Origin of the sequence: Microcoleus sp. T3_B1, assembly GCF_036700445.1 — a bacterium.
Taxonomy (GTDB): domain Bacteria; phylum Cyanobacteriota; class Cyanobacteriia; order Cyanobacteriales; family Microcoleaceae; genus Microcoleus.
On record NZ_JAUBOX010000063.1, the window covers coordinates 1 to 47,547 of the forward strand.

Consider the following 47,547-nt stretch of genomic DNA (forward strand, 5'->3'; position numbering starts at 1 on the left):
TTGTATTTATGGGTGGGTGGGGGCGGGTTTTCGAGATGGTCTGTTTCAGTCAGAAATTGTCTGTAAAACCCGCCCCTACAGAATTACGATCGATTCACAAAACACGATATAACTAATAACTAATGACTAACATAAAATTTCTGCAACCAGGAGATTTGCTCAAAGTAATTGCCCCTAGTGGCAGTTTGCGAGAATCAACCAACTTTGAACGGGGTGTAGAAATTTGGAAATCCCGTGGCTATCGACTTGAATTAACACCGGGTTTTGACGATCGCTGGGGCTATTTGGCCGGTTCCGATGAAAACCGCGTCCGACAGTTGGCAGATGCCCTCAATGACCCGGATTGTCGCGGTATTCTGTGTGTTCGAGGCGGTTTCGGCAGCACTCGACTTTTGGAAAAAGGAAATGTGGGAGATTGGGCAAATTCCCAATTTCCAACTCCCAATTCCCATTCCCCGAAATGGTTAATCGGCTTTTCCGACATTACTGCTTTGCTGTGGAATCACGACAAATTGGGCATTTGGGGCGTTCACGGGCCGATGCTGACAACTTTGGCGGATGAACCGGATTGGTCTGTCGATCGACTTTTTGACTGCATAGAAGGTCGTCCCTTACAATCTTTGCAAGGTAAAGGATGGGGCAGATCAAAAGCCACCGGGCGGCTGTTTCCTGCGAATCTGACTGTGGCTTCTCATTTGCTCGGAACCCCGTATCAACCGGATTTGACCGGGGTTATTCTCGCATTTGAGGATGTTTCCGAGGCTCCTTACAGGGTCGATCGAATGTTGACTTTGTGGCGGATGGCGGGGGCTTTCGCTGGGGTGCGGGGCATTGCTTTGGGGCGCTTCAGTCGCTGCGAGATTGAGCCGAGTATTCCCAGTTTTAGCATTGAAGAGGTTTTGCGCGATCGGCTGGGGGACTTGAATATTCCGATTGTCTCGGATTTGCCCTTCGGGCACGAGGGAGTTAACGCTGCTTTGCCAATGGGAATTATGGCGAGTCTCGACGCTGAATCGGGATTGCTGATTTGTGGCGATCGATCGCAACTTTAGATTAGGGCTCAACGTCTATAACTTTAACATGAGATTTTGCACCCGCTAAATAGCCGGGTTGGGTGAGGTTGACACGGTTGGCAGAAATTACATTTAAAATGGATTGTGTATGCAAATGTCGGCACAAAAAAAGCAAAAAGATTTTAAAATTTTCCAGAGGTTGATATGAAAGCACACAACTTGTTAAACAGTATTGCTGCCGCAGTCCTAGTTACGGGATTGGCACTTACCGGAATTTCCTCAAGTGCGGTTGGCGAACAGATAGGTAATAACGATCGCATTGACGGAGTAATTCGTCGCACTTCCCCGATTTACCGTTTCCGAAATATGTGGACACCCGGAACTCCGACGGAAGAATTGCGCGGTCAAGAATACACATTCAGCGCAAGGGAAGGCGACAACATTGAAGTTTTTTTAGATACAGATAGAAGTCGCGGTTTTACTCCCGTCATGGTGCTGTTTTACGGGAACAACAAACAAGTCGCTTTTACGCTAGACCGTTCTTTTAATTATCAAATTCCCCGTACTGGCGATTATAAGCTTTTAGTGTTAGCAAAAGATGCAGCCAGGGGCGGTAGCTACACGCTGGAAGTTTCGGGAATTGATGGGGGCAACAGACGATCTCGCAATTCGCGGGACGATTGGTACACGAGGCGAGATGACGGCCGAAATGACGGTCGATATGACAGAGCACAGCTTCTGGAAGATGATTTTGGCTTGCGGTCTGTTGATTGTCGCGAGAGACGTTCTATGGTGAGAGTCAGGTTTGACGATGGTAATCAAGACTCGACTTACTGCGCTGTCCCGACTAGAAACTTTCCGGCGGGAGATTATTACTACAATTCGCGGACTAGAGATTTAGATTCGGCGAGGCGGAATGATAGTAGATTTGATGCGGGCCCAGATCAATGTCGGGTAGTGGTGGGCGGAGTCTGCGTGACGAGATAGTAGGGTGCGTCCCTATTTACAATCTAGAAATAAACTCGAAAATGTCACAGCGACGCACCCTACAAAATACCGTGGGTACGTCGCTATTTACAATCTAGAAATAAACTCGAAAATCTCGCAGCGGCCCACCATACTTACGGCTGCGTCGCTCTGTATAATCTACAACTAACCTTCATAACCGGGTTTTTCACGCTCATCTTTAAGCTGCAACGCGTCTTTCGGAAAAAACCTGGTTTATGACTACCCGTGCGTTCAGGATTATTGGTATATTAATAATATGAATGATGTGGCAAAATGTATGAGCGTTAAAGAACTTGAAACAGCAATTATGAACTTGTCAGTTAAGGAACTATCCGAACTCACTACTTGGCTGATAGAGTATCGCCAACAGGTTTGGGATAGGCAAATTGAAAACGATTTGGAGGATGGGCGGTTAGATGCGCTACTTGATGAAGTCGATGCAGAGTATGAAGCGGGATTGGCTAAAGTGGGTCGATAATCACCATTTTACCAATATTGTTTTCTGACTCTACTTTTTCGCGGATGCTGCTCTCATAAATTTGCTTAGCAAGCTTTGCGACTTCTTCGTGACTTAGGAATGAAAAATCAATAATATCATGTCCGATCGATTGACCATAATATCCCGGTCGGGCGGGTTTTTGATATTGTCAATTATTGGCAGATATTGTTGGTGAGGGGAACCCCTACCTGATGTCGGGCGAAGCGAAGCGGAGGGAATCGACCGGACATAATATAAGTTGTACAATTAAACCCCAGAAGCCTTGCTCCAAGGTAAACTATTGCTCTATTAGTCACCTTATTTATTTTTCATTACTTAATAGGATTGTTTGCCTAAATAACTTCCTAGCGCTAATTTTCATTATAGAACTTTCTTCATTATATCTTAGGCCAATACTCCCGACAGTTTTTAAGCAGCCAGAGTAAGCTGTTACGCATTTAAACAACTAACGAACCAGGTAAGGTGCGTCAGCTACAACACTTACGCTTACAAGGGAAACGCTTATGTACGCTCCGCACCCTACAATTGTCCTTTAAATGTCGAACAGCTTACCATAAGACAAGACGGAAGAAAGATTAGGATGATTTAAAATCAAATCTGGGTCTAAATATAACTTGTCAATCAAGGTACAAAGTAGGTGTTTATTGAATTCCAGACGTTTATAAGAGGTTATTGAAAACACAAAAGACTTGGCAGATGAATGACAAGTAGAGAGTTTATGTTTAGCTAAATTGAAGGCAATAAGACTGGCATTAAAATGAAAATTAAGCCGCGGTAAATGACGAGCTTGGCAATCAGACAATCCCGTAAATTGCTTGACATCACGAAAAATAAATTCGATATGAAAACGAGCCTGATAATATTCAACAATTTGCTCAGGCAGCAGGTGAATATCAGTGCTAAACAATAACGCATTTTTGATATTTCCCTTGGCTTGAACATCAGAAATACAAGCCAAACTCATCTGGCAATTTAAACAACAACTCGCCTAGTACCAATGTATATAATGAAACTCCCGCTTTTATTTTTTTAATAAATTTAAGACGACTCAAATCACTAGAGTTAAATTTACCATCATATTTGTGAGGTGCTCCCAGTTTTTTTGTTCACCTTTATAGAGATAGCGTAAGTTAGCATCAACTCGCTCGCTTGCCAATAAAGTTTAAATTTAACTCCCGCACAGCATCCCAGAATTTAGAGCGATATTAATAGCCATCAGCGACCATTTGTACGTACATAACTGGGGAAGAAATAACGAGTATTATTCAAATGTTTTGCATAGTCATCAACTCTTGTGATGTCAGGCTTTAAACTTGAAAATTCCGGTTTTTTTCGACTTTTTTTAGACCAGCAATTCTTCGGATTTTGGGGCAGTTTTTCGCGGGCTTTATTTGAGGGCGTGATGGAGTTTGCTGTAGGCTTAAGCTATAAGATAAACGACTATCTATTTCGACAATAGAAATTACAGGAATTTCCAACCCCTGTTCCGATTTACCAGCTACACCCTTATAAAAATAAGCTTTACCGTCAGTCTTTTGGCCAGTTTTTATAAAAAAAAACACTCAATACCAGCAATGACTGTGTGTTCAGGATTTAAGGCAGATTCGAGCAAATATTGATTAAATGGTGGAAAGTTAAAGCTTTTGAGAAAGAGAGGACGGTAGGTTTTTTCGCTCAAACAACTATAACGACTGAGATTCGTGAAGTTGACAAAACAAAAGGATCAGCAAAATATTTTAGAATAAAGTGATTAAAAACTTCTTTTGGGGTTGACTAATCCTCGGCATTTGTTGTAAGATGGATTCCATAATTTTCCTAATGGAATCTGTTAAGATTGTGTGATTTTATAGCTTAACCTAAAAGAGCGCCTTTTTTTCTGTTCATTTTGGGTTCAGATTGCACTCACTTTTTTCGCTTCTGTGCTTTATTGCGTAAGCGTTGCTTGCCGAAGGCATCGCATCCCTATTTAAAAATAGTCCGGAGTATTGTTACAAACCACTCAATTTTGGATAATTGAGCAATTGCATAAATGTAGATAAACTTTGAAATCAGAGAAAATCCAAATGAAATCTTTCAGCAGAAAACTTGGTTTGGTAGAAATGTGGATGGCGCTCGGCCATGACGTGGGAGGTGGACTAATTGTAAATGTTGTCTATCTGGAAGGGATTTTAACACCGGATGTTATTCAACAAGCTCTTAAATTAGTCCAACAGCGTCATCCCATGCTCCAAGTTTACATTGTTGAGTCTGAGGATGGATTATATTTTCAATCGTCAGGAATAACGGAAATTCCAGTCCAAATTATATACAAAAAAGATGAAAATGAAGCAATTAAAGTTGCCGAGAAAGAAATACATACAAAATTTACACTAGGGAAAAATCCTCTGTGTCGCCTAACTCTTTTGTATTCTCCTCAGAATCAAAATACCTGTGAAATGATTATTACCTTTCATCATGGAATTGTAGATGGCATATCATGTATGCGCTTTATTGATGACCTGTTATTTTATTGTCAAAAAATCAAGGATGGAGAGAATATATCTCAAGTAGACTCCCTAGAATTTATTCAGCCCATAGAAAATTTAGTTACTTATAATATTACCAGTAAAGAACCAAGGGAAAATCATCCACTCGCAACTGAACAACCCTCTCTACCACCCCAATTAATTATTGAACATCCAGCATCCGCTAACGAACGTTTAACTCGGATGTTACCGCGAATGCTTAGTCAAGAAAAAACTAAGATACTAATTGATAAATGCAAACAAGAAAAAACCACTGTGCATGGTGCTATGTGTGCGGCAATGCTATTTGCTGCTGGTAAATTACTATCAATAGATACACAGGCAAATTTCTCCTATGGTTTACCTGTAAATTTGAGAAAATATTGTGAGCCTGAAATCACAGACCAAAATCTAGGTTGTTTTATATCTGTGCTGGGTTTTAATCAGTTAGTTGAGCCAAATACATCTTTTTGGGATTTAGCTAGAGAATGTAAATCCCAAATACATGATTCTTTAATTAGCGGTGTCCATATAACTAGACTACAAGAAGGTAAATTACGTAATCTTGACATGGATTCCATGAAGGAACTCGTGATTAAGTCTATCTTGAGTAAAGAAGATACTATGGGAAGAAATAATCTTTTTGCAATTTCTAATAGAGGCAAATTTCAATTCCGGCATCAAGCCGATAAGCTAAAGGTTAAGGAATTCTACTTTGCTTTTCCTCAACATATTAGTGGTGATTGTTTTTGGTTAGGTGTTCTCACGCTAAACGAGCAGTTATTTTGCAATTTTATTTATGTAGAACCTGTAATCAGCGATCGAACAGCACAGTTATTTGCTGATGATGTGATGACAGTCATAGAAAAAGTGTGTATCAATCCAAATTTGACGTTAACAATGTTGTGTGAGTCAGTCACACAAAATTAAACTCTTTTAATTTCTGGGATTTATTTGACAAAAATATAAGTTTATTCTACAATATTTACGTCAACAAATGGTAAAAATCAAATAATATGAACTGGGACAATAAGTCACTTGTAATTTATTCAAATTTTCCCTTTCATGTAGAAGATTGGTCTCCTTTATCTGTGAATAAAGGTATTGGCGGAAGCGAGGAAGCGATCGTTTACTTAAGTCAAGAATTCGTTAAGTTAGGCTACGCGGTTACTGTTTTTAATCGATGCGGTGATATGGAAGGGGAATATAATGGAGTAGTTTATCAGTCTGTTGATAAATTTAATCCCCAAGATAACTTTAATGTCTTAATCTTTCATCGGGCTTGGACACAACCTATGCTAATGAAAGTGAAAGCCAGAAAAACTGCGGTGTGGATGCACGATAACCCGCAATTATTTCCTCCTTTAGAAGAGTCTCAGCGTGTGGAATTTCTGGCAAGTTTTGACAAACTTTTTATGTTGTCAACTTTTCATAAATCTCTGCTGCCAGACTGGATTCCTGAAGACAAGATTTTTTTAACAACCAATGGGATTAATCTCGAAGATTTCAATTTAACAGGAATTGCTAGAAATCCCAAAAGGCTAATTTCGATTAGTGATTATACAAGAGGTATTGAACATTTACTTATACACTGGGATAAAGTTATCAAAGAAGTACCAGATGCCGAGTTTCATGTTTTTTACGGTTGGCAAGTGGTTGATGCTTTAATTAATTCACAATTAATTAATAAATTTCCACAATTACCAGTTCAAAAGCAAAAATTAGTGCGTCTTTTCAACCAGAAAAATGTTTATGAACATGGTAGAATTGGACAACAAGAATTAGTTGAAGAATTATTCAAATCGGGAGTATGGGTTTATCCTTGTCATACACCTGAAAGTTTCTGTATTAGTGCTTGGAAAGCGCAAGCTGCTGGTTGTGTTCCGGTGGTGACAACTTATGCAGGTTTAGATGAAACTGTGAAATCAGGTATCCGAATTAAAGGGCCTGCTGGGGATGAGGAAACTAATAATGCTTTTATTGCAGCAGTGATTGACTTGTTAAAAAATCCTGAGAAACAAGACTCTTTAAGACAGGAAGCATTAGAACTTAAAGATTCATTTGGCTGGGATAGAGTCGCTCAACAATGGCATCAGGAGTTTATATCGGCTGAAATTAAGTAGAAAATAATGAATCCACAACCCGCATTTTGAATGTGGTTCAGGGTTCAGGTGATTCAGCCGACCCACCATACAACCGCTATCTTTAGGCCGTCAAGATAGTAAAAAAGTCCTGCTTATTTACCATTTTTTTGACGTAGTGGCTCGAAACCCGCCACTTCTGCCAGCGTATAAAGTGGCCGATCCTTCACCTCCTCGTAAATCCGCCCCACATACTGACCCAAAATCCCAATACTCACCAACTGCACCGCACCCAAAAAGAAAACCGCCATAATCACAATTGTCAAACCAGTTAATGCCGAACCAGGAGAGAAAAGACGCCAATACAAAACCAAAAAAGCCATCAAAACAGACACGAAAGCCGAAAATAAACCCAAATAAATTGACAGTTGCAAAGGAACTTTTGAAAAAGACACTAAACCGTTCATCGCCAAAGCGAAAGATTTACTAAAGGTATACTTAACATCGCCAGCAAAACGCGGATCGCGTTCAAACTTAACTGCCGTTTGTTTAAAACCAATCCAAGCGCGCAATCCCCGAATGTAGCGGTTGCGTTCAGGCATGGCATTCAGTACGTCCACCACGCACCTATCCATCAAACAAAAATCTCCGGTATCTATCGGAATATCAACATCAGCAAGATGGCGCAAAATGCGATAATACATATAAGCCGGCAACCGCTTAAGCCAACCTTCTTGACGGCGTTGAGTGCGCTGAGCGTAAACCACTTGATAGCCCTGCCGCCACTGTTCTACCATATCCATAATTAGCTCTGGCGGGTCTTGCAAATCGCCGTCCATGATGACTACAACTTGACCTCTAGAAAAGTTTAAACCAGCAGTTACAGCTATTTGATGACCGAAATTGCGCGCAAAACTGAGGTAACAAATTCGCGAGTCTTTTTCGTGCAATTCTCGCAAAAGTTCGAGAGAGCGATCGCGACTGCCATCATTGATTAAAATTAATTCTACTGGGCCGTCCATTCGAGCCATCACGGCACTAATTCGCCGGTAAAGTTCAGCTAAATTTTCTTCCTCGTTATAGATGGGAATTATCAAGGAATACTTAGGTCTATCGTTCATCGCAGTTTATTTAGGGGAATCAGGTTTTCAACTGTTAAATCAAATAAATCCAAAGGTTATTTTTTCACAAATACACTTAGTGGCTCCATTGACCATTTTTGTAGGTAAATTTGATTTTTTACAACCATCTCTTTTCCTTGTCGGTCGTCATTTTTTGTAGCTGAGTAAATTATGGCACAAGGGGTAAAACTTTTGTAAGGTTCCGAGTTGAGCTTTTGCTGGACAACAGGATCGATAGTGGAAATGTGCTCGATGCGAGGTGCTGGTTTTCCCGACTCTGCAAACATTACCCACAAGGGATATTCCCAGACATTTTTAGCCCAAAATGACAGTCCTATATTCGTGCAGTTTTTAGATTTAACAAAATCTACTGCTGTATTGTAAGCAACCTCGATGTTCGGCCGACTTGCAAAGTAAAGCTCGTGTCTGCTGCTATTAAAAATGTTACTATCTCCCAGAAGAGGTCTAAAGTTGTTGTAAAAAATCCAAGGTAGCGACATGACAATCAGAATGGCGACCAGATAATTCGCTATTTTATGATTTGATAATTCCGATGCGGCTAATCCAAATAGTGGGGAAAATAATACAAATATTGACATGTGATGTCGGCTGTGCCAAGGCTGCAATTTCAGCAGAAGACACAGCAGTAAAAATGCCATTATTACAGCACTTAAATAGGTTAATACTATTTTTGTTTTTCTCCAACTTGGGGTGTTAAGTATAAGTGGGATCGTGGCAAGTGTCAGCCAGAAGTGAATGGGATTTGTAGCTGTGTTTTCATTAAATGACGGTGTAGCGATCGCAAATACTTGTCCGGGAGGCCAAGTGATGCGCGGGTCGTTTGTAGCTACGCCCAATATTCTGTGCAGGAGGTTGATACCTCCCACAATTATACCATTAATTCGGGAAATCCTCGTACCGGCTTGCATACCTAAATTTCTAATTACATTTGACAGAAAAGTTGGCAGGGTAAATACTTCTATTTTATATTCTTTAGTAAAACTTTGAGGTGCTCCGATCGCATAACCGAATAAATCGTAATTTCGCCAAAAGTGACCGATATTCAAAACTAAAGTCACCGTGGCTATTATCAAAATTGGTGGCAGCATCTTCCCCCGAAAAGATTTAATTCCTCCTACAATAAACCAAACAATAAAAGGCAAACAAAATATATAAGCTGTCGTTTTTGTCAAGAGAGCTAGACCCAAACTAGCACCAATTTTAAAAGTATTAAACCCGGTAATTCCTGCGGAGAGTCCTGCTAAACCGCAGCCAACAAAACAAACTACCCAGAAACATACAGCATAATCGTTTTGAGTGCTAGAACCCTGGAGGATACCCATTGGCAAAGTCGCAGCAAAAACAGCAGCAAAAACTTGACCGCGTAAATTAGCGCCCAGTTGCTTAGCAATTAAAGAAACTGCGATCGCGCTTCCCACCATACTCAACCACTGTACCAAATTAGCAAAGCGATCGCCCCCGCTTAAAATCTGAAAGTGCATAATCGCAAACTCAGCCCAAGGCGGGTGATACAACTGTGGCACATAAGAAGTAGGATAATGCTCGACACTACGGTTTTGCATCCAGTGCACAACCCGGCTCATGTGATAAGTCATAGAATCCCAATTGTTAGGCGGTGCAACTACAGCAATCAAACCCACCGCAGCAAAAATAAATAATACACCGCCTAGCAACCCCAGTAAGAAATTCGGAAATTTCTCATCTTGATTTTTCTCCACAATTGGCTGGACAATTTTAAATTTTAGATAAAAAATCAACAACAGAATATCTACTACCAACCACAGCCCGAACACCCACTCAAAAGTCAGCAACCTAAATAAACTAAAAATTTCAGTAGATAAAGCAACAATAACTCCCGCCACAATTGCTGCGGACAAAATAGCGCTGCGCCAACAATTATCTATTTTATGAAATATGAGAAACAAAATGCCCAGAGCCACCAATGGAATCAAGCCGAATATATCTGTTATCATAGATTGGGAGCCTGAATTTAAGACAGGACGCTCAGCGCGGGAAGGCTAAAACCCAGGTTTTATTGTTAATTCCTGGTTGTCTTTCCCCACTGTTTTATAGTATAAACCATGTGGTTTGCGTAAGTCCTCTAACAATTACCATCATAACGGAGAGATAAACAAATCATGGCTAATTCTAACTATCTTTGGCAAGCCAATCAAGACTTAAGCGAAGCTTGTCTGCAACATCCCTTTGTCAGAGGCATTGCTGACGGCAGCCTGCCCCAAAATAGTTTTGCCTATTACGTTGCACAAGACGCATTTTTTCTGGGAGCATTCGCTCGCGCTTACAGTATCGCTGCGGCAAAAGCACCCGACTGGGAGGGGTTTGAAATTCTCCACAATCTCGGTAGCGGCGTTTTAGAAGAACTTCGTTTGCATCAAAAATATGCAGCCAAATGGGGTGTAAACTTGCAAGAGGCAAAACCGGGAATTGCTACCCGCCGCTACACAGATTTTTTATTAGCGACAGCCTGGGGCAGTGGTGTAGGTTTGACAGTAGCCGCCATGACTCCTTGCTTGCGGTTGTATGCTTTTTTGGGACAGCAGCTAGCTAAACCTAATATACCGGAACACGCCTTTAGGGACTGGATTTCCACCTATAGCAGCCCGGATTTTGAGATTTTAGCAAAGCGGCTGGAAAGTTTGGTCGATCGCTACGCCGAAGCGACGCCGGAAGTAGAAGCAACCTATCACTACGCCATGCTGTGCGAAAGAGACTTTTTTCAGGCAGCTTGGGAAATAGAGTAAATTAAGTTTGGGCAAAAGATATTAAGAGCGATCGCCCCTAAGCTACCCACAGCCAACTAGCAAATCTCACGGAAAAGCGCAGCAGATATATACCAAACAATCCCATCAACCCGTAACCCCAACGAGGCCTATCCGCCAATAACAAGCCAACACCTATTGACAGTGGCACAATACCGTAAGCGTAGCGCTCTACCGAGTGTAAAGCTCCCGAAGTAACCAGCAGGGCCAAAGAGCAAAAACCGAAGCAAATGATTGTAATGCTCAACCTTTTTCGTAAATACCACAACAAAAAGCCACCGCCAAAAACCATCCCAACTTTAGTAGCACCGGACAAGCTGAAACTGAACAAGTCCTTAAATATCTCCCACCAAGTAGGCTGAGGCCAGTGTTTTTGGATGTGAATAAATGCTAAAGGATCTCCCAAATTAATAGCACAATATAAAATAAATGAAAAAAACCCGATCGCGCTACCAAAACCCGCAGCATAAGCCAGGGGAGGTCTTTTTTCCCTCCAAGCTGTCAGCAAAAAAGTAGGTATCAGGGCTACTCCTGGCCCTCTAGTAGCAGTCGTCAAAGCTCCCCAAAAAGCCGCCCAAATATACTCGCCCCTTTCAAAAGCTCGTAAAGCCGATGCTGTCAGGAACAAAAACAATCCTTCTGTGTATATGACAGTGCAAAATAGTGAGAACGGACACCAAGCTAGCACAGCAGTTGTCCACTTGGCTGCACCAGTATCGTATCGCTCTTCCACCCAAAAGTAGACCACGGCTAAGGCACCCAGAAAGGCCAAACTATTGATGAGTACCCCTGCTACTTCCACTTGCATTCCCAGAGTCGTCAACCCACGCATCAGCAAAGGAAACAGGGGATAAAAAGCCACAGAATAGTTCGGCCCGTCATCTGCATAGGTGTAGCCTAAATTAGCGATTTGGACGTACCATTTACCGTCCCAGTGCGAAAACAGTTCCCAGCCACTTTTGGGAAGGAAGCCACTGGCAAAACTTAGAGGGGCCCAATCCTCTGGCGGGAGGGAGGCTAAAGGAGCAATTATCTGCATCCCGATCGCAATTACCGATCGGCTCAGAAACCACATAGCAATTACAAAAATTAGCCCGTCCCTGCTTTTGGAGCGCGGACGGTGCCCAATTACTTCTAACCCTAAATCAGTATTTGTCATCCCTAAAACAGCGCAAGACTGTAGATTGAGAATTCAAGTATAGTCCGCTGCCAGCGAGATCGCCAAATATATACGCAAGTACAGCCGTACTGCTAATTTTAACGTCCCAGTTTATTGGGAATCCCTTCGCAGCCGCCGGGAATAGTCTCTCTCGACTTCGAGCCGCACCAAGCGCAGCAGTAATAGCGCTGCTCCTCCGACAGCCGCTTGACACCGGTGAAATCAACACGTTCAACCACAGCGCCAGTATGTTCCCCCGTTTGATAGTTGGGAAATTCGGTACGGCTGCGGGGAGATGCAGTTTGTGCCGAGCCGTAGAATAATGCGGCTGCTCTCATGTCGGCGCGAGCGAGATTGGCGTCGTACAAGACAGCGCGCGAGAGGTTGGCTTTCACTAAATCGCACTTGCTGAGATTGGCGCGGACGAGGTTGGCTTCGCTCAAATCCGTCCACCGCAAATCGGTGCCAGCCAGGTCAGCACCCGCTAACATGACATTGAGATCGATAACGCGGATACCGTGCTCTCTATCTTCAGCGTAGCCGCCGTCGCCGTCAAAGATGGGGCGGCCTAAAAGCCGATCGCGCTTCAGAGGAGTAACCAATCTAGACTGCGACAAAAACCGCAGAATTTTAGCTTTACCTTCAGCATCTACACTGCTCATAATCGCAGCCGTGCGGCCTTCTGCGATCGCCCTTTCCTGCGGCCAGTCTTCCAAAAACCCTTGTTCGTCAAGGGCTAAGTCCGAAACCCCTTGAAAATAAGCATCGATCGTTTGCTGCTGCGTAATTCGATTTTGCTGAATCGTCAAATCTTTCGAGATCACGTACTGCCGCCAAGCCACGTAAACGCCCAAAATTGCGATCAAAATTTGGCCCAAAGCGCCGATCAACTCGCCGAGAGCCCCGATGGCGTCCCAGTTGATTTGGATGTTGCGGCTTCCCGGTTCAGTATTACTACCGCTGAGCATCAGCAAGCCAACAATCCCAGCTAAAAGCCCGAAGCAGGCGACGATCAGAGTGCGCCAAGTCGGCGGAATTACCTGCGCCCAGATTTTGCCCCAACTCGGCCACATCAGTCGCAGCGATATGCCGATCGCACCGACAGCGCCAATTAAGCCCAGCCAAATGTTGTCATTGGCCAGCCCAAAAATCATCGCTGCGATCAACCCCAGCGTCAGCGCCGCCCCCGACTTCTCAGCAGTCGTTTGTTCCGGCTGCTGGGGCAGAAAAACCTTGCGAGTTGGAGGCGGCGGCACCGGTTTTTCCGGTTCAGCAGTAGCGACGATTGTCCCTGATTCTGGTGGCACAGTAGGGTTCGCACCGTTCTGACTTTCTACAGTCACGTTAGACTCAGGGCGATTGGGTTGAGAAGAGTTGTTTTCTGGTGTCATGCGTTGAGGCAAATTCTAATTTTAGCCGATCACTAAAACGATTTTAACTAACCTAGCAGTATTCTAGATAATATTACAATATAAATCTCCACTAATTACACTCAAAGAGGTAACATAATATGACACTGGTGCTGCCCAATATGCAAGGCAAACAAATGGGTCAAGTTCTTACAACAATCACCGTAACGAATCGCATCGATCAAGTCCTAGCTGAGCGGGGGTTCATTCCTGCGGCTGAAATTCGTTCATTAACTCTCGATAAAGTTTTAGTAGATAGCGGAGCCACTCTGCTTGCCTTACCAGCTTTCATTATCAGCCAGTTGGGTTTAAGCCAGCTTGGAGAAACCAATGTAGAAACTGCTGCGGGAATCAGAAAAGGGCGGATTTTTCAAGATATTATGCTGGAAGTTGAAGGGCGACAAGCAGTGTTTGACTGCCTGGAAATGCCCGAAGGAGTTGATGCGGTTTTGCTGGGCCTGATTCCGATGGAAAGGCTAGGCTTAGAACCAGATTTAAAAAATCCACGGCTGCGAGTATTGCCGATGAATGAAGAACAAACATATCTGATGGTTTAATATTGGAGCGGACGAAACAGCCCAAAGATGTACCATAAAATCCACTCAAAGAGGTAACATAATTATGACACTCGTACTCCCCAATCTGCAAGAAAAACAAAGGGGTCACGTTGTTACAACAATCGCCGTCACGAATTTCATCGATCTAGTTATGGCTGAACGGGGATTCATTTCTGCTGAGGAAGTTCGCTCTGTGACGATCGATAAGGTGATTGTCGATACCGGAGCGACACTGCTTTCCCTGCCAGCTCTCATTATTAGCCAAATCGGTTTAAAACAAGTAGGAGAAAGAGATGTAGAAACATCGGCTGGCATCACAACAGGTCGAATTTTTGCCGGCGCTCAAATTATTGTAGAAGGGAGAGAAGGGAGATTTGATTGTTTAGAATTGCCCGAAGGCGTTTCTGCTGTTTTGCTGGGCGTGATTCCAATGGAAGAACTAGGATTAGAACCCGATTTGAAAAATCAACGGCTGCGAGTATTGCCGATGAACAATCAGCAAACATATCTGATGGGTTAGTCGATCGGCGTTTACCGCACCACAAACCTCTGGGCTGTGATTCCTCTCATGTCCAGTCAATCGATTTTAGATTTTAGATTTTAGATTTTGGATTGACCCCACGGATAAATTCGGGGGCTTGAGGATTTTAGATTTTAGATTTTGGATTGATTCCACGGATACATCACGTGGCGGGTACCATCAAGAAATTCTTGGTCAATTACCCGCCCTCAAAAATGTTTGTAGTGAGGACTAAACTCCTCAGAAAAAAAATGAGTAATTTATTCCTCATTCTTAAAAAAATATTGATTTTGAGAGGTTATATATTATTAACTGCGGTTTAAAAAATGCTCAAAAAACTTAGTTTTTGGGTATATGTAATAAGTTTTTTGCCCTACATCTAGCGAGCCGAATAAGCCTTGAGTAAATACAGGTCAACCGTCCCTAAAATCAAAACAATTATCCCTAAAAGCAACTCCATACTAAACCTTTGAGCATTGCCCAAAGCGACAAGAATTTGCTGTCGCACCACAAACGCCAACAGCCAGCAAATCTCCGCCTTCAGCCAAACCAAAAGGCCTCGCCCCAACAGATATTGCCGGTGAGCGTTCTCAGAAGTAATCCGTACCGGATAATTAAAAGTATGCCGATAGCGCGATACCACAGTTAAAACCGCAAAAATAATCGCAGCCACAGCCGGCACGATCCAAATCGTCACCTTGTCGCCCCAAGCATCAGCCACCCCCCCCAAGCCGAAATGAATCGGAATTCGATCGGGCAAAACCGCCCAAAACTTGACGATGAGCAAAACAGCCAGCAAAATCGCGATCGCACCTAAAAGCTCTACCGCCACTAAAACAGGCGAAAGCCCCAGAGAAATAACCGGCCGTTGGTTTGGTGCGTTTCCAGTCATGGCTACTTAACTAACAAGCGGGAAGTCCCGCACTCTAATGGTAGTCCGTTGAGTGCCGGGATGAAAGCGTACAGAACAAGTGGGTTCGATGCCCACTTGTTCGCTTTGCGATCTTTGCAGATCGGCAAAACCTTTGATATAATATTTACTATTAATAGCAATTACCAGTAAGTAAATGCTACGCAAAGTTGTCAAAGTTCGTTTATACCCTACCGATCGGCAGTCCCAGCATCTGGCACAGAGTTTTGGTTGCGCTCGTTGGTGGTGGAATTACGCGCTTAATAAGTCCATTGAAGTCTATCAAGAGACTGGCAAAGGGCTGGGACAATCTGCATTAAATGCTTTACTGCCAGCACTAAAAAAGGAATATGAATGGTTAAGTAACTGCTACAGTCAAGTGCTACAGGCGGCTACGCTTAATCTCACGACTGCCTATAAAAACTTTTTTGACAAAAGAGCTCAGTTTCCTAAGTTCAAGTCAAAAAAGCATAAGCAGTCGATTCAATACCCCCAAAATGTTCAAGTCGTTTCTGACTCTGAACTCAAGTTCCCTAAACTTGGAGTAGTCAAAGCAAAATTACATAGACCGATTGACGGAAAAATCAAAACTGTCACAGTTAGCCAAAACCCTTCGGGTAAATACTTTGCTGCAATTTTATTTGAGATTGAAGGTGAAAATCCAGAAATTTCTACCTCTGGGAAAATCGTTGGGATTGACTTAGGATTAAAACACTTTGCGATCGTTGCCGACGGCACTAAGATTTCTAAGTTTGAGAATCCTCAACATTTTGTAAAATATCAACAAAATCTCAAGCGTAAGCAGCAAAAATTAGCGCGTAAAAAGGATGGTAGTAATTCTCGCAAAAAAGCTAAAAAATCAGTGGCTAAGGTACACGAACGGGTAGCCAATAGTCGGCATGATTTTCTGCATAAACTCAGCGCAAATCTGGTCAACAAAAACCAAGTTGTCATAGTAGAAAATCTTCATGTTAAAGGCATGGTTCGTAATCATTGCTTAGCTAAAGCTATATCTGATGCTGGCTGGGGAATGTTTGTCAATTTCCTGAGCTACAAATTAGACCGCACAGGCGGTAAGTTAGTAGAAATTGATCGATGGTTCCCTAGCTCCAAAACCTGTTCAGTTTGTTTGCATCAAGTCTCGGAAATGTCTCTAGATGTGCGCGAGTGGACTTGCTCTCACTGTGGCACTCATCACGACAGAGATGGCAATGCTGCAACAAATATCAGGAATGAAGGTATCAGAATGCTAAAGACGGATGGAACGGCCGTTTCTGCTGTTGGAGGGGAGGTAAGTCCAAAGGTGGGGCGTAAGTCCAATCTGAGGCACTCCCCTACGAAGACAGAAGCCCACGCTGTATGCGATAGCATCAGCGCTGGGTAGTTCACAATTAGATTAATATTGGAAATAATAGTATTGGTTCCAATTTCCTCCCCCAACAGCTTTCGTTGGGGGTTTCCAAACATCCCGCGAGGTTCTATGACGGCTCAGGTCTTGATTGAAAAGAAAAAGTTAGAAAAACCGCCCCTAACAATACACACATTAGGCGATCGCGTCCTGCGGCAGCCAGCTAAGCGCGTCAAAAGCGTCGATGCAGAAATTCGGCAGCTAGTCCGAGAAATGCTGCAAACCATGTACAGTGCGGATGGCATCGGTTTGGCAGCCCCCCAAGTCGGAGTCCACAAACAAGTAATCGTCCTCGACTGCGACCCGGAAAACCCCGCCACACCCCCAATGGTTTTGATCAATCCCACCATCAAAAGTAGCAGCAGCGATATCTGCATCTTGCAAGAAGGGTGTTTGAGCATTCCGGGAGTTTATTTAGAAGTCAAACGCCCAGAAGTCATTGAAGTCTCCTACCGCGACGAATACGGCCGCCCACAAACCCTGATAGCAACAGATTTACTGTCGAGGGCAATTCAGCACGAAATGGATCACCTCAACGGAGTGCTGTTTGTAGACAGAGTAGAAAACAAGCTGGCACTGAATGAAGCATTAGTCAAGCAGAAATTTTCGCCAAAGGCAGTAAAATCAGTATGATGGCAGGAACTCCGAAAAGTGGTTTACTATTAGCTCTTTCGTGCATCACTGCGATCGCGGCAGTCGGCTCCATCTTTGAGCTGTCATCGGGAGAAGCTCAACTTGGCAATTTAGTCACGGGCATCATCCTCGCCCTGAGCGTACCGCTAACTGGCATATTTTTCTATGCTGCCGTTCAGGATGCCAGGGCAAATCTATAAGCAGAGTTATTAGTCATTAGTCATTAGTCAGCAGTTATTAGTAATTAGTAATTAGTAATTAGTCAGCAGCTAACAACCAATAACTGTGGAATAAAGATTGCTCAAAAATAACATCAGCTAACAGCTCGTGAGCTCATGACCAATGACTAATGACTAATGACTAATGACTCATAACTCATGACTAATGAAATCGGATTTCTGCGACAAGTGCCAGCCAAAGATGCTCTGGAAACCCCAGTATCCAAGTACCAACTTTCTGAAGAAGGGGAATGGGTCATCGGACGCGATCGCAATTGTCAAATAGCTTTAGAGTCGATCGCCCACGGCATGGTTTCCCGTCGCCACGCCCTGATCCGTCCCCTAACTCAGGGTACTTTGACGAGATGGGAAATTTGCGACCTCAACAGCGCTAACGGAACTTATATCAACGGAAAAAAGCTCTCTGGCTGCCAAACTTTAGAAACAGGCGATCGCATCAGTCTCGGTATTGACGGCCCTGAATTTATATTTGAATCTCCCGTAATCCCTTACCAAAATCAACCCGGATTAAGAGCACCACAAACGGGCAATTTTGCTGGTAGCGAAAAAGACGCTCTCACTTTAACTCAATTATTCCCGATCGCCTCCACTGGCAAACAATTAAGCCAAAAAGCTTACTTATATCCAGGTATCGCCACAGTTATTGTTGTCGTGTCGATGTTTGTCGCCGTTGGAAATTCCGCAGCATTCAACTTGCTGCTGTCAGCTTACCTCGCCGGTGCGGCTTACTACTTTATCTATCAACTATGCGGCAAACACAAGCCTTGGTGGGTATTGCTTGGTTCGGCTTTAGCTACAGTCCTGATTCTGAGCAGCCCCTTATTAATTGGATTTATATTCGTATTTAGAGAAATTTTGCCCGGTCGCCTGCCAATCGAAGGCGAAACAATCAGTTTTTTGCCTTTTTTGACCAGAATGTTTTTCGGGGCGGGTCTGATGGAAGAATTGCTGAAAGCCCTGCCCGTTTTGGGAGCCATGTTGCTGGGAAATTGGCTGAAAAATCCCTGGCGCGATCGAGTCGGCGTTTGGGAACCTTTAGACGGAATTCTGTTAGGAAGTGCCTCGGCAGTCGGGTTTACACTGTTAGAAACTCTGGGACAGTACGTTCCCAATGTCATCCAAAATGTCACCCTGCAAGCAGGGCCGGACGCCGGACAATTAGTAGGATTGCAGTTGCTAATTCCCCGCATTTTGGGTTCCGCCGCCGGACACATGGCTTACAGCGGCTATTTGGGATATTTTATCGGTTTGAGCGCCCTCAAACCCAGGAAGCGCTGGCAAATTTTGGGCGTAGGTTATTTCAGCGCTTCGGCACTTCACGCTTTGTGGAATGCGTCGGGAGCCGCCAGCGTACTTTTGTTGGCGTTGGTGGGAGTTTTGTCCTATGCGTTTTTGGTAGCCGCGATTTTGAAAGCCAGAGCTCTGTCTCCGAATCGAGAGCAAAATTTTGCAACTCGAATATTTTCTGAAAAGTGACTTCTGACCATTGGTAACAATTTAAGCTAAGAAAGCATTTGTCAATCAGCAATTATGCTCAACATTTACTCGGATTTGGGCATAAAACTGAGATTTGGGCGGTTGAGGAATCATGCCTCCCATGATATTTATACGTACTTTCTCTCAAATCGTGAATTTTCCACTCTTAAAAAAGCAGTTTTTTGAGTAATATTACTGATTGACAAATGCAATTAAGTCTTAACTTGTTACCAATGCTTCTGACTGCTTAATTGTTAAGGTGCGATCGCACTTCAAGCTGCCATTTTTTTCTTGTGTTTTAACCAGCTTAAACCTGCCAATGCTAAAGCAGTCCCTGCAGCGGTGATTGGTTCGGGAACTGGTTCGGCTTCGGTCTTCATTAGGTCGTAGGAAACAGAGATATCTGAAGCTATCACTTTGTCAACTAGATTTACACTGCCTGGGTTTATGCCTATACTATATAGCTCCCTATACCCCGTGAAAACAGATATCCACCTATAAGAGAACTCCTCGACCGAAGCTATAGACCAAGATGCGTTACCCTGATACTTGACGTAAAAAGGTCCATATGGTTCGTCTGGAGGAATAATTATTTCTCTCGTCGCAGTGTCCTCACCGCGTGCTTGCAGTCCGCGAAAATCGCCTTGATAAAATAAAGCTGTAGCCCCTGCCAAATTGTAGTAGTTTTTGCCTTCTAGTCCCAGATAGTTAACAATGAGAGAAGGGTTGAATCTTCCCTCGGAAACTGCAACTTGTTCCAATCCTATCCCTGTAAGCGAGGAGTTATTCACCTTGAAAAAACCGTTACCTAGACTATGTGCCATATTGAAAGAGTAGGTGAGGACGGCTGCTTGTGCTTGGTCTACTCCTGCTAATGACAGCGCTGCACAACTTAAAATTGTGCTAGCGATCGCACTTCCTAATCTGAGCCTTTGTTTTTGACACATTGTTTTTTATTAAGCTTTACGTAAGTCTAGTTTATTTGAGTGAGCGATCGCCCGTAATTATCCGCATTCTTAAAGTAAATTTTTTTGAATTCCAAGATTGCGGAATGTAAATAACCGAAGTAATACGGATAAGTCATCTGTTGTATTTGTATAATTTATTACTTTCACTATTACTTTTGAACAGAAACCAGAAAAATGTTTGATCGTAATCGCCAAATATTTCGACGGGTTTGTGTTGTTGCGATGCTGCGGACGATCGTCCCAAGGCTGATACACATTTAATAGATTTTGTCAATACGCAATTTCCAGACCTTTTGTCCCAGTATTCGGCCCTTGTGTATGATTCGCTTCTGCTTAATGGCCTGATGCGATAATCGCAACTGAACTTAGAAATTCTTCACAAATAGTTTGACTGTGGTACTATCTGGATGGCTGTGAGTAGCTGAGGGAAGCCAAGGGGCTTGATTCCTGTGGTGGTGGAGGAGAATCCAGGAGTGCTAGATAGGATGTCATTGGGATACGCAAACGTTTTCGCCCAGCGAAGTCAACCCGAACCCCTCCGCATTGGGGTGATTGGGGTTGGCAATATGGGCCAGCATCACACGCGAGTTCTGAGCTTGCTAAAAGATATCGAACTCGTCGGTGTTGCAGACATAAATGTAGAGCGGGGAATAGATGTAGCAAGCAAATACCGGGTTCGCTTCTTTGAAGACTACCGAGATTTGCTCGCCCACGTAGATGCAGTTTGCGTCGCCGTTCCAACTCGCCTGCATCACCCTGTGGGGATGTCTTGTCTCCAAGCGGGTGTTCACGTTTTAATTGAAAAGCCGATCGCGGCTAGCATTGCCGAAGCCGAATCTTTGGTCAACGCGGCTGCTGAGGCCCACCGGATTTTACAAGTGGGTCACATCGAGCGCTTCAATCCAGCTTTTCAGGAACTTGGCAAAGTGCTGAAAACTGAAGAGTTACTGGCATTGGAAGCTCACCGGATGAGTCCCTATTCCCAGCGGGCTAACGACGTATCGGTAGTTTTGGATTTAATGATCCACGACATCGACTTGCTTTTGGAATTGGCAGATTCCCAAGTGGTGAAGCTGACCGCCAGCGGCAGCAGGGCCTCAGATTCAGGTTATTTAGACTACGTGACAGCGACGTTGAACTTTGCTAACGGCATTGTCGCCACCCTGACTGCCAGTAAGGTGACGCACCGCAAACTCCGTTCAATCGTGGCTCACTGCAAGAATTCTCTGACAGAGGCAGATTTTCTCAACAACGAAATCTTGATTCACCGGCAAACAACCGCCAATTACGTGACGGATTACGGTCAGGTGCTTTACCGTCAAGATGGGTTGATCGAGAAAGTTTACACCAGCAATATTGAACCGCTCCACGCAGAATTGGAGCATTTTATTAATTGCGTGCGGGGTGGAAATCAGCCTTCTGTGGGAGGAGAACAAGCTCTCAAAGCTCTGCGGCTTGCGAGTTCGATCGAGCAAATGGCTCTCGACGGTCAAGCTTGGTATCCGAAAGAGCTAGAGTCTACTTTGCAAGTTAGCTAAATCGAGACAAATCGTGTCGTTTCCGGGTGCTTTTACAGTTCGGGTTTGTTGTTCGTTGAAGACGGTAACTGTTCCCATGCAACCGGATTCGATGTCAGTCGATTTGAGATTGGACAATTCGGCGTCAGGAACCCCATAGCGAAAGCTAGGGGCTTATAGACTGTCCGGCTCTTCGAGCGGGATGGAACAAGCCAAACCTTCCCCTGGCTAAGTCCTTTGAGGACTCCGTTTTGTGAGTCATGACACCAACGAATGCGTAGCCAGTTCGTTGCCCTGTCGCTAAAAGTTAAACAGTTCTAACGGGTTAAGACAGTGCTTTTAGCCGAACAAGCTCATTAAACATTGCCGAGGCTAACATTACACGCAAGTAGAAGAGACGCAAAAATGTCTAATTTTATTTTTGTTAGAGACACTAAAGGGCGACCGCTATCACCCTGTCAACCAGGAGTAGGGCGCTCATTACTTAACGCAGGTAAAGCATCTGTTTTCAGGCGATTTCCCTTTACGATAATTTTGAACAAAGAGGTTGACGCAAGTCCTAAGCCGTTAGAACTCAAACTCGATCCAGGTTCTAAAACTACTGGTATTGCCCTCCAGCAGAGCGACAAGATAATCTTTGGAGCCGAACTACAACATCGAGGACAACAAATTAAAGAAGCATTGCTGTCTCGTCGCCAACTCAGGCGAGGAAGACGCAATCGCAAAACTCGGTATCGTCAGGCACGATTCCTCAATCGCACCCGTCCTGATGGTTGGCTAGCTCCATCCTTACAGCATCGGGTCGAAACAACACTCACATGGGTTCGCAAGTTGATTCGATTTGCACCCATTGCCAGCATTGTTCAAGAGCTAGTGCGATTCGATTTGCAACTAATGCAAAACCCTGAAATCTCAGGTGTTATGTATCAGCAAGGAGTGCGATTCGTTTCTCCGAAAATGGAAGGTTTAGCCGCCTGAAGTGTATGGAGAGCAAGGCTCTCAGTCTATTGTATTGACTGAAACTAAGAACCTTGACAACTTAATGACCATGTAGGTGAGTCCCTGCTGAGCCAAAAGCAAAGATAGCAGGTTGGAGATAAGCCATAACAAGTTGACCTCCATAATAACAAGTCCTACCGCTTAGGTGCTGAGTTGAAAGCGCTACCCAAGCCCATCAGACTAGCAATCCGACAGGTAATTCGTGCAAGGGGTAGTAAAAATGAGGGTAAGCCAGGAGTCTGCCTGATAATCCCCTCTAGCAAGAGATTATGAGCAGCGTACAGCGAAGGTGCTACTAACCATCGTTAGGTATAACCAGTGAAAACAGACTGAAGCCATGAGGCAACACTGGGAGTGACAAAAGTCCATAGGTTTAAGGGAGCTAAACGGGTACCTTGTCGTTTAGCAAGCACTTCCCACAACCTCGGTGGATAGCACCGCTCTAAAATCTCAAACAAATGGTCATTAGGAACGAAGTAACTTTTATATATCTCTCAGTGAGGTCGATACCTGAGCAGGTTGCTAACCGCATGATATGTAAAAGTGGGATTGTGAAAGAAGCTAAAGCCCTCGCGTAATAGGAGGGATACGCAGACGTTCACACATTGATTTGGAAGATAGAGTTGTGATTCAGAGTTCAAATGTCTAATACAGAGTCAATCAAGACAACTGTGGAATGGGAGATAACCGACTGGCGAAAGCTAGAGCGGACAGTCTTCAAGCTCCAAAAGCGAATCTATCAAGCCTCTCAACGTGGAGAGAATCGAACAGTCCGCAGGCTGCAAAAAACGTTGATGAAGTCGAAGTCGGCTAGAATGCTAGCCGTGCGAAGGGTGACTCAGGAAAATCAGGGCAAGAAAACGGCAGGCGTAGACGGGGTAAGTAGTCTAACCCCCAAGCAACGTATGGCACTTGCAAACCAACTGAGGCAATTAAATTACTCCTACAAAGCAAAACCAGTCCGAAGAGTTTGGATTGACAAACCTGGAAGGACAGAAAAACGCCCATTAGGAATCCCTACAATGCACGATAGGGCATCCCAAGCCTTAGTAAAAGCTGCTCTAGAGCCAGAATGGGAAGCTAAGTTTGAACCTAATAGCTACGGCTTCCGACCAGGGCGCTCATGTCATGATGCGATAGAAGCAATATATGCCAGCATCAACAAAAAACCAAAATGGGTACTTGATGCTGATATAGCTAAATGCTTCGACCGAATCAACCACGAGGCACTGCTGAAAAAACTGAATACATCCCCCACCATAAGACGCCTAATCAAGTGCGGGTTGAAAGCGGGGGTGATTGACTGGAGCGGATACGCTAACCGCAAGCAAAAGAAAGTAACCAGCCAAACACTTGAGGGAACACCACAAGGAGGCGTGATATCGCCACTACTGGCAAATATTGCCCTACACGGGTTAGAGAAGAGGCTACTCCAATACATAGAAACCATCACTCTCAGATATCCCAATGGTAAAACAATGGGTAAAAAGGATAAAAGGTCATCCCTTGGAGTAGTCAGATATGCCGATGATTTTGTGGTTTTACATGAAGATATAGCAATCGTCCAAAAGTGTCAGCAGATTACAGTAGACTGGCTAAAAGACATGAGTTTGGAATTAAAACCCGAAAAGACGCCAATCACACATACCCTGAACACAACAACAGGGTTTAATTTCCTTGGGTTTAATATCAGACAATTCGAGGTAGGAAGAAATGCGTCAAAGCGCGGTTATAAAACCATCATCACCCCATCCAAAGAGGCGCTAAAGTTGCAGACATCAAAAATAGGCATCATCATAGAAGGACATAAGAATGCTCCCAAAGCAGCCTTAATATCTAGACTAAACCCGGTCATAAGGGGGTGGTGTAACTATTACAGAGGACAGTCAAGCAAAGATACATTCCAAAAAGCTGACTTCATCACTTACAAGCAACTCAGAGGATGGGCTAGTTGCCGTCATAAACGTCATAGTGGTAAATCCTCAAAAGAATGGAAGTCAATAGATAACAGGAAGTGGGTATTTGCTACTCAAGAGGGTTTATTCCTCATAAATCACTCAGACACAAAGGTTGTCCGCCACACAAAAGTTGAGGGCGTTAAGAGTCCATACGACGGTGACTGGATATATTGGAGCGCCCGAAAGGGAGACTACCCTGGAGTGAAAAAGCAACTATCCGAGTTGCTAAAAATACAGGGCGGAAAATGCGAATATTGCCGATTATACTTCAGTCCTGACTCGCTTGCCGAAATTCATCACAAAGATAGCAATCACAAAAACAACAAGCGGGATAATCTGGGCTTAGTACATAAACACTGTCACGACCAACTCCACGCCAAATCTCGGCTAACCAAAGCCGATAGGGATATAAGTATTATCGAGGAATGGATTGATGACCACCCTTTTTAATCCCCTAACCCCCCAACAGAAGGGAACGAGGTTCACATGACAAGTGCCAAATCAGTGAGGAGCTGGATGAGGCGAAAGTCTCACGTCCAGTTTTGCAAGAGAGTTCGGGGAAGTGATTCCCCGTTCGACTCTAACGAATTGCAGGGTTACGAAGTCCGGCAGTATCTCTTGGCAAAATGGAATCGGCAGTGCGCTTATTGCTCGGTTGAAAATGTACCGTTTGAGATTGAACACATTCAAGCTAAGTCAAGAGGTGGTTCTGACAGAGTTTCCAATTTGACGCTTGCTTGTCACGATTGCAATCAAAAGAAAGGTAATCAGGATGTTCGGGCATTTCTAGCGACTAAACCCGACGTGCTAAACCGCATCCTCAAACAGGCAAAACTACCACTCAAAGATGCTGCAGCAGTCAACTCAACCCGATGGGGGTTGTTCAATGCACTTAAAGAGACGGGATTACCTGTCACTACTGGTACGGGCGGGCAAACTAAGTTCAATCGCAATCGATTAGGGTTGCCCAAATCGCACTGGCTTGATGCTGCGTGTGTAGCTAACTTTGACACACTCGAAGTCTTAACCTCAAAGCCGTTACTGATTACAGCAAAAGGGCATGGGACACGACAGATGTGCGGTACCAATAGGTATGGCTTTCCTACTCGGCACAAATCCAGAGTGCAAATCCACAAAGGGTTTCAGACTGGCGATATTGTCAGTGCAACCGTTACCGCAGGGAAGAAAATCGGCTGCTATGTAGGGCGGGTTCTCTGCGGTGCTTCAGGTAGTTTTGATATCGCAACCAAGTCTGAAAGAGTCGCAGGTATTGGTTATAAATATTGCAGTCCAATTCACAAAAAAGATGGCTATAGCTACGCATTTTGAAGAAAGTAACTTCAAGGCGACTGAAGTCGCTACCGCTTTCCTACCCAAGTCGGTCGCCAGGGGCTTCTCGCTCGTTTTTTGGTGAGAAGTTCGGCGAGCGCGTGCGTCGAGTTGCGCTCAGTCGAACGATTTTAGACTTTAGATCGACCAAAAGCATCCAGGATATAAGCCCCCGGATTCATTCCGAAAGCAGACTCAGGACCGGTGAAATAAACAACCTGTATCCGATGAAACTTGCCCCCGAATTTATCTCGCGCAAGTCAATGCTTCAATTCTAAAATCTAAAATCTAAAATCTAAAATCTAAAATCGATTGACTCTGCAGATGAGTCTGGGGGCTTGAACTAAGGTTTCAACTTTTTTGCTCTCGACAACAGGAGTCGTGGGCAAGTATCCGTCTTTAGGTGAAGTCACGATTTATGCCAAAAAAGAGCGGCTATTTGATGACTGATGATTTTGCTAACTAGCTGATTTCCTTGAGGACTCAGGTGAATGCTGTCTCGATACAAAGTTGGAAATTCGGCCGCACAATTGAAAATGGGAAGAAAATCTATGTAAGTAATTTTCTCTGTTTCTACGAGTTCGGCGAGACGCGCTCTAGCTTTGACTTCCCAGTCGCGAGGGCCTGGGCCGCCGAGTTCGCCCCGCTTGGGCGTGACGGCTAGCAAAAACTCGATGTTGGCGGATACAGCTATTTTATGGATTTGGCGAATAGCCTCTAAGTTGCAGCCTACTACATCGCCGCTTGTGGCTTCGGGTGCTGCCAATTGAGGAGTCGGCACAGCAGGTAGCAGGTAGCGGCTCAATAACTCTAGCGTAGCCGATCGGGGTTTGTGATCCGGGTAAGATCGATCGCGCCCCACAACCAGATCACAAGGAGCCGATGCAAACAAATCGTCCGTATTGAGCAGCAAAACCAAAGCCTTTGCCCCAAAAACACCGAACCGCTTGGCGTAAGCAAGTTGATTCCTCGGCCCCCAAGAATTGGCTGAGGCATTGAGAACTTCAAAATTTAAATAGTTGACTTTTGAACCTAATTGTGCATCGCTCGCCAGATGCTGTACTTGCAGTCTCAAATTCCGAGCCATAATTTCCGAGATCGTATCTGTCTGATGTGTCCACCAACCGCCGTTGGCGACAGAATCTCCCAACAGCAAGACGCGCAGAGTTTCAGGAGGGGCGATCGGGGCGATCGCTCCTGTACGCATCGAATACTCGTTAATCTCAATCCGGTTGCCCAAGCGGCGCACCTTTTGGTTGGGCGCCAACAAATAGCCGCACTCGGCATCGGCAATGTAAATCAAGGGATTGCCAAAACCCAGCAGCACCCGCAGCAGCACTTCGATTGCCGCCCCCAATCCTGCGGTGACAGCCAAAATTATGAGAACAACTTTCACCACTTAACCTCGATAGAGAAGGAAAAACCCCTGCCGACACCAAGGTATAAAAAAGAATGCAACTGCAGTCAAGCTTTCAACCCCGATTGTAGTCAGTCGATTTGAGATTAAAGATTAAAGATTAAAGCATTGACTCCACAGATGAATCTGGGACAGATCCGTGATGTCTAAAATTTTTTGCTGTCGGCGACTTTTGTCTTCTAGCTGTTTATCCGTCTTTGAGTCAGGTAAGTAGTAGGTGGCAATTGCAAAATCTAAAATCTAAAATCTAAAATCTAAAATGGCATGGCTTCGGGCTTTTACCGACCTGACCGCGCGATCGAGTCATCCGAATCGCCCCCGTGGATTTGACGTACTCCCCGGCAGACCAGCGCGGGGATTCTTAAAGGCTGCTTGAGGGTGGGCCGGGGCCACACCCTCAAGCTTTCTTCTTCTTGCTTCCGCGACTCTTAACTAGACCGTTGCCAGTCCCCGTCAGACCGTCTCCACAAGCATTTTCTTTAATAGACCTCTTGCAAAAGTCCTTTTCATAAATTTATTGGACGGGCTCTTCGGCCCATCCCACAAGAAAAAATAACTCTTGTGGGATGGACCGAAGAGCCCGTCCTAGTTATTTTTGCAAGAGGTCTAATGTCCAAGAAGCGTCCCTCCTCAGACAATCCTTGAAAAGCGGATAACTTGAGCTGCTGCTACGTCTCTATGCGTCGTGTAACCACACTCAGGGCATTGGTGGAGTCTTTCTTTAAGCTCCTTTTTACCGAAAAATTGGGTTTAAAGCCCCGTCCTTGGCTTGACGGCTTTCTCTTTAAATACTATAGCTTAAGAAGCGATGCAACGTTTTTTAAGCTATAGTAAATAGAGGAGGTGATGCAAGTGTTTAGTCTGACATACGAATACAAACTCAAACCCACATCAGCCCAAGTTGCCCGATTTGAAGACTGGCTCGAACAATGTCGGCGCGTCTACAACTATGCATTAGCCGAACGCAAAGATTGGTTTAAATCTCGTAGCTGTCAGATAAATGCTTGTTCTCTCCAGTCCGAATACATCATTCCAGCAGAAACCAAACGCCCTACTTATGCCAGTCAATGCAAGACATTAACAGCCTATAGGAAAACTTCTGGCAACCTACAGCGAGTGCAATCTCAAGTTCTACAACAGACGCTTCGTCGGTTAGAACAAGCATTCGTCAGTATGTGGGAGCAAGGACATGGTTTCCCTCGATTCAAGAAGAGTGGAACCATGCGCTCTTTCGTTTTTCCTCAAGTTGGGATAGATGCCGTAAGAGATGGCGCTATCAAGCTACCTGTAATTGGCTGGCTCAAGTTGCGCCAATCGCGTTCTATTCCTGATAGCGCCAAGCTAAAACAGGTTCGGATAGTCAGACGTGCTAGCGGATGGTTTGCCATGTTGACATTGCAGTGGGATGTATCCGTTCCAGATGTCATGCCACATGGCGAAGCGCTTGGAGTAGACGTTGGAATCAGTCACTTTGCTGCGGTTTCTAACGGTAAGTTGTTCCCCAATCCCAGACCTTTCAATTCGCTCGAACGCAAGCTTAGATTACTGCAACAGAGAGTACCCTTGAAAAGTTAAGGGGTCGAATAACCGCAAGAAAGCGCAAGTTAAAGTCAGCAAACTGCACGAACGAATTGCAAATACTCGGAAAAACTACTACTGGCTCGTAGCTCACAATCTCTGCGATTGGGCGGGGATGATATTTGTGGAAGATTTGAAACTTAAAGGTCTAGTGCGAGGCTTCTTAGGGAAGCACTGCTTAGACGCTGGATGGGGACAATTTTTTCAAGTATTAGAGCAGTGCTGTCGCAAACGCGGAGTGTTCTTTCTTAATGTTGACAGCAAGAAAACCAGTCAGATATGTCCTAACTGCTTAGTCGAGACGGGCAAGAAAGCGCTATCCGAGCGTATTCATTCGTGCCAACATTGTGGCTATAGGACGGATAGAGACGTTGCAGCCGCTCAAGTAGTTCTCATTCGAGGACTTGCAGCCGTGGGACACACGGTCAAGATGCTTTCTGAGGGTAAAGCGATTGCGCTCCCGGCGATGAAAGAATCCCCGTCCTTATAGGGCGGGGAGTGTCAAGAGAGTTGATCCAGTCCTTGCGTTCCCGCAAAGCGTAGTTCCAAACCTTGCGACAAACCATTAGAACCCGCTCAATTTCTTGAGCTTGCTCTGCAGTTGGCTTCAATTTGTACTCGTAATTAAGGTTTAACATTGCTCGTTTTCCCTGGATCTACAAAATAGAGTAGGCTTTTGTAGAGTCAACGACAAGCAAAGCAATGCAAGGTAACTTGCAGGCTAAAGCCTGCCTCTAGCTTTCATCCCCGGTCTAAAGACACGGGGTTCTCAGCATATTTGCTATAGAATTCTAGAATATACCGTCAAAATCCGCCGTCAGCCGTCAGTGAACTTGGTGGTTTCAGGAAAATCCGTGGACTTAAAACAAATATTCAAAACGCCGAATCCCATAATCGGTGTCGTACATTTACAGCCTTTGCCAACTTCTCCCCGCTGGGGCGGAAACCTCAAAGCTATTATCGGAAGAGCCGAGCAAGAGGCTACAGCGCTGGCTTCTGGTGGCGCAAACGGTATCATTGTCGAGAACTTTTTCGACGCTCCTTTTGCCAAAGACAGCGTAGATCCGGCTGTGGTAAGTGCCATGACTCTGGTAGTCGAGAGGCTAACAAATCTCGTGACGCTGCCGATCGGCGTTAACGTGCTGCGAAACGACGCCCACAGCGCGATCGCCATCGCCTCCTGCACAGGAGCTCAATTCATCCGCGTCAACGTCCTCAACGGCATCATGGCTACAGACCAAGGCTTAATTGAAGGCCAAGCTCACCAGCTACTGCGCTACCGCCGGGAATTGGGCAGCGATGTCAAAATATTAGCAGACGTGTTAGTCAAGCACGGGCGACCCCTAGGCAGCCCCAACTTGACCACAGCCGTCCAAGAGACGATCGGGCGAGCTTTAGCCGACGCCGTAATCCTTTCCGGCTGGACAACTGGTAGCCCTCCCAATCTCGAAGACTTAGAACTCGCGAGTGCTGCTGCTGCAGGAATTCCAGTTTTCATCGGCAGCGGCGCCTCGTGGGAAAACATTTCCACCCTCATGCAGGCCGCTGACGGCGTAATCGTATCGAGTTCCCTGAAGCGAAACGGCCGCATCGAGCAGCCTATAGATCCGATCCGCGTCAGTCAGTTTGTAGAAGCCGCCCGCCGCAGCTTGTCACAGAAAGATCCCGAACAGGAAAATAGAGATGCTAATGGCTCAAGAGGGCCAACACCGGAACCGGGCAAAGTCACAAGTAAAACGTAAAATAGGAATTGTTGACTGTTGACTCTTGGCAGTAGTCAGTTGGCAGTTGGCAGTAGTCAGTAGTCATCAGTTATCAGTCATCAGTCATTAGTTAACAATTAACAGTCATTAGTCAACAGTCAACAGTCAACAGTCAACAGTCAACAGTCAACAGTCATTAGTCAAGAGTCAACAGTCAACAATTCCCAATTCCCAAATTACCAAATCAAAAAATGATTCGCCGACGTTCAACCCCTTGGATTCATCGCTGGTCTAGGACTGTGATGGCAGCGATCGCAGCCATAGGCGTCGTAGAAACGGCCTATCTCACGATCGCTAAATTCACGAATGGCTCGGTCATTTGTCCCACCAGCGGCTGCGACAAAGTTCTCAACAGTCCCTACGCCACAGTCTTTGGCACAGTGCCTTTAAGTTTGTTAGGCTGTCTGGCTTACCTGAGCATAGCAATCCTGGCATTGGCTCCCAAAGCTGTAAATCCCGCCACCAATAAAGGACTGCACTCTCAACTCGAAAAAAACACTTGGCAAGCGCTATTTATCATCACCGCTGCGATGGTAATTTTCAGCAGCTATTTGATGTATTTGATGGCTTTTGAAATTCAGGATCTGTGCATTTACTGCGTCACTTCTGCCTTATTTGCGCTGTCGCTGTTTGTCCTGGTGCTAGTCGGGCGCGAGTGGGAAGATATCGGACAGTTGGTGTTTACAGGCATTTTGGTGGCAATGGTGAGTTCTATCGGCGCCTTGGGACTTTATAACAGCGTCAAGTCACCTCCTCCTATTGTCTCTACCCCCGGAATTGCACCCCCTGCCGTCACTACCACCTCCGGCCCGGCACAAATTGCTTTGGCCCGCCACCTCCGACAAATCGGCGCTAAAGAGTACGGCGCTTACTGGTGTCCCCACTGCCACGACCAAAAAATGCTGTTCGGCAAAGAAGCAGCCAAAATAATAGATTATTTTGAATGCGATCCCAGGGGACAAAATTCCCGCGCTGAAATTTGCCAAGCTGCTGCGGCGAATGTTAAAGGTTTCCCGACTTGGGAGATTAATGGTCAGTTTTACGCGGGGACACAATCTTTGGATAAACTCGCTGATTTATCGGGTTACACGGGTTCCCGCAACTTTCCAAACTAACAGGAAAGTTTGAGATTATAGATGACAGATTTTAGATTAATGGGCAGGAAATATCCTGGTTTTTAACCTAGTTTATAGGTGGCTCGTGCGGCGAAATTAATCTAAAATCTCGCATCTATAATCAATAAAAAAATAGTAAAAATTAGTGAGAACGAAAAAGTTTAAAACAATTTGTGGGTCTCTAGTATTTAGAGCAGCGAATAAATACTAGAACTTTTACATAAAAATGCAAGAAACCGGGTTTCTGCTTCCAGAGTGATTGTTGAAATGACATATTTTGGTTGCGAGACCCGGTTTCTGCTGTTGCATCCCGATCGCACCGAAAAACCAAAAAATTGGATATTCTAAAATCTAAAATCTAAAATCTAAAATCGACTCGCCCGCACCGAAAAACCAAAAAATTGGATATTCTAAAATCTAAAATCTAAAATCGACTGGCCCCGAAGATGTAAAACCTATAGGTAGTAGTAGTTTAGATGCTCAAAGGGCGAGGCCCAAATCCCCAAAATATGCTAAAAACTATCAAAAAATGGGTCGATCGAGAACGCCGAGTATTGATTACTGCGAGTGCCGTTGCTAGTACGGTGATTGTAATGCGCTGGTTCGGATTTTTGCAGGTGTGGGAATGGGCTGCTTTCGACCACTTTGTGCGCTGGCGGCCGGCCGAACCCATTGACTCGCGCATCGTCATTGTAGAAATTAAGGAAGCTGACTTGCAAAAATACGGCTACCCAATTTCGGATGCTGCCTTGGCCCAATTGCTGCAAAAATTGCACGCTGGCAAGCCGCGGGCGATCGGCCTCGACATTTACCGAGATTTGCCAACTCAACCGGGTAACGCCGAATTGCTCAAAACTTTTAAAACTATTCCCAACTTAATCGGCATTGAGTTGATGCCAGACGAAACTAGGTTAGGAGTTCGCCCGCCTCCGGTACTTGACAAGCTCGATCGAATCGGTTTCAACAACGTTGTTATCGATGCTGACTCAAAAGTGCGGCGAACTTTGCTCTACGCTTGGCCCGGAGACGGCAAAACTCATCAAAGTTTCGCACTCAGACTGGCTTTGCTTTACCTCAAAAGCGAAGGGATTTCCCCTCAACGAGCCAGAGTCAATCCTAAATACTTGCAGTTAGGCAAGGGGGTTTTTCGGCCTTTTCAACCGAATGACGGTGCTTACGTTCGATCGGACAGCCGTGGCTATCAAATTTTGACCAACCTGCGCGGCCCGCGAGGCAGTTTTCGCACTGCATCGATGGGCGATGTGCTTTCTGGCAAAGTACCTGCTGATTTTGTACGATCGCGCATTGTCTTGATCGGCTCCAATGCCCCCAGCCTCAAAGACTTTTACCAAAATTCTTACAGTTCCGGTTGGTTTGGTCCTCCCCAGCAAATACCGGGAGTTGAGCTTCAGGCTCATTTCTTGAGCCAAATTTTGAGTGCAGCCCTGGACGGGCGCGCGGGTATCAATGTCTGGCCAGAGGCTGCGGAGTTGCTGTGGATTTTACTGTGGTCTTGGGCGGGAGCAAATGTGAGTTGGAATTTGCGATCGCTTGGTCGATCGGCTTACTGTTTATTAAGTATCTGTCTAGGTCTGAGTGCCAGTTTATACTTAGCATTTTTAGCAGGTTGGTGGCTACCGTTAATTCCTCCAATCCTCAGTGTTGTGGGTTCTGGTGCTGCTGTTGTGGGTTATCTGGCTCACTTGCAAGAAGAATTAAAACGGTCTAAAGAATTTTTACAATCGCTAATCGATACAATTCCTGACCCCATTTTTGTCAAAGATCGAAATCACCGCTGCGTAGTTTTGAATCAGGCATATTGTCGGTTTATTGGCTATCCTTTAGAAATTTTAACTTGCCGAACCGATTACGATTTATTTCCCCAAGCCGAAGCCGAGATATTTTGGCAGCAAAACGAATTAGTATTTCAAACTCACCAGCCGCGAGAAAATGAAGAATATTTTACTGACGCTCACGGAATTACGCATCTAATTGCGACTAAAAGATCCCTGCATAAAGATGCTGCCGGCAACCTATTTTTAGTCGGAGCAATTAGAGATATTACCGAGCGCCAACTTCGGCAAAATGCCCTAGAACAAAAAAATGCTGAGCTCAGCCACCAAGCTTATCACGATGCTCTTACCGGTTTGCCCAACCGCCAAATGTTCTACGAATGCTTGCATTCCTCTCTAGAAATAGCCTCCAGCAATCAGGAATTGGTAGCTTTACTGTTTTTAGATTTAGATGGATTTAAATCAATCAACGACACTCTCGGACACAATGTGGGCGATTTACTCTTAAAAACAGTTGCCAGTCGGCTCAAAAAATGCTTGCGGGGCAGCGATACCATCTCGCGGTTGGGCGGCGACGAGTTCACAGTCATTTTGCCCGCAATTCCAGGTCGCGAGGAAGCTGCCAAAGTAGCGGAAAAAATTTGCGACGCCATCATGCAGCCTTTTATTTTAGAAGAACATACAGTTTCTGTAACTACAAGTATTGGCATTGGTTTATATCCCATTGACGGTCAAGAGCCAGATATTTTAGTTAAGAATGCCGATGTTGCGATGTATCGTGCTAAGGAACGCGGGAAAAATCAATATCACTTTTATTAATTAAGATTAGTTAAAAACATAATACAACTGTAGGTAAAGTCCCCACCCCGATATTGATAACTCATTTGTAATTATTCAATTTTTTTATTTAAAATCTCAATTATTTCAGACAAAATTTGAGCAATTTTTAGACATCAAACCCTAATTGGGCCGTGAGGGAGATATTATTTCAGGCGTCCCCTGTGCAGATCACTTCAAAAAATAGCTCGCTCCTTAGACTGTAAGCCCTCTAAGCTTTTTGAAACCGTTCCAAAAAATGTCCAAAGTAGTGAAATCTAAAATCACATAATTTAAAAGCCTCTCATCTGTCATCTGTCATTAGATAGATTTAGCAAAAGATAAAACTTATGAGAGCAACTTGCCGTCTCATCTAAATGTTACAAAATATTAAAATAAATCACAACCTGAAACCAAATTCAAGTCGCCAAAAAGCCTTAATATAAAAAAAATTATGTAAACTTACGAAAGTTAATTAAAGTAAATGTAAAGATATCAGTGGAAATACGGAAATTGACAGATATAATAGGTGGTACAGACGTGGATATATTGCGATGATTTGAATAAGGCTGTGAATACTATGCGTACTTTGATTCAGCTCACAAAAACGGCAACCCTGGCTGCCTGCCTGCAAGTGAATATAGTCGGCACCGCAAATGCGGCTCGACTTGCCAGCAACTCAACTAGCAATTTCACAAAAGCCCGTAGCACGGGCGAGATCCCCAGAGTTGGGACAGTTACACCAACCTCTAGGTTGGGAAATCCCCAACAATACGAACCAGACCCGAACGGGAGCCCCAAAAGTGACGGTACGGGAACGCGCTGACCCCAAATTTTCAATCAATTTTCAATCTTCTATTCGCGGAGATTTGTACCAATTGGATTGGTTAATTAAAGTATGGCGGCACCAATTCGGCTCGGTGAGAGGATAGTCCACCCGGTAGTGACCGCCGCGGCTTTCGGTGCGAAACGCAGCACTTTTGACAATTAAATAGCCGATATCCAATAAATTCCCAACTTCTCCCCAATTTCGCAAAATCGAGCTATTCTCCGTCTCAGCAGGGGAAAAATCAATAATTTGTCCGGGCTGTAAATTATCAAGCGTTTGACTCAAAGGCAAGGAAGCAAATTCTTGCCGCCAAATCTCAAGTTGGACGATCGCACTTTCCAAATCCCGCTGTCCTCGGCAAATTCCCGCACTCTGCCACACCAAATTCGGCAATTCGACCCGCAACCTTTCGATCGCCTCAATGTCCTTTTCAGAAATCGATTTTTCCCAAATTTCCCCTGCCTCGAACCGATCGGCGAATGCCTCGGGTCTTCCACCTTCTAGCTGCAAAAGTCCCATCTGCGCCCCAAAAACCAGACATTCCAGCAGCGAATTGCTCGCCAACCGATTAGCGCCGTGTACCCCCGTGCTCGCAGTTTCTCCCACCGCGTACAAACCCGGAATCGAAGTTTGGTTAAACTTGTCAGCGACAATCCCTCCCATCCAGTAATGGGCTGCGGGCGTCACCGGCACCGGTTCGGAAAAAATATCAATTCCCCAATCAGCGCACACTTGAATAATATTCGGAAACCTGTAGCGCAGTCGATCGACCGCAATCGGGCGCAAATCCAGCCAAACATGAGGTTCCCCCGTTTTTTGTAAGTGGCGGAAAATAGCGCGACTGACAACATCCCTAGGGGCGAGTTCCCCGCTGGGGTGAGAGTCAAAAGCAAAGCGATATCCCTTACTGTCAACCAAATGAGCTCCTTCTCCCCGCACCGCTTCGCTAATGAGAAACCGAGGCGCGCCCGCTGTGCTCAGCGCCGTCGGGTGAAACTGCACAAATTCTAAATCTCGCAGCAGCGCCCCGGCGCGCCACGCAATTGCCACCCCGTCCCCGGTACTTACCGACGGATTGGTCGTTTGAGCAAAAACCTGTCCGCCGCCGCCTGTCGCCAGCACCACCGCTTTGGCCTGCAGCCACTTGACTTGTGAACCGCAAATCGAGCTAATGCCCTGACAGCGCCCGGTTTCGTCTAGCCACAGACTCAAAGCAAAGGCAGGAGATACGAGTTGAATGTTTTTGCGGCTCAATACTTTTGCTGTCAGCGTACTGATAACGGCTTTGCCCGTAGTGTCGGCGGCGTGGAGAACTCGGCGGCGGGAGTGGGCGGCTTCTAGGGTGAGGGCTAAATCTGGGCCGGTGCGATCGAATGCAACGCCCATTTTCACCAGGGAGTCAATGCAAGCACCAGCTTCCTCGACTAAAAATTTCACCGCATCTAAATCGCAAAGACCGGCTCCCGCAGCCAGTGTATCCTGAACGTGCAGCGCTGCGGAATCTTCAGGGGCGATCACTGCGGCAATCCCTCCTTGAGCCCAATCGCTGGCAGAAACAGGCAGGGTATTTTTATTGATCAAGCCCACCTGCAAATGTTCTGGCAGGCAAAGTGCCGTGTACAAACCGGCCGCGCCAGCACCTATTACCAATACGTCAAATTTGTCAGTCATAAGTCTGCCGCCAGTCGATTTTAGATTTTAGATTTTAGATTTTAGATTTTAGAATTGAGTCTACAGATGAATCTGGGGACTTGAACTAATGTCAGTCAAGGGATTTTAGATTTTAGATTTTAGATTTTAGATTTTAGATGAATCAGGGGAACCCGCTGATTTCAATCTAGCGAATTTTGGTCGGCTTTTGCCGAATGGTGGTTGAAAGTAAGTCTTGATAAATTAAAGGCAGAAGTCATCAGCCTAAGAGAAAAAAAATCTTTTCTTTCGGCCGTTTGCCTTCTGCCCAATGACTTCTGCCTTCAAATGAGGCCCGCTGCTACCTAGTCGTAGAGACCGTTATTCAACCTGGTGTCTCCTTCAATAAAGACTGATTCGACATCAGTTACGGTGAATTTGTCCAAGTTAGCTTGCAGCACTTTTTTCTGAGCTTCCGTCAAACCTGAAATGTTGAGTACGTCCTCAACTTTTTCGTAAGGAGCGTTCTTAATAATTAGTCCAGCTAAAGTGGGATACAACCCTCGATATTGGCGAAAGTCCCGGACGGCGCTGTTGTTCAAATCAAGTTTTTTGCCGTATTCTGTGGCAAGCTTCTCATCGGCGCGATTGGTTCTAGCCGGAGCTTCAACAGCTAGGAGCGAGGATGATGGCAAGACGATACGGCTTAATGACGCCGCGATCGCGCTTTGGTCTCCAGCCCATGCAAAGCAGCCCAGCACTAAGCCCAATACTGCCAATAGACGACCCAATCGTTTCATGAAGTTTTGTCTCCCAATTTCATACACAGCATTTATGTAGAGACTACCATTTTGCTTATGCAGTTTTTCAGACAAATCCGCAGCAGGCAGATATCTGTTATAAAATTTACCTTTAGGTATTGACAAATCTGAGGATATATGATATAATTGGCTTTTTAAGCATCGCAGGCAAGTTTATCAAAGGCACTCCAAATTAAAAACTCGGACTGCCATTTTAAAGGGTTAATTTTTGCCCTGCACCCAATTTTCTAGCTATCGAGAACTCTTTCCTTTGCTTTTGAGAAAAGCGTTCAAGTCAGCATAAGTACCGCCGTAAGCCACGCTGGGATTCTCGTAACCCTTCAAAGAAACAGTGTGCTGCTCGAAAGCGCCCTGGGCCCCCAATTGCGTCAGGTATTTGTAGGTAGTTTGTCCCACAGCGATATCCTTGCCGAGTTGCTTGGTGCAAGATTCCAGGCGAAATGCTGCGTTTACAGTATCTCCCAAGGCGGTATAGTCCGAGCGGTCGCTGCTGCCAGAATTTCCCACCATTGCATAACCGGTATTGATGCCGGCGCCGACTCGCAAAGGAAAAGGCAGGGGGTAACGGCTGCTGAGTTCGTCTGTTGCCTTGTGCAGTTCGCTCAAAGCTTGGCAAATCCGCATCATTTCCTCGCTGCTGACATCGCTGGTTTTGTGGAACCAGACGGCCATGATGGCATCACCGATGTATTTGTCCACCCAACTGCCGTGTTCGCGAATGATCTGTCCTGCTTTGCGGAACCAATTGCCGATAACTTCCGAGAGGAGGGTTTCGTCTAGCTGCCTAGTCAAAACTGTAAAGTCTCGGATGTCCATTACCATGACGCTAATCAGGCTACGCACCGTCAAAGTCGCCGTAAAATCTTCAGAGTCTGTCTCGTGTATTGGCTCGTGTCGGTGGCCAGCGGTTGGGTTGTAGAAGTCCAATTCGGTTTGACCGAAAATAATCCGATCGCCATTTCTGAGAGTGACAGGAATACTGACCCGCCGCCCGTTGACAAAGGAACCATTGCGGCTGCCCAAGTCGATCAGGTAGAACTCTCCTGTCTCCATTTGCTGTAACATCGCGTGATTACGGGAAATCCAGCGATCTGTCAGTACAAAATTATTGTCATCGCTCCGCCCTACTGTCCAGCAATTGCTGCCGGAGAGCGGCAAGTAGCGATTGCCGCCTTCTGTGCGAAGTACCATATGTGGATTGGGTTGCACTCGTCACAACAGTCCTAGAAACGACACAAAATTAACCGATTTGAGATTTGAGACTTCAGATTTTAGATTTTTTAGTCCATCGTCGATGCACCTAGCCCCTCCAGGAGTGGTCAACCATAAATTCGATCGAGCGAGCGAAGGTATTTATGATTCCATCTACCAAAGCAGCCCGTAAAAACAGACTGTCTACCAAGATTGTACCTGATAATACTGCCTGCCCCGGAGCGAAGACAACTTTTATTTATTTTGATGGGCCAGAAAAAAGAGGGAAAATGGCTCTCTGGCTAGGCGGCTAGCCTGTACACACAAGTCCGAAATCTTTTAACACCATTCCTGAAACCCAAGTTTCGCATGAATCTCAGAAAGGAAGCTTATTTTCCTGAATTTTAAGTTATTGATTCGGCCAAACGAGAAATCAAGATTTTAGGAAACAGCGTTTCTCCAATATGGGTCAGCGAGCAACTTGTCTGTACAGGGTAGAGCTAGGCGGGGGGGTAGGGGGTGTAGCCTGGTATGCAGAGCCAGAGTTCTGTGCACTACTCCCTATGGTCTAGGCTTCCAATTTCAACCGGAACAGCCGATCGTACCGAAGACATCCTTAATAACTGATTCTCTCAGTATTTTTACTTAATAATCCGAGATTGAGCCACCGCCATCAACTCGAAATAACCCATGTGACTGTTGAGGCTGCGGAAGGGGAGTGATAAATTCACCTAAATTGACCTTTTGTTCCTGATGAACATAGTTAGGTCTAGTAAATTATGTAAGCCTATGCCACGACCAAAAGTTGGGTGTCATTGATTACCGCCTTTGCGACCAAAATAAAGACGGTAAAGCACCAGCAATGGCTACCTAATCAATGCTTAAAATCCTACAGAGCGTCGTGAGCTAGGTTCGTAATAACTTATTTATCAAGCTTTGTAATTAGAGCCATCGAAAAATTCTGCCTTCATAAGTTAGTAGAATCCCAAGTAAGGCAAACACCAAACGCTATTGCTGCTATTTTTAAAACCGAGCAAATAACTTATCAAGAATTAAATAATAAAGCCAATCAATTAGCACATTGTCTGAACAGCTTAGGGGTTAATTCAGAGACGCTTATTGGAGTATGCGTTTCAGTAATACGATTTGTTTGATAATCAAGGGCTTGATTCAATTAGGGTATGGCCCTGAATTAGATATCAAGATGAGTCTCGCTCCTGTGGATTATATAGTTCAGGCGATTCGGTATTTATCGCATCAACCCGAGTCTCTTAACAAGACATTTCATGTATTAAGCCCCCATGTATTATCGATGAACCAACTTATCTTGAATCTTAACACCCTTGGTTATGCCCTCCCTTCTATTCCTTACCCGCAGTGGCAGGCAAAACTACTCAATATGTCTCCCGATAATGCTTTAACTCCGATGGCTTCTCTCTTTGTCAAAAAAATATCTAATAGCCCAAAAACTTTTATCGAGACAACATCTTTTGTCTGTCAAAAGTTTGATGACCGCAACACTCAAGATGGACTTGTCGGTACTGATATTCTCTGTCCTCCCATTAATGATTCCGTATTAAAGGCTTATTTATCCTATTTCCATCGTCAAGGTTTTTTGTGATATAGTAAAACTAAATGATTTGTCCCACTCTTGTAGGGTAGTGATCCGTGCGTAGCCCATCGATCGGGTTAACTACAGGGGAATTACCCTACCAAAACTTACAGAATTAATTGAAAAATGCTATATAATAGTTATTTTACCTGGTTTAATTTTTGGTTATGTAGAGGATAATAATGAAGAGAAATTGGCTCGCGAACTTAAAATTGTCTGACTCTCTCCTCTCCCCAACTCGCCACAACAGAAATAGACCCCCAGAGTCGCTGACCAAACAAACACTCTTGAAGATAGCCTTGGGTATGGGGATGGTTGTTATCGCCTCCACAGCTATTAGCTATTTTCAAATAATCTCACGGATTACTGCTAATTCACTCACGCAGTTAGAGCAATACATGGAATTACGATCCAAACGCGAAAGAGCAATATTTACCTTAGCGGAAGACAACCATAAGTTGCTCAAACAAGCTTTATTAGAGCAACTAAAAGCAGAAGCAAATCGCGATCCTCAAGCTGAATTCGATGAAAACTTTGTCAGATATCCAGATGGCTCAATTCGGAATCGCCCTGAACTATTTCAAAAAGAAAAAACTGCGGGATTATTCTTAGGAAAAAATGTCATTTTTGATACTGAAATGCAGCGACGAATAGTTGCTTTCTATAAAACAATAAATGCTTATGGCCCAGCATGGCGCAATCGCTTAGCTAACACCTATACGCAAATTCCTGAGAATGGTATTATCATATATATGCACCAGTATCCCTGGGTCCTCAAAGCACCTTCTAATGAATCTTTCCGCGTCACAGATGATGAGTCATTCCAAATTACCCGCCCTATCTATAATCCAGAACGCAAAACAGTCTGGACAGGCATTTATTACGACCAAGTAGCTGTAGCTTGGATGGCATCCTGTGTGACACCATTAGATGTAGATGGCAAGCATATTGCTACAATCGGGCATGATATTTTAATAGATGATTTGCAGAAACGGACTATTAATGAAGGACTCAAAGGCACATACAACATGATTTTTCGAGCCGATGGGCGGCTAGTAGCTCACCCAGAACTTATGCAAAGTATTCAAAAAGGAAATGGACAATTCTCCATCGCCCAATCTGGAGATGCTCATCTGCGACGAATTTATGATTTAGTCACCAGTCATAAACAGGAAAATATGATTATTGACAATCCTGACTATGATGAATACTTGGGTATTACTAGAATTGATGAGCCAAATTGGTACTTAGTCACAGTTTTCCCCAAATCTCTGCTAACCCAAGAAGCCTTAGCTACTGCTCGCATGATTCTAGTGCTAGGGCTCAGTGCATTACTGATTGAAATTATTATTGTGTTCTTAATTTTACGTCGAGAAATTTCTACACCACTCAATAAATTAATGGCTGCAACGGAGAGTATTGCTGCGGGAAATCTTGATGTTCAAGTTAATGTAAACCGCCAAAATGAATTGGGTCGTTTGGGATATTTATTTAACAAAATGGCTCAGCAAGTCCGCGAATCTTTTGCCGCGCTTGCGAAAACTAATGAGGAATTGGAACTGCGAGTTGAAGATAGAACTGTAGAGCTTAAACAAGCGAAAGAAGTTGCCGATACAGCTAACCGTGCTAAGAGCGAGTTTCTGGCTAATATGAGCCACGAACTGCGGACACCTCTCAATGGTATCTTAGGATATGCCCAAATTCTCCAGCGCTCGAAACACATAGTTGAGTCAGATCAAAAAGGAATTAATATTATTAACCAATGTGGATCTCACCTACTGACTCTGATTAACGATATCCTTGATTTTTCTAAAATCGAGGCCCGAAAAATGGAAATATATCCTACAGATTTTCATTTTCCCGCTTTTCTGCAAGCAGTCGTTGAAATTTGTCGAATTAGGGCAGATCAAAAGGGAATTGATTTTATCTATACCATCGAAGGTCAACTCCCAGTTTGCATTTTTGCGGATGAAAAACGCTTGCGACAGGTATTGATTAACTTATTAGGCAATGCTATTAAGTTTACGGCTCAAGGTAGCGTGCAATTTATAATTAAATCAAAACTCTTGGAAGATGAGGTCAGGGAACGACCTTTATATCGAGTTATGTTTCAAGTGGAAGATACTGGAATTGGGATAGCGAGCGATCATGTTAAAAATATCTTTTTGCCCTTTGAGCAGTCTGGTAATATGAAGAAGCAATCAGAAGGGACTGGACTAGGATTAGCTATCAGCAAAAACATTGTTGATATGATGGGCAGTACCTTGGAAGTTGAAAGTGAATTAGGCAAAGGTAGTGTTTTCTGGTTTGAGATAGATTTACCCGAAGCTAAGGAATGGGCAAAAAATTCTAAAACTTCAGAGCAGGGCGTTATTATTGGTTTTAAGGGCGATAAGCCCAAAGTTATAGTAGTAGATGACCGTTGGGAAAACCGTTCTGTTATTGTCAATTTACTCAGCCCTATTGGATTTATACTTTATGAGGCTGAAAATGGCCAGGAAGGACTTGATAAAATTGCTGAGGTTCAACCAAATCTGGTGATTACTGATATTGTTATGCCGATTATGGATGGCTATGAAATGGTTAAAACTTTGCGAAAATTACCATCATTTGCTAATTTATCAGTGATCGTGTCTTCAGCCAGTGTATTCGAGTCCGATCTGCAAAAAAGTATAGAGATTGGAGCTAATGAATTTTTGCCCAAACCTATCGAAGCTCATAGCCTGTTAAATACGATCAAATCCCTCCTGAAATTAGAATGGATATATGAAGAGAAATTACAACCGCCAAGCACAAGAGAATTGACCAAAGAAGTGGTTGAGATTGTGCCACCTTCGCATGAGGACTTGCTAATATTGTATAATCTTAGTCGTAAGGGATTGATTAACGATTTACTACAAGAGTTGACGAGGATTGAACTGATAGACAAGCAGTTTATCCCTTTTATTCAACATCTGCGCGAATTTGCTAAAGCTTTCAAGCTAAAACAGGTGCGAACTTACATAGAGCAATACCTAAATACTCCCTAGCCCCAAAAAAGTTGTAAATTTATGTATCCCATCCCCAGTAAGTTATGTATGACTGAAAACTCAGAAAATCAATCTATTTTGATTGTAGATGATAATCCCAATAACCTAGAAGTTCTAGCCCACATATTGACCGACGTGGGTTATCAAGTTTCCGTTGCTCTTGATGGTGAAACTGCGATTGAACAAGTAGAATATCATCCGCCCGAACTAATTTTATTAGATATAATGATGCCGCCCGGTATTGATGGCTTTGAGACTTGCCGGCGATTGAAAGCCAATCCCTTAACCTGCGAAATTCCCATAATATTTTTAAGTGCTTTATCGGATTCACATAATAAAGTCAATGGATTATCTGTAGGAGCCGTAGATTATATTTCTAAGCCTTTCCAAAGTGAAGAAGTTTTAGCGAGGATTAGAATTCATTTAAAATTATATCATCTAACTAAAAAACTCGAACAACAGAAGCAACTGCTAGAAGAAAAAGTGGAATTACGCACTGTAGAATTATTAGCAGCTAAAGAAGCAGCCGAAGCAGCCAACATTGCCAAAAGCCAGTTTCTCGCTAACATGAGCCATGAGCTCCGCACCCCTCTCAATGCGATTATTGGCTATAGCGAAATGTTGCAAGAAGAAGCCGAAGATTTAGATCAAAAATTTTTTATCCCTGACCTGAAAAAAATCAACGGTGCAGGCACACATTTACTTGGACTAATTAACGACATTCTTGACTTGTCGAAAATTGAATCGGGGAAGGTTGAAATTTACTTAGAAACCGTTGATATCTCAGATTTAATTAGGGAAGTCATCACCATGATTAAGCCACTGGTGGAGAAGAATGCTAATGTATTGGTAGTTAACTGTGAACCCAATTTGGGAGATATGAAGACCGACTTAACTAAGGTACGTCAGAGCTTATTTAATCTGCTTAGTAATGCCAGCAAATTTACAAAAAAAGGCATAATTACTATTAAGGTAGAAAAAAGATATAGAAAATCTGGAATAGCCGATGGAGAAGAACAGAAATCAGCCATTCCCTATATTTTATTTAAGATAAGTGATACTGGCGTTGGCATAGCTCCAGAACGAATGGAAAAACTGTTTCAACCATTCACCCAGGCTGATCCTTCAACTACACGAGAGTATGGGGGGACTGGATTAGGATTAGCAATTACTAGAAATTTGTCTCGGATTATGGGTGGAGATACGTTGGTTGAAAGCGAGGTGGGTAAGGGTTCTACTTTTACTCTTATACTGCCTGCAGAAGTGATACTCCCAAAGTAAAACCAGTGAGCATAATTGCACTGTAAAAAACTATTTTTAGAAAAGTGCCTATTTTACATCGCCATTCTTATGACGAGCAGCGATTTTTAAGAAATCGGGCAAAACAGCAAGAAGCTGTGGCGTGTCAAAGTTTATTCCAGCAGAAACGTTTTGAATAATATTAATAATTTTTTAGCAGACCCCGAATCGGACTGATTAAGTTCTGTTGTTCTGAGATTAAGTGGTGGTAAGGAGCCGAGGGAACCACTAAGAGTAAAAATCCTCTATGCTAGAGTAAGCTGCTAAATGGCCTATATCTCGCTTTTGACCGAAAGCATCCAGGATACAAGCCCCCGGATTCATTCCGAAAGCAGACTCAGGACCCAGAAATAAAAAATCTGTATCCGATGAAACTTGCCCCCCGAATTTCTCCGTGGGGTTAATGCTTCAATTCTAAAATCTAAAATCTAAAATCTAAAATCTAAAATCGATTGACGGCTTGGTTGTGGCAATCGTTGCGACATTTATGATGATTTATCAAATTTTTAAAACGAATTTTATTTATTGTTACCGTCTTGTGATAGCTGAGAGATTGGTTATTTCTTGCCTGTCTAACTCGTTTTCCAGCTAGGAGTCAAGACCGCAAACAGGACGGCAAAAAATAACCCTGGCTTTCATTCCACCGCTAAGATGAGTACAGTTATAGCGGGGGACTTCCCGCCGAGTAAGTTAAATTGGAAGAGAATTGTATGTTGTCGAAAAGAATTTTACCTTGTCTGGATGTGAAAGCCGGTCGCGTGGTCAAAGGTGTCAATTTTGTCAATCTTCAGGATGCTGGCGATCCAGTAGAAATGGCTCAGGTTTACAATGATGCGGGTGCTGATGAGTTGGTGTTTCTGGACATTACGGCGACTCACGAAGACCGGAATATTATGATCGATGTGGTGTACCGCACGGCCGATCGAGTATTTATCCCTTTGACGGTGGGCGGCGGCATCCAATCCTTAGACACCATTAAAAGTTTGTTGAGGGCGGGCGCGGATAAGGTGAGTATTAATTCGGCGGCGGTGCGCGATCCGAGTTTAATTGACAAAGCGAGCGATCGATTTGGTAATCAGTGCATTGTAGTGGCGATCGACGCTCGCAAACGGCAAGACGCAGATAATCCTGGTTGGGACGTGTACGTGCGCGGAGGGCGAGAAAATACCGGCAAAGATGCGATCGCCTGGGCCAAAGAAGCCGAACAGCGCGGCGCCGGCGAAATTCTGGTGACAAGCATGGACTCGGACGGCACTCAAGCCGGTTACGATTTGGCATTAACCCGAAGCATTGCCGAAATTGTCGAAATTCCCGTCATTGCTTCCGGCGGCGCCGGCAACTGTCACCACATCTACGAAGCCGTGACTGAGGGCAAAGCAGAAGCTGCACTGCTGGCTTCCCTGCTGCATTACGGGCAACTCAGTGTAGGAGAAATTAAAACTTATCTAGCAAAATGTCAAGTTCCCGTGCGACAGCAGCAGCCATTAGTCATTAGTCATTAGTCATTAGTCATTAGTCATTAGTCATTAGTCAGTGGATAGTCGGGCGCATCTTAATATCTTGCAACATTTTCAACAAATCGCTCTGCGGGTTGACTCAAGCGCCCTCTCACATTGCAAACAGGCTAAATAAACCCGCCGCCACCCCACGATCAAACCAGTTACTGAGATTTATACCGCTATGTGAGGCGCATCCGAAGGCACTTATGTAGAATTTTTTTGATTCTACACAAGTGCCTTTTACATAAATTTCTTGGGGCGACCCACGCCCGTCATCTAGAAATATTCCCTGAGAAGGATTTCAACTACCAGCTTTTTCAGCTAAATATTATATGTTAGCTCAATTTGAAAAAAAGCAACGGTTGCTTTTATCAAACTTGAGTAAAAGATTGTGCAGAATTTGAGTGAGCTTCAGCCTGTTAACAATCTCAGCAATTAAAAATTGTAAAAACGGAGAAATTGTGTATGTCTTTTATCAGCTTTAACCTCCCTGCCAAGCGTTTAGTTCGCACTTTAATAGCTGTTTGTTTTTGTGCCTTGATGTTTGTGTCTAATGCTTTCCCGGCTTTTGCCATTACCAGCAGCCCCACCAAAGGTGAAGACCAACTTTTGGGTATCGAAAAAGAATCTCAAGAAGTTGTCCTGAAAAAACCGATGTCCTTGGAAGAAACTCAAGAAAAAGCCAGCAAAGGGCCCAACGAAGTTCAGGGAGACGCTGACATTGAAAAAATGAAAAATCCTTCCAATACACAAGCTACATCCTTTGAGCAACAAGTCAAAAAAGCTGTCAGCAAAGTTAAAGACTAACTCAGCGCGCAGTAGTCAGCGGACAGTTGTTAGTAGAAAAGATTAGGGACACGGCGCGGTGCGGTGTCCCTAGAATTTTTTTTGTAGAGACACCGCACCACGCCACCTCCTTTGAAAGGCCGTATCCAATCTAAATTTAGCTTTAGTTTTCAGACTTGCTCTTAGGAATGAGAATTAAATAACTTAGAATTTTGATGGTTCTTGTGGGATGGGCGTCCCGCCCGTCCAGAAAGGGCGGGC

At 44.4% G+C, this 47,547-nt stretch carries 37 protein-coding genes and 4 pseudogenes; 28 read left to right on the plus strand and 13 right to left on the minus strand.

Annotated features, from left to right (window positions below):
* The first annotated feature begins 122 nt into the window (after positions 1-122).
* The 3 genes from QT990_RS25840 to QT990_RS25850 all read left to right on the plus strand — a co-directional run bounded on the left by QT990_RS25840 (position 123) and on the right by QT990_RS25850 (position 2,499).
* On the plus strand, positions 123-1,052 hold the full coding sequence (locus tag QT990_RS25840) for an LD-carboxypeptidase (RefSeq protein WP_333143995.1): 930 nt from the start codon (positions 123-125) through the stop codon (positions 1,050-1,052).
* A gap of 165 nt (positions 1,053-1,217) precedes the next feature.
* Positions 1,218-2,000 carry a hypothetical protein gene (locus tag QT990_RS25845; RefSeq protein ID WP_333465918.1) on the plus strand — a complete coding sequence of 261 codons (783 nt, stop codon included), beginning with the start codon at positions 1,218-1,220 and terminating at the stop codon, positions 1,998-2,000.
* Positions 2,001-2,298: 298 nt separating this feature from the next.
* Entirely contained in the window at positions 2,299-2,499 is a 201-nt protein-coding gene (locus QT990_RS25850; RefSeq protein ID WP_333465919.1) for a hypothetical protein, read from the plus strand.
* Positions 2,500-3,052: 553 nt separating this feature from the next.
* Here the strand turns inward: QT990_RS25850 and QT990_RS25855 are convergent.
* Entirely contained in the window at positions 3,053-3,484 is a 432-nt protein-coding gene (locus QT990_RS25855) for a transposase (protein ID WP_333465920.1), read from the minus strand.
* 1,099 nt (positions 3,485-4,583) lie between these two features.
* On the opposite strand from QT990_RS25855, the gene QT990_RS25860 reads away from it, so the two are divergent.
* Together QT990_RS25860 and QT990_RS25865 are read left to right on the plus strand one after the other, a co-directional pair.
* Positions 4,584-5,954: a condensation domain-containing protein gene (locus QT990_RS25860; protein WP_333465921.1), complete on the plus strand. Its 1,371-nt coding sequence runs from the start codon at positions 4,584-4,586 to the stop codon at positions 5,952-5,954.
* Positions 5,955-6,040: 86 nt separating this feature from the next.
* Positions 6,041-7,147: a glycosyltransferase family 4 protein gene (locus QT990_RS25865; RefSeq protein WP_333409734.1), complete on the plus strand. Its 1,107-nt coding sequence runs from the start codon at positions 6,041-6,043 to the stop codon at positions 7,145-7,147.
* A 113-nt stretch (positions 7,148-7,260) separates the two neighbouring features.
* Here the strand turns inward: QT990_RS25865 and QT990_RS25870 are convergent, their stop codons facing one another.
* Together QT990_RS25870 and QT990_RS25875 are read right to left on the minus strand one after the other, a co-directional pair.
* On the minus strand, positions 7,261-8,226 hold the full coding sequence (locus QT990_RS25870; protein WP_333409735.1) for a glycosyltransferase family 2 protein: 966 nt from the start codon (positions 8,224-8,226) through the stop codon (positions 7,261-7,263).
* Positions 8,227-8,282: 56 nt separating this feature from the next.
* Positions 8,283-10,220, minus strand: a complete 1,938-nt coding sequence (locus QT990_RS25875) for a hypothetical protein (protein WP_333409736.1) — start codon at positions 10,218-10,220, stop codon at positions 8,283-8,285.
* A gap of 165 nt (positions 10,221-10,385) precedes the next feature.
* Between QT990_RS25875 and QT990_RS25880 the strand changes: the two genes are divergently transcribed.
* The gene (locus QT990_RS25880; RefSeq protein WP_333144004.1) at positions 10,386-11,009 is read left to right on the plus strand and encodes a TenA family protein; all 624 of its coding nucleotides are present in this window, start codon (positions 10,386-10,388) and stop codon (positions 11,007-11,009) included.
* A gap of 37 nt (positions 11,010-11,046) precedes the next feature.
* Here QT990_RS25880 and QT990_RS25885 read toward each other — a convergent pair whose 3' ends face one another.
* A complete protein-coding gene (locus QT990_RS25885; RefSeq protein ID WP_333300760.1) occupies positions 11,047-12,186 on the minus strand; it encodes a mannosyltransferase family protein in 1,140 nt (379 codons plus the stop codon).
* A gap of 98 nt (positions 12,187-12,284) precedes the next feature.
* Positions 12,285-13,577 (minus strand): pentapeptide repeat-containing protein, encoded by a 1,293-nt coding sequence (locus tag QT990_RS25890; RefSeq protein WP_333144006.1) that lies wholly within the window; start codon positions 13,575-13,577, stop codon positions 12,285-12,287.
* 119 nt (positions 13,578-13,696) lie between these two features.
* Here QT990_RS25890 and QT990_RS25895 point away from each other — a divergent pair, with 119 nt between their 5' ends.
* Together QT990_RS25895 and QT990_RS25900 are read left to right on the plus strand one after the other, a co-directional pair.
* A complete protein-coding gene (locus tag QT990_RS25895; protein WP_333465922.1) occupies positions 13,697-14,152 on the plus strand; it encodes an aspartyl protease in 456 nt (151 codons plus the stop codon).
* 64 nt (positions 14,153-14,216) lie between these two features.
* A complete protein-coding gene (locus QT990_RS25900) occupies positions 14,217-14,672 on the plus strand; it encodes an aspartyl protease (protein ID WP_333409741.1) in 456 nt (151 codons plus the stop codon).
* A 379-nt stretch (positions 14,673-15,051) separates the two neighbouring features.
* Here the strand turns inward: QT990_RS25900 and QT990_RS25905 are convergent, their stop codons facing one another.
* Positions 15,052-15,564, minus strand: a complete 513-nt coding sequence (locus QT990_RS25905) for a DUF1648 domain-containing protein (protein WP_333409742.1) — start codon at positions 15,562-15,564, stop codon at positions 15,052-15,054.
* 175 nt (positions 15,565-15,739) lie between these two features.
* Here QT990_RS25905 and QT990_RS25910 point away from each other — a divergent pair, with 175 nt between their 5' ends.
* From QT990_RS25910 to QT990_RS25925, 4 genes are all read left to right on the plus strand, one after another.
* Complete coding sequence (locus QT990_RS25910) at positions 15,740-16,966, plus strand: RNA-guided endonuclease TnpB family protein (protein WP_333465923.1); 1,227 nt, start codon at positions 15,740-15,742, stop codon at positions 16,964-16,966.
* A 96-nt stretch (positions 16,967-17,062) separates the two neighbouring features.
* Positions 17,063-17,623, plus strand: coding sequence for a peptide deformylase (gene def / locus QT990_RS25915; protein ID WP_333144010.1), 561 nt, complete (start codon positions 17,063-17,065; stop codon positions 17,621-17,623).
* Positions 17,623-17,823: a hypothetical protein gene (locus tag QT990_RS25920; protein ID WP_199292547.1), complete on the plus strand. Its 201-nt coding sequence runs from the start codon at positions 17,623-17,625 to the stop codon at positions 17,821-17,823. The genes def and QT990_RS25920 overlap by 1 nt, the downstream gene beginning before the upstream one ends.
* A gap of 177 nt (positions 17,824-18,000) precedes the next feature.
* Positions 18,001-19,338, plus strand: coding sequence for a PrsW family glutamic-type intramembrane protease (locus QT990_RS25925; RefSeq protein WP_333144011.1), 1,338 nt, complete (start codon positions 18,001-18,003; stop codon positions 19,336-19,338).
* Positions 19,339-19,610: 272 nt separating this feature from the next.
* Here QT990_RS25925 and QT990_RS25930 read toward each other — a convergent pair whose 3' ends face one another.
* Complete coding sequence (locus QT990_RS25930) at positions 19,611-20,285, minus strand: PEP-CTERM sorting domain-containing protein (RefSeq protein WP_333144012.1); 675 nt, start codon at positions 20,283-20,285, stop codon at positions 19,611-19,613.
* 506 nt (positions 20,286-20,791) lie between these two features.
* Here QT990_RS25930 and QT990_RS25935 point away from each other — a divergent pair.
* From QT990_RS25935 to iscB (QT990_RS25950), 4 genes and pseudogenes are all read left to right on the plus strand, one after another.
* A complete protein-coding gene (locus QT990_RS25935; RefSeq protein WP_015178266.1) occupies positions 20,792-21,844 on the plus strand; it encodes a Gfo/Idh/MocA family protein in 1,053 nt (350 codons plus the stop codon).
* Positions 21,845-22,228: 384 nt separating this feature from the next.
* Positions 22,229-22,759: pseudogene (gene iscB / locus QT990_RS25940) on the plus strand (RNA-guided endonuclease IscB); the annotation flags it as partial.
* 704 nt (positions 22,760-23,463) lie between these two features.
* Entirely contained in the window at positions 23,464-25,230 is a 1,767-nt protein-coding gene (ltrA, locus tag QT990_RS25945) for a group II intron reverse transcriptase/maturase (RefSeq protein ID WP_333465924.1), read from the plus strand.
* 135 nt (positions 25,231-25,365) lie between these two features.
* Positions 25,366-26,109: pseudogene (iscB, locus tag QT990_RS25950) on the plus strand (RNA-guided endonuclease IscB); the annotation flags it as partial.
* Between the two features lie 409 nt (positions 26,110-26,518).
* On the opposite strand, the gene QT990_RS25955 reads toward iscB (QT990_RS25950), so the two are convergent.
* Together QT990_RS25955 and QT990_RS25960 are read right to left on the minus strand one after the other, a co-directional pair.
* Positions 26,519-27,505, minus strand: coding sequence for a GDSL-type esterase/lipase family protein (locus tag QT990_RS25955; protein ID WP_333144014.1), 987 nt, complete (start codon positions 27,503-27,505; stop codon positions 26,519-26,521).
* Between the two features lie 651 nt (positions 27,506-28,156).
* Positions 28,157-28,264 (minus strand): annotated as a pseudogene (locus QT990_RS25960) (zinc ribbon domain-containing protein); the annotation flags it as partial.
* A 114-nt stretch (positions 28,265-28,378) separates the two neighbouring features.
* Between QT990_RS25960 and QT990_RS25965 the strand changes: the two are divergent.
* Together QT990_RS25965 and QT990_RS25970 are read left to right on the plus strand one after the other, a co-directional pair.
* Positions 28,379-29,101: a transposase gene (locus QT990_RS25965; RefSeq protein WP_333144015.1), complete on the plus strand. Its 723-nt coding sequence runs from the start codon at positions 28,379-28,381 to the stop codon at positions 29,099-29,101.
* Between the two features lie 43 nt (positions 29,102-29,144).
* Complete coding sequence (locus QT990_RS25970) at positions 29,145-29,594, plus strand: transposase (RefSeq protein WP_333144028.1); 450 nt, start codon at positions 29,145-29,147, stop codon at positions 29,592-29,594.
* A gap of 16 nt (positions 29,595-29,610) precedes the next feature.
* Here the strand turns inward: QT990_RS25970 and QT990_RS25975 are convergent.
* Positions 29,611-29,742 (minus strand): annotated as a pseudogene (locus QT990_RS25975) (helix-turn-helix domain-containing protein); the annotation flags it as partial.
* 216 nt (positions 29,743-29,958) lie between these two features.
* On the opposite strand from QT990_RS25975, the gene btpA reads away from it, so the two are divergent.
* The 4 genes from btpA (at position 29,959) to QT990_RS25995 (ending at position 35,417) form a co-directional block, all read left to right on the plus strand.
* Entirely contained in the window at positions 29,959-30,846 is an 888-nt protein-coding gene (gene btpA / locus QT990_RS25980; protein WP_333104508.1) for a photosystem I biogenesis protein BtpA, read from the plus strand.
* Positions 30,847-31,058: 212 nt separating this feature from the next.
* Positions 31,059-31,982 (plus strand): vitamin K epoxide reductase family protein, encoded by a 924-nt coding sequence (locus tag QT990_RS25985; protein ID WP_333144016.1) that lies wholly within the window; start codon positions 31,059-31,061, stop codon positions 31,980-31,982.
* Positions 31,983-32,458: 476 nt separating this feature from the next.
* Positions 32,459-34,594: a CHASE2 domain-containing protein gene (locus tag QT990_RS25990; protein ID WP_445300666.1), complete on the plus strand. Its 2,136-nt coding sequence runs from the start codon at positions 32,459-32,461 to the stop codon at positions 34,592-34,594.
* Between the two features lie 568 nt (positions 34,595-35,162).
* On the plus strand, positions 35,163-35,417 hold the full coding sequence (locus QT990_RS25995; protein ID WP_333287790.1) for a hypothetical protein: 255 nt from the start codon (positions 35,163-35,165) through the stop codon (positions 35,415-35,417).
* A gap of 21 nt (positions 35,418-35,438) precedes the next feature.
* Here the strand turns inward: QT990_RS25995 and nadB are convergent, their stop codons facing one another.
* The 3 genes from nadB to QT990_RS26010 form a co-directional block, all read right to left on the minus strand.
* Entirely contained in the window at positions 35,439-37,091 is a 1,653-nt protein-coding gene (gene nadB / locus QT990_RS26000) for an L-aspartate oxidase (protein WP_333307129.1), read from the minus strand.
* Between the two features lie 323 nt (positions 37,092-37,414).
* A complete protein-coding gene (psbU, locus tag QT990_RS26005; protein ID WP_333144020.1) occupies positions 37,415-37,849 on the minus strand; it encodes a photosystem II complex extrinsic protein PsbU in 435 nt (144 codons plus the stop codon).
* 252 nt (positions 37,850-38,101) lie between these two features.
* Complete coding sequence (locus QT990_RS26010) at positions 38,102-39,061, minus strand: adenylate/guanylate cyclase domain-containing protein (RefSeq protein ID WP_333144021.1); 960 nt, start codon at positions 39,059-39,061, stop codon at positions 38,102-38,104.
* 950 nt (positions 39,062-40,011) lie between these two features.
* On the opposite strand from QT990_RS26010, the gene QT990_RS35890 reads away from it, so the two are divergent.
* The 6 genes from QT990_RS35890 (at position 40,012) to QT990_RS26035 (ending at position 47,307) form a co-directional block, all read left to right on the plus strand.
* The gene (locus QT990_RS35890; RefSeq protein ID WP_445252126.1) at positions 40,012-40,215 is read left to right on the plus strand and encodes an AMP-binding protein; all 204 of its coding nucleotides are present in this window, start codon (positions 40,012-40,014) and stop codon (positions 40,213-40,215) included.
* A 158-nt stretch (positions 40,216-40,373) separates the two neighbouring features.
* Positions 40,374-40,682, plus strand: coding sequence for a hypothetical protein (locus QT990_RS26015; protein WP_333144023.1), 309 nt, complete (start codon positions 40,374-40,376; stop codon positions 40,680-40,682).
* Between the two features lie 278 nt (positions 40,683-40,960).
* Positions 40,961-43,702, plus strand: coding sequence for an ATP-binding protein (locus QT990_RS26020; protein ID WP_333144024.1), 2,742 nt, complete (start codon positions 40,961-40,963; stop codon positions 43,700-43,702).
* Positions 43,703-43,750: 48 nt separating this feature from the next.
* A complete protein-coding gene (locus QT990_RS26025) occupies positions 43,751-44,983 on the plus strand; it encodes a response regulator (RefSeq protein WP_333144025.1) in 1,233 nt (410 codons plus the stop codon).
* A gap of 728 nt (positions 44,984-45,711) precedes the next feature.
* The gene (hisF, locus tag QT990_RS26030; protein WP_333144026.1) at positions 45,712-46,503 is read left to right on the plus strand and encodes an imidazole glycerol phosphate synthase subunit HisF; all 792 of its coding nucleotides are present in this window, start codon (positions 45,712-45,714) and stop codon (positions 46,501-46,503) included.
* A 462-nt stretch (positions 46,504-46,965) separates the two neighbouring features.
* On the plus strand, positions 46,966-47,307 hold the full coding sequence (locus QT990_RS26035; protein ID WP_333144027.1) for a low temperature-induced protein: 342 nt from the start codon (positions 46,966-46,968) through the stop codon (positions 47,305-47,307).
* Positions 47,308-47,547: the final 240 nt, after the last annotated feature.

Excerpts from the sequence above, each read along its gene's own strand:
- QT990_RS25840 (WP_333143995.1), top strand. The coding sequence starts at position 123 with ATGACTAACATAAAATTTCTGCAACCAGGAGATTTGCTCAAAGTAATT.
- QT990_RS25845 (WP_333465918.1), top strand. The coding sequence starts at position 1,218 with ATGAAAGCACACAACTTGTTAAACAGTATTGCTGCCGCAGTCCTAGTT.
- QT990_RS25850 (WP_333465919.1), top strand. The coding sequence starts at position 2,299 with ATGAGCGTTAAAGAACTTGAAACAGCAATTATGAACTTGTCAGTTAAG.
- QT990_RS25855 (WP_333465920.1), bottom strand. The coding sequence starts at position 3,484 with ATGAGTTTGGCTTGTATTTCTGATGTTCAAGCCAAGGGAAATATCAAA.
- QT990_RS25860 (WP_333465921.1), top strand. The coding sequence starts at position 4,584 with ATGAAATCTTTCAGCAGAAAACTTGGTTTGGTAGAAATGTGGATGGCG.
- QT990_RS25865 (WP_333409734.1), top strand. The coding sequence starts at position 6,041 with ATGAACTGGGACAATAAGTCACTTGTAATTTATTCAAATTTTCCCTTT.
- QT990_RS25870 (WP_333409735.1), bottom strand. The coding sequence starts at position 8,226 with ATGAACGATAGACCTAAGTATTCCTTGATAATTCCCATCTATAACGAG.
- QT990_RS25875 (WP_333409736.1), bottom strand. The coding sequence starts at position 10,220 with ATGATAACAGATATATTCGGCTTGATTCCATTGGTGGCTCTGGGCATT.
- QT990_RS25880 (WP_333144004.1), top strand. The coding sequence starts at position 10,386 with ATGGCTAATTCTAACTATCTTTGGCAAGCCAATCAAGACTTAAGCGAA.
- QT990_RS25885 (WP_333300760.1), bottom strand. The coding sequence starts at position 12,186 with ATGACAAATACTGATTTAGGGTTAGAAGTAATTGGGCACCGTCCGCGC.
- QT990_RS25890 (WP_333144006.1), bottom strand. The coding sequence starts at position 13,577 with ATGACACCAGAAAACAACTCTTCTCAACCCAATCGCCCTGAGTCTAAC.
- QT990_RS25895 (WP_333465922.1), top strand. The coding sequence starts at position 13,697 with ATGACACTGGTGCTGCCCAATATGCAAGGCAAACAAATGGGTCAAGTT.
- QT990_RS25900 (WP_333409741.1), top strand. The coding sequence starts at position 14,217 with ATGACACTCGTACTCCCCAATCTGCAAGAAAAACAAAGGGGTCACGTT.
- QT990_RS25905 (WP_333409742.1), bottom strand. The coding sequence starts at position 15,564 with ATGACTGGAAACGCACCAAACCAACGGCCGGTTATTTCTCTGGGGCTT.
- QT990_RS25910 (WP_333465923.1), top strand. The coding sequence starts at position 15,740 with ATGCTACGCAAAGTTGTCAAAGTTCGTTTATACCCTACCGATCGGCAG.
- def (WP_333144010.1), top strand. The coding sequence starts at position 17,063 with ATGACGGCTCAGGTCTTGATTGAAAAGAAAAAGTTAGAAAAACCGCCC.
- QT990_RS25920 (WP_199292547.1), top strand. The coding sequence starts at position 17,623 with ATGGCAGGAACTCCGAAAAGTGGTTTACTATTAGCTCTTTCGTGCATC.
- QT990_RS25925 (WP_333144011.1), top strand. The coding sequence starts at position 18,001 with ATGACTAATGAAATCGGATTTCTGCGACAAGTGCCAGCCAAAGATGCT.
- QT990_RS25930 (WP_333144012.1), bottom strand. The coding sequence starts at position 20,285 with ATGTGTCAAAAACAAAGGCTCAGATTAGGAAGTGCGATCGCTAGCACA.
- QT990_RS25935 (WP_015178266.1), top strand. The coding sequence starts at position 20,792 with ATGTCATTGGGATACGCAAACGTTTTCGCCCAGCGAAGTCAACCCGAA.
- ltrA (WP_333465924.1), top strand. The coding sequence starts at position 23,464 with ATGTCTAATACAGAGTCAATCAAGACAACTGTGGAATGGGAGATAACC.
- QT990_RS25985 (WP_333144016.1), top strand. The coding sequence starts at position 31,059 with ATGATTCGCCGACGTTCAACCCCTTGGATTCATCGCTGGTCTAGGACT.
- QT990_RS25990 (WP_445300666.1), top strand. The coding sequence starts at position 32,459 with ATGCTCAAAGGGCGAGGCCCAAATCCCCAAAATATGCTAAAAACTATC.
- nadB (WP_333307129.1), bottom strand. The coding sequence starts at position 37,091 with ATGACTGACAAATTTGACGTATTGGTAATAGGTGCTGGCGCGGCCGGT.
- psbU (WP_333144020.1), bottom strand. The coding sequence starts at position 37,849 with ATGAAACGATTGGGTCGTCTATTGGCAGTATTGGGCTTAGTGCTGGGC.
- QT990_RS26010 (WP_333144021.1), bottom strand. The coding sequence starts at position 39,061 with ATGGTACTTCGCACAGAAGGCGGCAATCGCTACTTGCCGCTCTCCGGC.
- QT990_RS26015 (WP_333144023.1), top strand. The coding sequence starts at position 40,374 with ATGAACCAACTTATCTTGAATCTTAACACCCTTGGTTATGCCCTCCCT.
- QT990_RS26025 (WP_333144025.1), top strand. The coding sequence starts at position 43,751 with ATGACTGAAAACTCAGAAAATCAATCTATTTTGATTGTAGATGATAAT.
- hisF (WP_333144026.1), top strand. The coding sequence starts at position 45,712 with ATGTTGTCGAAAAGAATTTTACCTTGTCTGGATGTGAAAGCCGGTCGC.
- QT990_RS26035 (WP_333144027.1), top strand. The coding sequence starts at position 46,966 with ATGTCTTTTATCAGCTTTAACCTCCCTGCCAAGCGTTTAGTTCGCACT.